Here is a 57,548-nt window from a genome sequence, read left to right on the forward strand (position 1 = left end):
GCCAGTTATCGCCTCGAGGGCGATGATTTTGTGTTTATCGCAGCGGATGAGGGCATGCCCCGCCCAACGGTGTTCAGCACCGGGCCAGGGCAGACCATGCGCAGCTTTGTGCGCCGCGCCTGAAAACCGCACGCCATCCGAAACGCCAACATGGTTTTCACACCGCCTTCACGTTGCGGCCTTTAGCGTGAGGTCACCTACTCCAGTGAATCACTTGGCCCGCCTCTTCTCTCGCGGGCCTTTTTTTGTGCGCGAAAAACCGGCTCAAACAGCGCGCCTGACGGCCGTCAGGGTGAAACACAACGGCAATTGGGCCGGCTGGTGCTCGTACTGGTCATACAACTCCTCACGATTGCAGTGTGGATACTCTTGCAGATGCTCGATCTGCAAGTGCGCCGCAATCGCCGCACTGACTACGCTGCCCAGGGTGTGCACGTACCAGTAGGACGTCGGCCCGGCGATCTCAGTCAACCCTTCATACACAATCGACTGCTGCAACACGAAGGGATCGCGTTGAAAGTACGAACTGGCGGGCAATAGCGGGTTGGGCGCCTGCGGGTCGAATACTTCCAGGAAAGGATGAGTCTCGTAGATCACCAGGGTGCCGCCAGGCTTGAGGGTACTGGCCACGTGCTGCATGAACAGCGCGACATCCGGCATCCAACCGAGTACGCCAATCGTCACCAGGGCGATATCAAATCGGCCAAGCAGATGCTCAGGCAGGTGATGGATATCGGCTTCGATGAACTGCGGGTTATGCGGTGACACCTCAGCCAGTTCGCGAGCTTGCGCCAGAAAGGCTGCCGATTGATCGACGCCCACCACGTCTCGCGCACCAAGGGCAAAAAGCGACAGGCATTCACGCCCGTTGTTACAGCCGATTTGCACGACATCTTTGCCGGCAACGCCGACGGCTTGCAACAGATCGGTAATGGTTGGGTCAAGGCGCGAAAAGGTCGGTTCAGCGACCGACTGCAGTAGCGTGTTCCAGGTCGCGGCGGCTTTGTGCAGCGCGGCGGAGGTGTCCCAGGCGGCCTTGTTACTGGCGATAGCCTGTTGAGCTGAGGGCATGTCCATTGCGTCTCCAGAGCGTCATTTCAGCGGGCTATGGAAAATAAGCCAATTAGCCGTCAGATGAAACCCTCAACGGCAGCGAAACTTCTATTCAGGCCCATGGGTCACTAGCCCAATGAGTGTCCAGCCCCTGAACACCCTTTGCGAAGACAACGCCGTGGCCAATCACTCTGACCTGCGTAATACCTTGTCCCTGGACAGCCTGAATTTCTTTTTGGCGGATGTGCGCGACGGCCTCGGGCCCTACCTGGCAATTTATCTGCTGGCGGTGCACCAATGGGACCCGGCCAGCATCGGCGTGGTCATGACCCTCGCGGGCATCGCCGCTCTGGTCACCCAAGGCCCGGCGGGCGCGCTGATCGACCGCACACGCAGCAAGCGCGCCGTGATCGCGGCGGCTGCAATCCTGGTAACCGTCAGTTGCCTGATGCTGCCGTTTGTCAGCGCTTTCAGTTGGGTGGCCTTGACCCAGGCCGCCAGCGCCGTGGCCGCCTCGGTGTTTGCGCCGGCCATATCCGCCATTTCCCTGGGGATTACCGGCCCGCGCGCTTTCACCCGCCGCACGGGGCGCAACGAGACCTTCAACCACGCCGGCAATGCCGTGGCAGCATTGCTGGCCGGCGGCCTGGCGTACCTGTATGGCCCGGTGGTGGTGTTTTACCTGATGGCCTTTATGGCGCTGGCCAGTATCGTGGCTGTCAGCTGTGTGTCGGCCAAGGCGATTGACCATGAAGTCGCCAGGGGCTTTGACCCGGCCCACCACAGAGACCATGAACAGCCGTCCGGTGTGAAAGTACTGCTGGCCAACCGGCCGCTGCTGATATTCGCCATTTGTTGCGCCCTCTTCCACCTGGCCAATGCAGCGATGCTGCCGCTGGTCAGCCAGAAGCTTGCGCAGATCAACCTGCAAATGGCCACGCCGCTGACCTCGGCGTGCATCGTCGCCGCGCAGTTGGTGATGGTGCCGATGGCCTGGCTGGTGGGGTTCAAGGCCGATGTGTGGGGGCGCAAGCCACTGTTACTGGCGGGCTTCCTGATCTTGCCGCTGCGCGGCGTGCTCTACACCTTGTCCAGTGATCCGTACTGGCTGGTGGCGGTACAGATGCTCGATGGCATTGGCGCGGGGATCTTCGGCGCGCTGTTCCCGGTGATCGTCAAAGACCTGACCCAGGGCACCGGGCGTTTTAATGTGAGCCTCGGCGCACTGTCGACGGCGTTTGGCCTGGGTGCGGCGTTGAGTAGCAGCCTGGCCGGTTTCGTGGTGCAACAGGCCGGCTACAACGCGGCATTCCTGACCCTGGCAGGCGTGGCCGCCGTGGCCTTGGCGCTGTTATGGCTGGCGATGCCGGAGACCTTGGAGAAACCATCGTTCGCCTGCCATACAACTGTCGCCTGACATATGCGACAATGCGCGCCAAATTCCAACACACAGCCAAAATTTTCTGCTCAGCGACCGGGTTTCGCGCCTTGATGTCGCTGTTGACGCATGCCTGAAGGCTCCTGCCGCCACGCTCGCAACTCATTGATAGGTAAAGTAATTGATCTCCACAGCTAACATCACCATGCAGTTCGGCGCCAAGCCGCTCTTCGAGAACGTCTCGGTCAAATTCGGCGCCGGCAACCGTTATGGTTTGATCGGTGCCAACGGTTGCGGCAAGTCGACCTTCATGAAAATCCTCGGCGGCGACCTCGAGCCGTCCGGCGGCCAGGTCATGCTGGAGCCGAACGTGCGCCTGGGTAAACTGCGCCAGGACCAGTTCGCCTACGAAGAATTCACCGTGCTCGACACCGTGATCATGGGCCACGAAGAGCTGTGGCGGGTCAAGGCTGAGCGTGACCGCATCTACTCGCTGCCGGAAATGAGCGAAGAAGACGGCATGGCCGTTGCCGAACTGGAAACCGAATTCGCCGAAATGGACGGCTACACCGCCGAATCGCGTGCCGGTGAGCTGTTGCTGGGCCTGGGTATCCCGCTGGAACAACATTTCGGCCCGATGAGCGAAGTCTCCCCTGGCTGGAAACTGCGGGTATTGCTGGCCCAGGCGCTGTTCTCCGACCCTGAAGTGCTGTTGCTCGACGAACCGACCAACCACTTGGACATCAACACCATCCGCTGGCTGGAAAACATCCTGACCCAGCGCTCCAGCCTGATGATCATCATCTCTCACGACCGTCACTTCCTGAACAGCGTGTGCACGCACATGGCTGACCTGGACTACGGCGAGCTGCGCCTGTTCCCGGGCAACTACGACGAGTACATGACCGTGGCGACCCAGTCCCGCGAGCAACTGCTGTCGGACAACGCCAAGAAGAAGGCGCAGATCTCCGAACTGCAATCCTTCGTCAGCCGCTTCTCGGCCAACGCCTCGAAAGCCAAGCAAGCCACCTCCCGTGCCAAGGCGATCGACAAGATCCAGCTGGCCGAGGTCAAGCCATCGAGCCGTGTGAGCCCGTTCATCCGTTTCGAGCAGAACAAGAAGCTGCACCGCCAGGCTGTGATGGTCGAAAAAATGGCCAAAGGCTTCGACGGTAAACCACTGTTCAAAGACTTCAGCTTCCAGGTTGAAGCCGGCGAGCGCGTGGCGATCATCGGCCCTAACGGTATCGGCAAGACCACCCTGCTGCGCACCCTGGTCAACGAACTGACCCCGGACGCCGGCAGCATCAAGTGGACCGACGCCGCAGAACTGGGCTACTACGCCCAGGACCACGCCCATGACTTCGAAGACGACGTGACCCTGTTCGACTGGATGGGCCAGTGGACCCAAGGCGAGCAGATGATCCGTGGCACCCTGGGTCGCATGCTGTTCTCCAACGACGAGATCCAGAAGTCGGTCAAAGTGATTTCCGGTGGTGAGCAAGGCCGCATGCTGTTCGGCAAGCTGATCCTGCAAAAGCCGAACGTGCTGATCATGGACGAACCGACCAACCACTTGGACATGGAATCCATCGAAGCGCTGAACCTGGCGCTGGAAAACTACCCGGGCACGCTGATCTTCGTCAGCCACGACCGTGAGTTCGTATCGTCCCTGGCCACCCGCATCATCGAGTTGAGCGCCACCGGCGTGATCGACTTCAGCGGCACCTATGACGATTACCTGCGCAGCCAAGGCGTGGTGTTCTAAGCACCGGCACCCTGGCTGTGGCAAGCAGGCTTGCTGTGGAAAGCCAGCTTGTTGTGGAGGGCCGGCTTATTGTGGAAGACCGGCTTATTGTGGCGAGCAGGCTTGCCCTGCGTTGGGCTGCGAAGCAGCCCTAAAACCAGACACCGCGTTTAGCCTGGCAGAACGCGGTGTTTTTTATTGGGGCCGCTGCGCAGCCCAACGCAGGGCAAGCCTGCTCGCCACGGTAAGCCTGCTCGCCACAGTAAGCCTGCTCGCCACAGTGAGCCTGCTCGCCACAACAAGCCAGCCTGCCACGACAAGCCTGCTGGCCACAACGAAGCCCTCGCCTCAAGCGGCCCATTCAGCAAAACTAGTTAGCCAGCTTCCTTTTCCTCCCCGCCCTTGCCATCATGCCCTCACCGCCCGCCCGCGAACGAGTGACCATGCCTGCCGCCGCCCCCAGCTCTCTGTCGATCACCCTGCAGATCGTCTCCATTGTTTTCTACACCTTCATCGCCTTCATCTGCATCGGCCTGCCGATTGCGGTGATCCCAGGCTATGTGCATGAACAACTGGGCTTCAGCGCTGTCGTCGCCGGCGTCACCATCGGCGCGCAATACCTGGCTACCCTGCTCAGCCGCCCGATGGCCGGAAGGATGTCGGATAACGTCGGCACCAAGCGTGCCATTGTGTTGGGTTTGGCCGGCATCCTGGTCAGTGGCGTGCTGACGTTTTTCGCAACATTGCTTGAAAGCATGCCCGCCGTGAGCCTTGGGGTGTTGATCGTCGGCCGGCTGTTGCTCGGCGTGGCCCAGGGCCTGATTGGCGTTGGCACCATCAGTTGGTGCATGGGCGCGGTCGGTGCCGAACACACGGCGCGCTCGATTTCCTGGAACGGTATCGCGTCCTACGGTGCCATCGCGATTGGCGCGCCGCTGGGCGTGGTGATGGTGGCCGATTATGGCTACAACAGTCTCGGTATCGCGCTGTCGGTGCTGGCCGCCTTGGGCCTGGTGTTGATCCGCAATAAACCCTCGGTGCCGGTAGTGCGTGGCGAGCGGCTGCCCTTCTGGGCGGTGTTCGGGCGCATCGCGCCGTTTGGCGCCAGCCTGTGCCTGGCGTCGATCGGCTACGGCACGCTGACCACCTTCATCACGCTGTATTACCTCAACCGTGGCTGGGCCGGTGCGGCGTACTGCCTGACGGTGTTTGGCGTGTGTTTTATCTTGTCGCGCCTGGTGTTTATCTCGGCCATCAGCCGCTTCGGCGGGTTCAGCGCGGCGATTGCCTGCATGACCATCGAAACCGTCGGCCTGACCCTATTGTGGCTGGCGCCGTCCACCGGTGTGGCGCTGATCGGCGCCGGGCTCACCGGCTTCGGTTTGTCGCTGGTGTACCCGGCGCTCGGCGTGGAGGCCATCAAGCAAGTGCCCAACAGCAGCCGTGGCGCGGGGCTGAGTGCGTATGCGGTATTTTTTGATCTAGCCTTGGCGATTGCCGGGCCATTGATGGGCGCCGTGGCACTGAACCTCGGCTATGGCTGGATCTTCTTCTGCGCCGCGCTGCTGTCGGTCACGGCCCTGTGCCTGACCGTGCAGCTCAAGCGCCGCGCTTACTGATCAGCGGTCTGCAAACCGGCGCGGGTCGACTGACCCAGGGTATGCACGAAGAAGCGCCCCGCCTCCGAGATCAGGTCGCGGTGGATGCCTTCGCGGTCGACACCATCGGCATCCGTGCAAATCGCCGGCATGGCCAGCAGTTGGTCGCTGTCACACGGCGCCATGAACACAAAGTGCCCGGCCCCGGCCAATAATTTGAAATCCGGCGGCTGCGGCAGTTTGCGCGCCAGGGCAGCGGCGTTCTTGTCCACGGCCACCAGCTTGTCGCCGTCGCCGCTGTAGAGCAACACCGGCACATGCACATCGGCCAGGGTGTGGCGGCCGAACATAAGGCTCAGCGGCGCCATCAGCATCAAGGCATGAATCCGTGGGTCGGCTTGCGGCTGCAGGTCTTCGCGGTCGACCACCAGCTCACCTTTGGTGGTGCAGGCATCGCGGTCTTCCGGGCGCTCCTGGCAATAACGGCGCAGGCGGTCGAAGTCCGGCTTGGCCCCGGCCAGGATCAGCGCGGTTTCGCCGCCGGCGGAATAACCGATGACACCCACTTGGTCGACATTGACGAACGGCGACAACATCGTATCCCCGAGCGTGGCGGTAATGGCGGCGGAAATCTGGATCGGCCGCCCGTACAGGTTGCTCACCGTGCCCAGGCGGCTGTGATCCTTGTAGTTGTCGCCGGGATGCAAGACCGCCACCACCACAAACCCTTTGCGCGCCAGCGAAGTGGCCAGGTCGTGCAGCGCCAACGGCGTACCGGTGTTGCCGTGGGACAGCATCAGCATCGGGAAACGCCCGATAGCGACTTTGGAATCCTGGGTGGCGGCCACGTGGTAAGGGCCCAACTGCGTGGAATGTTCATCGTCGGTAGACGGGTAAAACGCGATGGCATTCATCGGCTGCTGATCCAGCGGGTCGAGAAAACTCATGCGATGAAAGCCCACACTCCAATGCGGGTGCGGCGCCGGGGCGGCGTGCACTGAAATCAGGCCGCCGAACAGGGAAAGAACCAAAACAGCACAAAGACGCATCATGGGGATGTCCACCTTTGCTGCGCGACCACGTTCAACACCCGCGGCATGTCGGTTTGAAAAGTCCATGGGCCAAGGCACTCGCTCCGGGTGATAAACCCATGCGTGCATAACCTGGGCCAAAGTAATGACAGCGGGCAAACGAAAAAACTCCGTACTCCGGTCGCGTTCAGGCGATCAGAATACAGAGTTTAGGCGCCCCGGTTCAGATTGGAACCGAACAGAGGCGAACTTTACACAAGCCTTACGCGGCGGCGAACAATTGTTCGTTGATCACGACGTTGGCGTCGCTCAAGGCCTTGTTGCGAACTTCTTCACCGTAGGCCAGGCCTTGGGCGCGGACAAATTCGATATCCGTGATGCCGAGGAAGCCAAATACCAGTTTCAAGTAGTCCTCGTGGCCCACATTGCTTGCCTGGCCCGCGTGCAGACCGCCAGCGGTGGAAACAATGATCAGCTTCTTGCCGCCGCACAGGCCTTCAGGACCAGCTTCGGTGTAACGGAAGGTTTGCCCGGCCACGGCAATACGGTCGATCCATGCCTTGAGCTGGGACGGCACCGAGAAGTTGTACATCGGCGCACCGATGACTACGGCGTCAGCAGCGATGAATTCGGCCAGCGACGTGGCGCTCAGTTCGGCCTCGTGTTTTTGTACGGCGTCACGCAATTCGGCAGCGGTGCCCAGGGCGCCCAGGGTCAGGCCGGAAAAGTGGCTGATGCCTTCGGCAGCCAAGTCACGATACGTCACTTCCACGCTCGGCTCAGCCGCTTGCCAGGCCTTTACCACACCAGCGCTGAGCTGACGCGAAGCCGAGTTGTCGCCGAGGATGCTGGAATCGATATGCAACAGTTTCATGCGGGTTCTCCAAGTGAGGATCGCGGCTGGGCGATCGAATGAGGTTGATCCTACACATGAACCCAATAATCGATTAGACGGCACAAATGTGATTGATCGTCCTGCCAACAGGACAATCGGCTCGCCAATTCAATGCGACGACACATAAATCGACGCCGACGAGGGCGCCGGCAGCGCATAGGTGCGTTTCATCCACTGAATCTCCTCCTGGGGCGTACGCCCGAACAAGCGCTTGAACTCTCGGCTGAACTGCGAGGCGCTCTCATAACCCACCTGGGCACACGCCGTGGCAGCGGTGATGTCGTTGCGCAGCATCAACAAACGCGCCTGGTGCAGACGCGTGGACTTGAGGTATTGCATCGGCGAGGTGTCGGTGACCGTGCGAAAGTGTGCATGAAAACTCGGCACGCTCATCATTGCCTCTCGCGCCAGCGCCTCCACGTCCAAGTGCTGGTGGTAACACCCATGAATCTTGCGAATCGCCCGCGCCACCTTGCCGAACTGGCCTTGGCGGTCGAGCGCGGCGCGCATCGAACCGCCCTGCTCGCCCGTGAGGATGCGGTAGTAGATCTCACGCATCAGCGTCGGGCCTAGAATCTGCGCATCCATTGGCGTGCTCATGGCCTCAAGAAAGCGCAGCAGTGATTCGCTGAGTTGCTCATCCATCGGCGATGAATACATGCCCCGGGGTTTGGCCTCGACCAACCCCGGAAAGTCATCCAGTGCCAGCATCAGTTCGGCGGCCAGGGTGAAATCCAGCCGCAAGTACACCGCCAGCATCGGCTCTGCTTCGCTGGCCTCGGTTTCCATGGTGAACGGCACCGGCACCGACACCACCAGGTAATGCTGGGCGTCGTACAGGTAAACCTCTTCACCCAGATAACCGCGCTTGCGTCCCTGGCAGACAATCACAATACCTGGGTCATAGAGCACCGGAACGCGGTGCAAGGGCTGATTCGAGCGCAGGAAGCGCACGTCATCCAAAACGCTCAGGTTATAGCCTTCGACAGGCGCCAGGCGGCCCATCAGCTCAATGATTCGTTGGGTACGGCCCATGGTGCGCGGCTCCTGGCGAAAACTGCACGTTACTGCGCAATCGTTGCGCTGGCTACGCACTCATAGGAATAGGCAATCAGCACATTGGAATGGATATTCGCTGAAAACACACATTTACGTAGCCTGAAACAGCACTTTCAGCCTTCGGAGTTTGCCCATGCTTATCGTCTACAACCCCGCCACCGGCGAAGAAATCGGCCGCGTTGCCAAGCACACCTCAACCGAGGTCAAAGCCGCCATCGACCGCACCTGCGCCGCCTTTGCTGAATGGTCCGGCAAACTTGCCAAGGAACGCAGTGACATTCTGCGCCGCTGGCACGACGCCGTGAAAGCCGACAAGGAAGCCTTCGCCGAACTGCTGTGCCGCGAAAACGGCAAGTGCCTGAGCGAAGCACGAGGTGAAATCGACTACGGTTTGGGCTTTATCGAGTGGTACGCCGAAGAGGCCAAACGCGTTTACGGCGACACCATTCCCACCCACGACCGCAATGCCAATGTCATGGTGACCAAAGAAGCCATCGGCCCGGTCGCAGCCATCACGCCGTGGAACTTCCCGTTCATGATGATCACCCGCAAAGTCGCCACGGCCCTGGCCGCCGGCTGCACCATGGTAATCAAGCCCGCCGAAGACACACCGCTCACCGCCCTCAAGCTGCTGGACTACGCACGCAAGGCCGGCATCGAAGCCGGCGTGCTCGAAGTGGTAGTCGGTGACCCCAAGGAAATCGGCCTGATCCTTACCGGCGACCCACGCATCCGCAAGATCTCGTTTACCGGCTCCACCGGGGTGGGCAAATTGCTCGCGGCGCAGTGCGCGGCGAGCATCAAGAAGATGACCCTGGAACTGGGCGGCAACGCGCCGTTTATTGTGTTTGCGGACGCCAACCTCGATGAGGCGGTAAAAGGACTGGTCAGCGCCAAACTGCGCAACTCGGGCCAGGTGTGCATCTCGCCGAACCGGATCTTTGTGCAGCACAGCATTCTCGAAGCTTTTATCGAACGCGTGAAGGCTGCGGTCGCCGACATCGAAGTGGACCAGGGCCTGCGCGAAGGCTTTGTGGTCGGGCCGCTGGTCAATCAACTGGGTTTTGACAAAGTCGTGCGTCTGGTCGAGGGCGCCAAGGCGGCGGGCGCCAACGTGCTGATGGGCGGCAAACCCCACGCCAAGGGCGGGCTGTTCTATGAACCGACCCTATTGACCGGCTTACAGGACGATTCACCGCTGGCCACCGAGGAGATCTTCGGCCCGGTGTTCGCCCTCTATTCGTTCAAAGACGAAGAAGAAGTCATCGCCCGCGCCAACCAGACCGAGTTCGGCCTGGTGGCCTATGCGTACACCAGCGCGCTGGGCCGTTCGTTGCGGCTGTCACGTCAACTGGAGGCTGGCATGGTGATCCTCAACTCGGGTTCAGTGGGCACGGCGTCGGTTCCGTTTGGTGGCATCAAGCAATCCGGCTATGGGCGTGAAGGCAGCTATTACGGGATCGAGGAATACGTGCATGTGAAGTATGTGTTGATGGCGGGCGCGCAGTTCTAAGCCCTCTCACCCTCAAAAAGCCAGTGCCTGCAAGGTGCTGGCTTTTTTTTAGGCTGGATTTGCGCGCGCCAGACGCGGATAGTTCGTCCCACTGACAGGACAATAGGTTGACCATGCAAGACCTCAACGACCTCTACTATTTCGCCAAAGTCGTCGAAGCCGGTGGCTTTGCGGCGGCCGGCCGGCTACTGGGGATTCCCAAGTCACGGCTGTCGCGGCGCATCGCCGAGCTGGAAGAACGCCTTGGCGCCCGCCTGTTGCAGCGCACCACGCGCCAATTGACCCTCACCGCCGTCGGCGAGCGTTACCTGCGCCATTGCCAGGCAATGCTGCTGGAAGCGGAAATGGCCGACGAGGCCGTGGCCAGCATGTCCAGCGAACCGCGCGGGCGCCTGCGCGTGAGTTGCCCGGTGGGCATGGCCCAGCACATGTTGCCGGGCATGGTTGCCGGCTTTCTCGCCGCTCACCCACTGGTGCAGCTGGAGATGACGCTGGTCAACCGCCGCGTCGACCTGGTGGCCGAAGGCATCGACGTGGCCCTGCGCGTACGCGAACTGGGCGATGAGGACCCGTTGCTGGTGACCAAGCGCCTGCGCCAGGCCCAGACGCTGTTGGTGGCCAGCCCGGCGTTTCTGCAAGGCCGACAAATCAATACCCTCGACGATCTCAAGCAGTTGCCGGTACTCGGCGCGCTGGAAGCCGACCGCCTGGTGCACCTGCGCCTGATTGACCCCCAGGGCAATGCCGAGGATTTATCCATGGAAGCGCGCCTGGGCATCGACGACTTTATCGTGCGCAAAGCCTGCGCCTTGCAGGGCCTGGGCTTTACCCTGCTGCCGATGATGTATTGCGAAGAGGAGCTGGCCAGCGGCCAATTGGTGCAGTTGCTGCCGCAATGGTCCTCGCCGGGCGGCTGGCTGCAGGCGGTCTACCCGCACCGCCGTGGCGTATTACCGGCGATTCGGGCCTGGATCGACTATCTGGAAGAAGCCTTCAAGGGGTGCGGAGACCGTTTGCTATGAAGATGAGCGAAGCACAAGTCGCGGCGTTCTGCCTGGGCCTGCCCGGCGCACGTGAAGATTACAAATGGGGCGGCGTACGCGTGTTCTCGATTGCCGGCAACAAGATGTTCGCCCTGCAGAACCTGCGCGGTGACTCGCTGGCGTTCAAGGTCGACAAGGAGCTGTTCCTCGGCCATGTGGACCGCCCCGGCATCCACCCGGCGCCGTACCTGGCGCGGGCGCAGTGGGTGATCATGAACACGCCCTACCCGCTGGGCGCCGAGGAACTGCGTGGCCTGTTGCAGCGCTCGCACCAGTTGGTGGTGAGCAAATTGCCCAAGCGCACGCAGGTTGGCTTGTTGCTAGAGGACTGACAACAGCGTGCCGCCGAGGAACAACTGGTCCAGCCAGAACACTTGGTGCAGCAACACAATCACCCAGAACAGCACCTGATACGACACCTTGCGCGTCTTGTGGCGAAACACCTGCTGGGCAATCAACGCCCCCGGCCAACCGCCCGCCAGCTCCACAGCATGCAGGATATTTTCGCGCACGCGCGGGCCTTCGGCTTGCGCCTTGCGCTTGTCGCCCCAGTACAGGAAAAACGCCACCACGCTGACCACGCCATAGGCCGCCAGCGGGATCAACGTCTCGCCGCGATACCACAAGAGTGCCGCGCCAGTCAGCGGCGCGGCGCACAACACTACAAAGATGAACGCCTTCAAGCGCGGGTGCTGAATGTTCATGGCTTGACCGCCGTCCAGTCGATCCAACCAAATTGCCAGGTGGCCAGGATCACCAACCCGAACGCAATCCGATACCAGGCAAACGCCGCGTAGCTGTGGCTGGCGATGAACTTGAGCAAGGCCTTGACTGCAATCATCGCGAAGATAAACGAAGTGACAAACCCAATGGCGAACACCGGCAAGTCATCGGGCTGGAACAGGTGACGGTATTTGTAGCCCGAATACACGGCCGCACCGACCATGGTCGGCATGGCGAGGAAAAACGAGAACTCGGTGGCGGTCTTGCGCGACAGCCCAAACAGCAAGCCGCCGATAATGGTCGCGCCGGAACGCGAAGTGCCCGGAATCATGGCCAGGCACTGGGCCACGCCGACCTTGAGCGCGTCCTTCCAGGTGATCTCATCCACTGTTTGCGCGTGCACCGCATGTTGGCGCCGCTCGGCCCACAGCATGATCACCCCGCCCGCTACCAGCGCGGTGGCCACCGTGATTGGGTTAAACAGGTAATGCTTGATCAGGTCGGCAAAAATCACCCCCAGCACCACTGCCGGCAGCACTGCGATGATCAGGTTGACGGTAAAGCGCTGGGCGTTGCGCTGGGTCGGCAAGCCGATCACCACGTCGAGGATCTTGCGCCGAAACTCCCAGACCACCGCGAGGATCGCGCCCAGTTGAATAATGATGTTGAACGCTTCAAAGCGTTCGCCGCCGAAACCGATCAAGTCGGCGACGATAATCTGGTGCCCGGTGCTGGAGATCGGCAGGAACTCGGTCAGCCCCTCCACCACGCCAAGAATCAATGCCTGTATGGCGGTCCAAAAATCCATGTATCCCCCAAAGGTCATGCGCTGCGGCACGCCTCGTCTGTCTTTTTAATGTTCACTGACCACGTGCAATCGTGATGCGCTGCGGATTTTCACCAGCCGTGCGCAAAAATTTCGTGAAAAATCAGGGAGTACTCAGGTTTTTCGCTTACAGGCCGAAAGCCTATCAGACAAGATGGAATTGTCGATGCAGCACACAATTATAAAAAGCAGGGAGTGACAGGACGATGAACAGTTTGCGCAGCATGTCGATCAGCCGCCGTCTTTGGCTGATCCTGATAGTCGCCGTGTTGATGCTGCTGACCCTCGGGCTGCTGATGCTTAAGCAGATCCATGGCGACCTCTACCAGGCCAAACGCCAACAGACCCAGCACGTGGTGCAAACCGCCAGCGGCGTGCTGGCTTACTACCAGAACCTTGAAAAAACCGGCGTACTCACCCGCGAGGCCGCTCAACAGCAAGCCCTCAGCGCAGTCCGTGGCCTGCGCTACGACCATGATGATTACTTCTGGATCAACGACCTCACGCCCGTGATGATCATGCACGCGGCCAACCCCAAGCTCGACGGCCAGAACCTTTCAGCCATCCGCGACCCGGACGGTTTTGCGGTGTTCAATGAATTTGTGATCCTGGCCAAGGCCAAGGGCGCCGGCATCGTCAACTATCGCTGGCCCAAGCCGGGCGCCGACGCGCCGGTGGAGAAAACCTCGTATATCCAACTGTTCGAGCCGTGGGGCTGGATTATTGGCTCCGGCGTTTACGTGGATGATGTACAGGCCGAATTCAACGGCCAAGTGTGGAAGGCCTCGCTGATCGGCCTGGGTATCGCGATGGTGATGGCGCTGCTGGTGATCCTCATCGCGCGCAGCATCGTGCACCCGTTGCAGGCAGCGGTAAACGCCATGGGCAATATTGCCAGCGGCGAAAGCGACCTGACCCGCACCCTCGACACCCACGGGCGCGACGAAATCACCCAACTGTCGCAGCACTTCAATAGCTTTACCGCCAAGCTGCGCCAAGTGGTCGGCCAATTGCAGGTGTGCGCCAATGCGCTGGGCCAGTCGTCGACGGAGCTGGGCACCAATGCCAGCCAGGCCCACGACCGTAGCCAGCAACAATCCCAGCAGATGGAGCTGGTGGCTACCGCGATCAACCAAGTGACCTATGGTGTGCAGGACGTGGCAAAAAACGCCGAGCATGCCGCCAGCGAAATGCGCGACGCCCAGGCCCAGGCGCAGCAAGGCCAGGTGAATATCGACGGCAGCCTGCAACAGATCGACCAACTCTCCAGCACCATCAGCCAGGCCGTGGACGTGATCCGCACCCTGTCCAGCGAAAGCACACAGATTGGTGGCGTGTTGGAAGTGATCCGGTCGATTGCCGACCAGACCAACTTGTTGGCCCTCAACGCCGCCATCGAGGCGGCGCGTGCCGGTGAACAGGGTCGTGGGTTTGCCGTGGTCGCCGATGAGGTGCGGCTGTTGGCTCAGCGCACGCAGAAATCCACCGCCGAAATCCAGGTGATGATTGAGCGCCTGCAAGGGCATTCGGAAGCGGCGGTCAAGGTGATCAGCGACAGCCACAGTGCCTCGCAGCTGACCATTGAACAAGCTGGCCAGGCGGGTGCGAGCCTTACCGCCATTGGCCAGGCTTTGCGCAACCTCAATGGGCTGAATGCCTCGATCGCCAGCGCGACCTTGCAACAGGCGCATGTGGTGGAGGACATCAACCAGAACGTCACCCAGGCGGCGGGTTTGTCCCACAACACAGCGCTGGCGGCGGAGCAGTCCAGTGTGGCGAGCGCGCATCTGCGCGGGTTGAGTGAGGAGCTGGGAGGGCTGTTGCGTCAGTTCAAGATCTGACGCCGGAGCTGGGCTTGTGTGGGAGCTGGCTTGTGTGGGAGCTGGGCTTGTGTGGGAGCTGGCTTGCCTGCGATGCAGGCGACTCGGTCAATCAGGCATACCGAGATGACGCTATCGGATAACGTCGAGGCAGTCTTGGGGCTGGGCGATCGGGGTGCATATCCGTTGCTGCGGTAACGGCTTCTATTGGTTCCGCTCTTACAGCGGGTCACTTTTGTAAAGACACAAAAGTAACCAAAAAGTCTTCGCCCCAACACTCGGTGCCTCGCTATGGCTCGGCATGCCCGCAATCCGCCAGTGATTTGGGGGGCCGCCGCGATGGGCCATCCTTGGCCCAGCGCGGCTAAACCGGCATCCCTGCCGGTTTACCCCCCAAATCCCTGTCGAATTCCGGCCATCGTGTTTGACGGGGCGATTTCAGATCAAGATCACGATCAAAAGCGCAGATCAAAAGACCGCAGACTTCGTCATCGAAAAGGATGTAAGGGCCAGAGCAACAGCAACAGCAACAGCAACAGCAACAGCAACAGCAACAGCAACAGCAACAGCAACAGCAAAGCCATACTCGGTCAAAGGTGGGAGCTGGCTTGCCTGCGATGGCATCAACTCGGTGTACCTGATACACCAAGGTGTCTGCATCGCAGGCAAGCCTGCTCCCACATTTAGACTGCGTGCACCAGGTAGACAGGCTGTTGCTTCGCACTTGACCTGGCTTTTGATTCAACCACTCAGGTCGGCTTTCAGGCCGCCGTGCTGTAGATCTTGATCTTGATCTGCTTTTGATCTGAGACGCCCCGTTAACCACGATGGCCGAACGCAGGCTTGAATCCGTGGGTAACCCGGCAGGACGCCGGGTTAGCCGCGCTGGGCCAAGGATGGCCCATCGCGGCGGCCCACGGATTCAAGCCGGAGTGAGGGCATGCCGAGCCTAAGCGAGGCACCAAGTGGTGGGGCGAAGACTTTTTGGTTACTTTTGTGTCTTTACAAAAGTGACCCGCTGTAAGAGCGGAACCGATAGAAGCCGTTACCGCAGCAACGGATATGTACACCAAACCACCTCACACCCAGGTCGCCTCAAACCCCGCCACTGTGAAGATACCTAACCTCTGGTTACAATCACCGCCCTCTCCCACTCTCCCAAGGAACCACCATGTCCGGGCTTGAATTGTTCGCCGCCGCCCTGGGGGTGATCGCTGTCTGGCTGACGGTCAAACAAAACCCTTGGTGCTGGCCGATCGGCCTGGTGATGGTACTGCTCTACACCTGGGTATTCTTCGACGTAAAACTCTATTCCGACATGCTCCTGCAAGTGGTCTACGCCGGCCTGCAACTCTACGGCTGGTGGCAATGGACCCGCGCCGGTGAAGTCAAGCAAGGCCGCCAAGTCACCAGCCTGGGCTGGCCCGCGATCATCCTCAACCTCGCCGTCGGCGCCGTGTTCAGCCTGTTGCTCGGCGCCGCCATGGCCCACTGGACCGATGCCGCGCAACCCTGGCTCGACGCCGCCCTCACCGGTTTCAGCCTGGTGGCACAAATGTGGATGGCACAAAAACGCGTGCAATGCTGGCCGCTGTGGATCGCCGTGGACGTGATCTTCGTCGGCCTGTTCCTCTACAAAGGCCTGTACTTGACGGCCGCACTTTACGCACTGTTCACCGCTATCGCCGTACAAGGCTGGCGTGAATGGCGCGCCGACCCGGCGTTGCACGCTTGAACGTGGTGGTACTGGCCGGCCCCGAATCCAGCGGCAAAAGCTGGCTGGCCGCGCAACTTCACGCCCGCTTCGGTGGGCTGATGGTGGGTGAGTACGTGCGCTATTTCATCGACCATCACCAGCGCGACACCACCCTGGCCGATATCCCGGCCATCGCCCGTGGCCAATTGGCCTGGGAAGACGCTGCTCGCGCCGAGCAGCCTCACCTGCTGATCCTCGACACCCACCTGCTGACCAACAAACTCTGGAGCCAGACACTGTTCGGCGACTACCCGGCGTGGCTGGATGACGAGCTGCTGGCCCGCCATTACGACCTGCATCTGCTGCTGTCCCCCGAAGACGTGGAATGGAGCGCCGACGGCCAGCGTTGCCAACCGGAGTTGGCCGATCGCCGGGTGTTTTTCCAGGGCAGCCTGGACTGGATCGAACAGAACCAACAACCGGCATTAGTCATTCGCGGCGACTGGGAATCGCGCCGCGCCATTGCCTTTGCGGCGGTCGAGCAGCTACTCGGCAGCACGCTCCAGGTTAGCGTTCACCCGTAGCAACAACGCCAGTAGAGTCGCCTCTTCCTCTTCACTCAAGCCCGCCAGCGCCAGCGCCGTGCCCTGTACCATTACCGTATAGGCAGCTGGCATGCGCTCGCGCACGGCGTCGGTCAGGCTGATCAAGCGACTGCGCTTGTCAGCGGGATCGACCCGGCGCTCAATCATGCCATCACGCTCCATGCGCCCCAGCAGCTGCGCCATGCTTGATTGTTCGACACGGGCGATGCGCACCAACTCGGCCTGGGGCAGACCGTCACTGTGTTTGAGCGCCACCAGCACCGGAATCTGCGCCACGGAGAAGCCAAGCACCCTTAGCTGCCCCTCGTAAAGACGGATAAACCCGCGGTTGGCAAGGCCGATCTGTTGCATAGGGTTGGGTGCAATCACGTGTTCATTCATGGGGCGTTGACTTTCCATAGGAGCCTATGCATTAACTATATAGGTTCCTATACACATCGCCAAGGGCATATTCCATGAATACCTCACTGCGTATCGCTATTGTTGGCGCCGGCCCCGGCGGGTTGACCTTGGCGCGAATTCTTCATCGTCATGGACGGGCCGTCAGCGTGTTCGAGCGCGAACGCGGGCCGCTGGAACGGCCTCAGGGCGGAACCCTGGATCTGCATGTCGAATCCGGCCAACTGGCGCTGCAACAGGCCGGCCTGGAGGACGCCTTCAAACGTATCGCTCGCTATGATGACCAAGGGTCGCGATTGATGGATCAACACGGCCGACTGCTGTTTGAACACCCCAGCCCACAGGACGGTGACCGGCCGGAAGTCGACCGCACTCAATTGCGCCAGATCCTGCTCGATTCACTGCCCCAAGGTTGTGTGAAATGGGGCATTGGGATCAGTGAAATTCGCCCGATGAACGACGGGTGCTGGACAGTGCATCAAGGTGATACCACGCACGGTCCGTTTGACCTGGTGGTCGGAGCCGACGGGGCATGGTCAAAAGTCCGACCGTGGCTGTCACCCTATCAGCCGCAGTACAGCGGGCTGACCTTTATCGAGTTCGGTATTGACGACGTGGACCTCCGGTACCCGCACATCGCCAAACTGGTCGGCCGTGGCAAGCTGGAGGTGGAAGGCGGCGCCAAGGCGATCATCGTGCAGCGCAACGCCAACGCGCACCTGCGCGGTTATGCGATTTTTCGCGTGCCGACCGAATGGGCGGCCAACCACCTCAGCCTGGCTGCACTCAAGGCTCAGTTCGCAGGCTGGCACCCGGACATACTGGGGTTATTTGACGCGGCGAATGAAACCGTCCTGGCCAGGCACATCCATGCCCTGCCGGTGGGCCATCGCTGGAGCCACCGCCCGGGGTTGACGTTGATTGGCGATGCGGCGCACCTGATGTCGCCGTTTGGCGGCGAAGGCGTGAATGCCGCGATGCTCGATGCGGCCGAACTGGCCCAGCACCTGCTCCACACGCCTGACTGCTCAGCGGCCGTACAGGCGTATGAAAACCACATGTTCGAACGGGTGATACCGGCGGCCCAGGGCAGCGCTGAGGGCGCTGCCATCCAGTTATCGCATGACAGCCTGGCGCTGTCCCTGGCCCACCTGCATCAACACCTTACGCCTCAGTAACCGAGCGACAACCCGGTATTGCGGCGTGGGTCGTTAGCCCCGTAGAAGCGGTTGTTGCCCACCGGCTTGCCACCCAACGAAGGCGCGCCCACCAGGATCGCCGCCAAGTGGTTGGCATCCTGGGGACCGGCAAACTTATGGCCCCAGCTCTCCAGAATCTTCTGGGTGTCCGGGCTCACTGCGAAGGTTTCCAGGTTGGTGGTCTCAGGCATCCACTGCTGGTGGAAGCGCGGCGCGTCCACGGCTTCCTGGATATTCATCTTGTAGTCGATGACATTGAGGATGGTCAGCAAGGTCGCGGTGATAATCCGGCTGCCGCCCGGCGTACCGACCACCATCACCGCCTTGCCATCCTTGGTGACGATGGTCGGGCTCATCGACGACAGCGGCGCCTTGCCCGGCGCGATGGCGTTCGCTTCGCCCTGCACCAGGCCGTACATGTTTGGCACGCCGACCTTGACGGTGAAGTCGTCCATTTCATCGTTGAGGATCACCCCGGTCTTGCTCGCCATCACGCCGGCACCGAACCAGTCGTTGAGGGTGTAGGTCACGGACACCGCGTTACCCCACTTGTCGACGATGGAATAGTGGGTGGTGTTATTGCCTTCATGGGGCGACACACCCGGCTTGATCGCCTGGGAATCACCGGCTTTTTGCGGCTCGATGGCAGCACGTAGCTTGGCGGCGTAGTCCTTGTCCAGCAGGTGCGCGATGGGGTTCTTGACGAAATCCGGGTCGCCCAGGTAGCTGTTGCGGTCCACGTAGGCGTGACGCATCGCTTCGATCTGGTAGTGCAGGCCTTGGGCCGAGTGATAGCCGAGGTCGGCCATCGGGTAACCTTCGAGGATGTTCATGATCTGGCAGATCACCACACCGCCGGAGCTTGGCGGTGGTGCCGAGACCACGTGGTAGCCACGGTAGTCACACTCGATGGGCGCCAACTCACGGGTCTTGTATTTGTCGAGGTCGGCCTGGGTGATGATGCCCTTGCCGGCCTGGCTGGAATCCACCAGCGCCTTGGCGACCCAGCCTTTATAGAAGCCGTCGGTGCCCTTGGCGGAGATTTCCTTGAGGGTCTTGGCCAGGTCTTTCTGCACCAGTTTCTGGCCGACCTGCATCGGCTGGCCGTTATGCAGGAAGATCCCGCGCAGGTCTTTGTCTTTTTCGAACTCGCCAGTGGCGGTGTGCAGCAAGTCGATATCGCCCTGCTCCAGTTCAAAGCCGTTTTCGGCCAGCTTGATTGCCGGGGCAATCACTTGGGCGCGCTTGAGCGTGCCGTATTTGTTCAGCGCGGTTTCCATGCCGGACACGGTGCCGGGTACGCCGACGGCCAAGTGGCCCTTGGCGCTGAGGCCGTCGATCACCTTACCGTCCTTGTCCAGGTACATGTCGGCGGTGGCTGCCAGTGGGGCTTTTTCTCGGAAGTCGAGGAAGGTCTTGCGCCCGTCCGCCAGTTGCACGGTCATAAAGCCGCCACCGCCGAGGTTACCCGCTGCCGGGTACACCACGGCCAGCGCGTAGCCCACAGCAACCGCCGCATCCACCGCGTTGCCGCCGGCCTTGAGCACATCCACGCCTACATGAGTGGCCAAATGCTGGGCGGTCACCACCATGCCATTTTCACCGGCCACTGGAGCCTGCGACGCGGCTTGCACACCGCTGACCGTCAACACCAGCGCAGTGGCAATCAAGGTTCGGTTGAAAGGTTGGTATTTCATCCATGGCTACTCTATTTATTGAGGTGCACCAAAATAGCCCGACTCGGATCCAATCCCCAGCGCAATGGCGTTTTTATTACAGAACTTGTCGGTCATAGAACGGCCGCAAAAATGCCCATGTTATATTTCGCGCCCAGACTGGCGGCAAGGCACTTTGTGATGGCGATCAAGAAGACCGGAATTCGAGCGCAACAGGCCGACCAGACACGTGCGCGCATCTTGCAGGCGGCGGTCAAGGTGTTCACCCGCGACGGTTATTCCGGCGGGCGCGTCGACACCATTTCCAAGGCGGCCGACTCCAATGACCGCATGCTTTATTACTATTTCGGCAGCAAGGAACACCTGTTTGTCTGTGTGCTGGAGCATGTCTACGAACAGTTCAATAAAGCCGAACGCACACTCAAGCTGGACCTGGGCGACCCCGCGCAAGCCTTGCGCGAACTGGTGGCATTTATTTGGAGCTACTACGTCAAGCACCCCGAGTTCGTGGCGATCCTGAGCATCGAGAACCTGCACCAGGGCAAGCATGCCCAGCAGTCCGGCGAGATGCGCAGGCTGTCGGGCGAAGCGGTAGGCGTGTTGCGCCCGATCATCGAAGCCGGCCAGGCCCAGGGCGTTTTTCGCCAGGACATCGACCTCAAGCACGTGTATTTGATGATTGCCTCGCTGTGCTACTTCTACAATTCCAACCGCCACACGCTCAGTTCATTCCTGGGTGAAGACCTGGCGGACAAGGGACAGCAGCAGGATTGGCTGGGGTTTATCAGTGACCTGGTATTGCGTGGTGTTACGCCGATTTCATTGTAGAAAGCGGTTCATCCTGTGGGGGCTGGCTTGCCTGCGATGGCGGCCTTTTGGTGGGGTACATATCCATTTCTGCGGTAACGGCTGAGTAGGGTTCCGCTCTTACAGCGGGTCACTTTTGTAAAGACACAAAAGTAACCAAAAAGTCTTCGCCCCAACACTCGGTGCCTCGCTATGGCTCGGCATGCCCGCAATCCGCCAGTGATTTGGGGGGCCGCCGCGATGGGCCATCCTTGGCCCAGCGCGGCTAAACCGGCATCCCTGCCGGTTTACCCCCCAAATCACTGTCAGATTCCGGCCATCGTGTTTGACGGGGCGATTTTAGATCAAGATCACAATCAAAAGCGCAGATCAAAAGACCGCTGACTTCGTCATCGAAAAGGATGTAAGGGCCAAAGCAACAGCAACAGCAACAGCAACAGCAACAGCAACAGCAACAGCAACAGCAGATCCATACTCGGTCTAATGTGGGAGCTGGCTTGCCTGCGATGGCATCAACTCGGTGTACCTGACACACCGAGGTGTCTGTATCGCAGGCAAGCCAGCTCCCACAGAAAAGCAGCTCTTCAGTGTATGCAAATCCGCTTTCGCTTTTGATCCAACCACTCAGGTCGGCTTTCAGGCCGCCGTGCTGTAGATCTTGATCTTGATCTGAGACGCCCCGTTAACCACGATGGCCGAACGCAGGCTTGAATCCGTGGGTAACCCGGCAGGACGCCGGGTTAGCCGCGCTGGGCCAAGGATGGCCCATCGCGGCGGCCCACGGATTCAAGCCGGAGTGAGGGCACACCGAGCCTAAGCGAGGGGCCGAGTGGTGGGGCACAGACCTTTTGGTTACTTTTGGGGCGTTTGCCAAAAGTGACCCGCTGTAAGAGCGGAACCAATAGCAGCCGTTACCGCAGCAACGGATATGTACACCGACAAACCGCCACATCAGGCAAACCAGCTCCCACAGTTTTAACCGTGTCCAATCAATGCGTGCCCGGGTTAGCGCGCAAGTGCGCAACCTTTTGTTCCAGGCCCTTCCACCGTGGCGCATTCGGTGCAAAGCGCCCGCGCAGGTAGTCAACCAGATCCGCCACCTGGCCATTCGACAGGCTGTCCTTGAACCCCGGCATATACCCCAAGTCCCGGGTCGCCGGGCTGCTGATCCCTTGCAAAATCACCTTGATCAAATTATCCGGCTGGTCACTGAACACATTGGTATTGCTCGCCAACGACGGGCTCACCCCAAACAGCTTCGGCCCCAGGCCATCGGCATGACAGGCTTTACATGAGCCTTCGAATACACGTCGGCCATTCGGGTTCGGAACGGCCGCGACCACAACTTGCACCTCGGCAGATGCCTCGCCATTGAGCGACGCCAGGTACACTGCCATCGCACGAATATCGGCCTTGGGCAGCTTTGACAGTTCGCTCACCACCGGCCCCATCGGGCCTGCCGCCACGCCATGGGAATCGGAATAGCCAGTGCTCAGGTAGCTGAACAACTGGTCTTCGGTCCACGGCGTCGGTGCCTTGGACAAGCCCGTCAACGCGGGCGCCTCCCAGCCATCGACCATGCCCCCGGCCAGAAAGGATTTACCGCCCTTCTCCGCGCCCATCAGGTTGCGCGGCGAGTGGCACGCGGCGCAGTGCCCGAGGCCATTGACCAAGTAATTGCCGCGATTCCATTGCTCACTGCGCGCAGGCTGCGGGGTGATTTCACCACGCCGCAGGTTCAGCGCATTCCAGCCCGCCATCAACGGCCGGATATTGAACGGAAAGCGCATGGCATTCGGCGTCGGTGCCTGGCTGACCGGCGCCTGGGACATCAGGTAGGCATACAGTGCCTGCATGTCCGCATCATTGATATTGCGAAACGCCGTATAGGGAAACGCCGGGTACAGGTTGCGCCCATCGCGGCCAATGCCGTCACGCATCGCCCGCTCGAATGCCGGGTATGACCAGGCGCCGATGCCGGTTTTCACGTCTGGCGTGATATTGCTGCTGTACAGCGTGCCGAACGGCGTTTGCATTGCCAGGCCGCCGGCATTGGTCGCGCCACCCGGCGCGGTATGGCACACCGCGCAATCGCCCACCGCCGCCAGCAAGCGCCCGCGTTCCAGGGTGGCCTTGGACCAGGTGCCCGCGCTGGGCGGCGCAATCGGTGCGATTTCAGGGTGAAACGGCCAGGCCGTGGCCAGCACTGCGCCCAAGGTTGCAAACAACGCACCGAACCACCACTTCCTGCGTTTTTCCGGCGACTTGGCAGGCTCGCCAAGGGTGCCGGCATTCAGCGCCGCCAACACCCGTTCGGGCGTAATCGGCAGCTCGCGAAAACGAATGCCGGTGGCGTCATAGATCGCATTGGCAATCGCCGCCGCACTCGGCACCGAGGCCGACTCGCCAGCGCCCATGGGCGGCTGGTCCTGGCGTGGCATCATCAGCACGTCGATCTTGGGTACTTCGGGAAAGGTCAGGATCGGGTAGCCGCCCCACTCCTTGCTCGCCACCGTTGACTCTTCAAAGGTCACGCGTTCCTTGAGTACACGGCTGGTGGACTGGATCACATTGCCGTGGATCTGGTGCTGCACGCCCGCCGGGTTGATCATCATTCCCGAGTCATGGCCGATCACCACCCGCGTCACCGACACATCGCCGGTGTGTTTGTCGATCGCCACATCCGCCACCCACGCCGCCCACGCCGCGCCGAAACCGGGGAATTTGCTGTGGATATAGCGCGCATAGGCAAAACCACGACCGCGTAACAGGTGGTCCTCGTTGGCGGTTAGCATCGGCGCCGTGCGCGGTGACCAGTTGGCACGTTCGGCGGTGGATTTGACCAGCTCGATGGCGCGCTCGTCCTTGAGGTAACGCAGGCGGTATTCCACCGGGTCGACGCCCGCGGCAAACGCGAGTTCGTCGATATAGGATTCATGCGCAAAGGTGTTGGGCAACGCCGATACGCCGCGCATCCACGAGGCGCGCACGATGGGTGCCATGTCGTTGATGGTCACGCGCATATTATCGATGGCGTAAGGCGGGATCGAGGTGCGGTCGCCCATCTCGAACATCGCCGCCACCGGCTCCACGCGGCCAGTCAGCAACAGCGCCAGGGTCGGCGCGCCGTTGGACGGGTAACTGGTTTCAAAATCATAGGCGGCGATGCTGCCGTCGGCGTTGAGCCCGCCGTCCACATCCATCAACTGCGCGGTGCCCTTGGGCTCCCACAGGTGCTCCTGTTCGCGGGTCAGTTGCACCCGCACCGGCTTGCCCACGGCGCGCGACAGCAGTAAGGCATCGGCGCACACATCGTCCGCGCAGTTACGCCCGTAACAGCCGGCGGCTTCCATGCGGATCACGTCGATCAGCGCTTCGTCGCATTCCAGCAACCATGCAAGGTCTGCACGCAACAGGTGCGGGTTCTGGCTGCCGGACCACACGCGGCTGCCGGTTGCTTGATAATCCGCCACGCCACACGAAGGCCCGATCGAGCCATGCATCTGGTACGGCCACAAATAGCTGCGCGGCATGCGCTGGCTGGCGCCCGCCAAGGCTTCATCGACATTGCCCTGGTCAAGTACCGTGCGGCGCACCCGTGGGTTGTCGCGGATGGCTTGCTCGACATCGCTCATGTCCGGCAAGGCGTTGTTCCACGGTTTCCAGTGCACTTGCAGTGCGTCGGCGGCCTTGATCGCCTGTTCTTCGCGCAACGCCACCACGCCGACAAAATCGCGAATCACCACCACCGCGACGATGCCGGGGATATGCGCGATGGAGGCCTCATCCACACTCAGCAGGCTGTTGCCGACAAAATCGCCGCAGTCGAGCCCCGCATACGGTGGGCGTACCACGCGGCCATGGAGCATGTCCGGCACGCGCATGTCGTGTACGTAGGTCAGCTCGCCGGTGGCCTTGCCGGGGATATCCACGCGCGCGGCGCCCTTGCCTACCAGGCGGTAATCCTCGACAGGTTTTAACGGCGCGTCACCACTGATGCGCAACTGATCATGCTGGCCGCTGACCAGTTCGCCGTAGGTGGTGGTGCGCCCATCAGCGGCATGCACAACCCCGGCATCAACCTTGAGGCTGCCCGTGCTCACGCCCCAGCGCCCCGCTGCGCGCGCGAGCAAAAAGCGCCGGGCTTCGGCGGCCGCGTTACGCAGCGGGATCGCCGAAATCTGCAAGGTCGCACTGGCGATGGTGGCGCCCTGATTGGGCGCACGTTCGGTATCGCCGAGGACCATCTTGACCTGCTCCATGCTCAGGTCCAGCTCCTCGGCCACAATCTGCGCCAGCGACGTGCGAATGCCGGTGCCCAGGTCCACGTGGCCATTAAAGGCATAGACCAGGCCGTCATCGTTCACCGCAATGAACAGCCCCAGTTCCTTGGGTTTCACGGTCGGTGTGCCGCCCTTGGCCACCGGGCCTGAAGGTGGCAGCACATCATCGACAATCAATAAGACGCCCGACTTGGCCAGCCATTGGTCACGGGAAATATCAGTCATGGTCGGCCCTCCACGCTCAAGAGCTGCGCCGCACGCAGCACGGCGCGCAGGATTTCGATATGGGTGCCGCAGCGGCACAGGTTGCCCGACAGCTCATTGCGCACCTGGGCTTCGCTGGGGTTGGGGTTGCGGTCGAGCAAAGCCTTGGCAGTCATGATCATGCCGTTGAGGCAATAACCGCACTGCGCCGCCTGCTCATCAATAAAGGCTTGCTGCACGGGGTGCGGCGCCTGGCGTGTGCCGAGCCCCTCAAGGGTGACAATCTCGCGCCCGGTTGCACCCGCCAGCGGAAACACGCACGAGCGCGCCGCCACGCCATCGATGATCACGGTGCAGGCACCGCACTCGCCCAGGCCGCAGCCGTACTTGGGACCGTTGAGCTGCAGATCATTGCGCAGCACCAGCAACAGCGGCGTATCCGCCATCGCGCAGACTTCGCGAGTGTGGCCGTTGACCTTGAGGGCAACGGTGATGGGTGGGCTGATCATTCGCTTCGCCTGTATCAGTTGATGAAGCAACCACTACACGAAACAGTCAAAAAAAAGCGTCGCGCAGTTGGGGCCTCGCGACACACTTGACACGTGAAGTGACTACTACATGAACTCAGAGCAAAAACGATGCCAAAGGGTGGGCGCTTGCCACAGGAAGGACGCTATTCCTGCGGATCGTCGATCATCTTGCGCAGCAGGAACAGCACCGCCACGCGCTCGGCGGGGTTGAGGTTGCTCATGGTCAGCTCGCTGATCTGTGCGGCGCGCGGCGCGGTTTGCGCGACCAGTTCGGCGCCGGCAGCAGATAAATCGACCACCACCTTGCGCTTGTCCTGGGGGTCCGGCTCCAGCGTAATCAGCGCCTTGGCCTTGAGCCGCTCGACGATCCCGCGAATGGTCGCCTGGTCGACGGCCGTGGCCTTGACCAGCTCAGTGAGTGAACTTGCACCGTGATCGCGCAGCGCACACAGGGTGACGAACTGCACGGCGGTGAGCTGCGAGTCGCCGACATTCTGCTGAAAGATCGCCAAGTGGCGCTGGTAGGCCTTGCGCAGCAGGTGGCCAACTTGTTCAGAGAAAACGTAGGAATCAGGCACGGCGTGGCTCGGTGGGTGATTGGCGATGGTGGGCATGATGGCGGGGATGGTGAACGGACTCAAGCCTCGAACTGAAGGAACACACTCAAACTGTGGGAGCTGGCTTGCCTGCGATAGCGCCGGGTCAGCCAGCCATGATGTGCCTGCCAGACCGCTATCGCAGGCAAGCCAGCTCCCACCTTTGAAAACTCAGCGTGCCAGAGACGCTTGCGGTGCGACGACATCGCCGCCGATCACCACCGCCTCCTCATCCAGGTACACATCACAATTACGCAGCGGAATATCCATATGGCACGGCGTCTTGCGCGTGCCGCCCACTTCGGTATTCGGCCCGGTGGAGAACAGGAAGTTGCCGTAGAACGCCCGCGCGTCCATGCACATGCCGTCGTTTTTGTCGTGCAAACCCATGGCCGTCCACTGCGCCTTTGGCTGCAAGCCCCAGCCGATATGAGAGATGCCGTACACCTCCGGATCATTGAAATATTTCATGTAGTCGCGCAGGTACTCGGCCTCGAAACCACCGTGGATCTTGGTGATAAAGCCCTTCTCGATCTCCAGGGTGATCTTCTCGCGGGTGTAGGTCTTGAACGGCAGCAGGATGTCGCCGATATCCAGCACCAGCACGCCCTCGGCGGTTTCTTCGTTGGGCCAGGAGAACAGGAAACCACTCGGCCAGTGGTCCCAGCGCCCAGGCTCATCGGCAAAACCGTATTCGGTGACCGACGGATACTGGCCCAACGCTGCGCGGAAATCACTGCCGGCGCGGGACTTGACGTGGATCGAGCGCGCCTTCTTCAGCAACTGCTCGGCTGCCAGCACGCGCACCTTGTCGGCTTCGGTGGGCAGCATGCGCGCCAACACTTCCGGCGGCTCCACGGCCAGCAGGATGCGCGTGCCGGTCTTGAGGATCTGCTCCTGCTCCGGCGAGTGCAGCAGCATCATGGTGTCGACGATCAGGTCGGCGGCCTCCAACGCGCGCTGGGCCGCGATATTGCCGGTGAGTGCGGTGTCGCCGCAGTAGGCGGTCATGTCGTTGCCCATCGCTTTGGGATGGTTGAACGACGGCAGTTCCACCGCATACACCTTGGCCCCCAGGCGCTGCGCCGCGTCCATCGCAGCACGCACGGTACGCGGGTCCGAGTAATGGCTCTTGAGCACGGCGACGCTCTGGGTCGGGTCGACCTTCGACAGTTTCAACACGTGCTCAAACATCTGGGTCAGTTCGCAATCGCTTACCGGCATTTTCCTGTCTCCTGTGGGGCTGCACCAAGTTCAAGCACTGCGCTTCACCCTAGTGCATTTTTATAGTGTGTACGCCAATTAATAACGATAAGACCCGAATTGAAGACGAACTGCAAGTAGCACACCAAAACGTTACCAAACCACACAACCACAACAGATAAAGGCTATAACCCGTTACACAGGATAAATATGGCCAAAAAATAAAATTGTGAAAGCGGGCTTCCCATTTTAAAAAATGAGCGTATACACTTTAAAAACCTTGCGGACAGATGCCGCCGAAAATCAAAAAGAGAGAGGTTCACGCCCCATGGGAAGCACACAAAAAATCGCCATCGTCGGTGCCGGCCTGGGCGGTGCGGCGGCAGCCACCCTGCTGCAACAAGCCGGTTTCGATGTCGATATCTATGAACAGGCGCCGGAGTTTTCCCGCTTGGGTGCAGGCATCCACATGGGGCCTAACATCATGAAAATCTTCCGCCGCATGGGCATCGAAAAACAGCTGGACCTGATGGGCTCGCACCCCGAGCACTGGTTCAGCCGTTGCGGCGAAAGCGGTGACTACCTCTCGCGTATTCCACTCACCGGCTACGGCGCTTCCTACATCACCGTGCACCGTGGCGACTTGCATGCATTGCAGATGTCGACCCTCAAACCCGGCACCCTGCACTTCAACAAGCGACTGGAAACCCTGGAAGAAACCGACACCCAAGTGCGCCTGACCTTTGCCGACGGCGAAGTGACCTACGCCGACATCGTGATCGGCGCCGATGGCATCAACTCCAAGATCCGTGAAGAGCTGCTCGGCGTGGAAAAACCGCTGTACAGCGGCTGGGTCGCGCACCGTGCGCTGATCCGTGGCGACCAGTTGGCCAAGTACGACTTGAAGTTCGAAGACTGCATCAAGTGGTGGACCGAGGACCGCCACATGATGGTCTACTACACCACCGGCAAGCGCGACGAGTACTACTACGTGACCGGCGTGCCCCATGCCGAATGGGACTTCCAGGGCGCGTTCGTGGACAGCAGCCGCGAAGAGATGTTCGACGCGTTCAAGGGCTACCACCCCACCGTGCAGGCGCTGATCGAGTCCACCGAAAGCGTGACCAAATGGCCGTTGCGCAACCGTAACCCGTTGCCGCTGTGGAGCCGTGGCCGCCTGGTGTTGCTGGGCGACGCTTGCCACCCGATGAAACCGCATATGGCCCAGGGTGCTGGCATGGCCATCGAAGACGCGGCCATGCTCACCCGTTGCCTGCAGGAAACCGGCATCAGCGACTACCGCACGGCGTTCCAGCTCTACGAAGCCAACCGCAAGGAACGCGCGTCCCGCGTACAAGCGGTGTCCAATGCCAACACCTGGCTGCGCACCCAGGAAGACCCGGCCTGGGTCTACGGTTATGACCTGTACGCCCAGGAACTGAAATCGGGGGTGGCCGCGTGAGCACCTTCCTGTATGGCGCCAATGTGCAAGCCAATGGCATTCGCCAGCACTACCTGCGCTACGGCGGCAAAGGCCAAGCGCTGATTTTGATCCCGGGCATCACCAGCCCGGCGATTACCTGGGGTTTTGTGGCTGAGCGCCTTGGCACACAGTTCGACACTTACGTGCTGGATGTGCGCGGGCGCGGCTTGTCGTCCACAGGGCCGCAATTGGACTACAGCGCAGACACCTGCGCCGAGGACATTGGCGCGTTTGCCGATGCGCTTGGTCTGGATAGCTACCACCTGGTCGGCCATTCCATGGGCGCACGGTTTGCCGCGCACAGTGCGGTCCTGCACCCCCAAGGCGTGAACCGCGTGGTGCTGATCGACCCGCCAGTGTCCGGCCCTGGCCGCCGTGAATACCCAAGCAAGCTGCCGTGGTACGTCGACTCGATCCGCCAATCGCTGGTCGGCATGGACGCTGATGCGATGCGCGCCTTCTGCGCCACCTGGACCATCGAGCAACTGCAGCTGCGCGCCGAATGGCTGCACACCTGTTATGAGCCCGCCATCGTGCGCGCCTTCAATGACTTCCACACGGTCGACTTCCACCAGCACCTGCCCAAGCTCAAGGCCCCTGCCCTGTTGATGGTGGCCGGGCGCGGCGGCGTGATCCTGGATGAAGACATCGCCGAAATCCAGGACCTGCAGCCCGCTATCAAGGTCGCCCGCGTGCCGAACGCCGGGCACATGATTCCGTGGGATGACCTTGAGGGCTTTTTTGCCGCCCTCGACGGTTTTCTCACACAACAATAAGGGGACCACCATGCTCAAGCCTTACCGCATCGGCCAGATCGTGCCGAGTTCGAACACCACCATGGAAACCGAGATCCCGGCGATGCTTAACGCGCGCCAGGCGATCCGCCCTGAACGCTTTACCTTTCACTCCAGCCGCATGCGCATGAAGCAGGTGCGCAAGGAAGAACTGGCGGCGATGGACGGCGAATCCGACCGCTGCGCCATCGAGCTGTCCGATGCCAAGGTCGATGTGCTGGGTTATGCCTGCCTGGTGGCGATCATGGCCATGGGGTTGGGTTACCACCGCAACTCCGAACAGCGCCTGCGTAAAGCCACCGCTGACAACGACGCCAACGCCCCGGTAATCACCAGCGCCGGCGCCTTGATCGAAGGCTTGAAAGTAATGGGCGCCAAGCGCATCGCCATCGTCGCGCCGTACATGAAGCCGCTGACCGAGCTGGTGGTGAACTACATCCGCGAAGAAGGCTTTGAGGTGGTGGACTGGCGCGCCCTGGAGATCCCCGACAACCTCGAAGTGGCGCGCCACGACCCGGCCAACCTGCCGGCCATCGTCGCCGACATGAACCTGGAAGGGGTGGACGTGATCGTTCTCTCGGCCTGCGTGCAGATGCAGTCGCTGCCGGTGGTGGCCAAGGTTGAAGCGCAAACCGGCAAACCGGTGCTCACGGCGGCCATCGCCACCACCTACGCGATGCTCAAGGCGTTGGACCTGGAACCTATCGTGCCCGGTGCCGGTGCCCTGCTCTCTGGCGCTTACTGACACTTTTGGCGAATGAGCTTATGTGGTGAGCGAGCTTATGTAGTGAATGAGCTTATGGGGTGAATGAGCTTGTTGTGGTGAATGAACCTATGTGGTGAATGAACTTGTTGTGGTGAATGAGCTTATGTGGCGAGCGAGCTTGCTCGCGCTGGAGTGCGCAGCGCTCCCGCTTTTTTGGGGCTGCTTCGCAGCCCAGCGCGAGCAAGCTCGCTGGCCACATAAGCTCACTCACCACAACACGCTCGCCACACAAAAATGAGGGCTGAAAGAATGAGTGAACAATCCGCCGACGCCAATTATCAGGGCGTCTGGGGCAATCGCATCGGCTTCGGAAAAAAATCCGCGCTGCTGATGATCGACTTTATGCAGGGTTACACCACCGAAGGCGCGCCGCTGTATGCCCCTGAAGTGGTGGTGGCCGTGGCCGAAAGCGTCGAGTTGCTGGCCACTGCTCGCCGGCACGGGATTACGGTGGTGCACACCAATATCCGCTACCATCCCGGCCATTTCTCCGACGGTGGTATCTGGGTCAAGAAGGCGCCGGTGATGAAAGACATGGTCGAAGGCAACCCGCTCGCGGCGTTCTGCCCCGAAGTGTTGCCCAAGGCGGATGAAGTGGTGATCACCAAACAGTACGCCAGCGCCTTCTTCGGCAGCAGCCTGGCCCCGATGCTGCACGCCCAAGGCATCGACACTGTGGTGCTGGCCGGCTGTTCCACCAGCGGCTGCATCCGCGCCACAGCGGTGGATGCGGTGCAGCATGGGTTTCGCACCATCGTCGTGCGCGAATGCGTCGGCGACCGACACCCGGCGCCCCATGCAGCCAACCTGTTCGACATCGACAGCAAATATGGCGATGTAGTGAGCAAGCAGGAGGCGATGAGCAAGTTCAGGGAGCAATAAAGGTTACGAAGAACTGCGCCATAGAGCGCGGTCTTGCACAAAACTGTGAGCCGCCCCCGCCCAACTGTGGGAGCTGGCTTGCCTGCGATAGCGGAGGATCAGCAATAATTATGTTGCCTGACACTCCGCTATCGCAGGCAAGCCAGCTCCCACATTAAAAAGCCGGTGCAGCTTTCAGTCTTCTGACACTGCCTTTGGATGTCGCTTTTACAGCACTCCGAAGTGCTGGAAAAAAGCGGCTGTATAAAAACCATAAGTCACCGCCAGGAGACACCCCAATGCCCATTGCGAATGCAGCGCCCGCGACCACGGTCGCCGACCCCGTTACCACGCTCTACCACAAGATCACCTGGAAGCTGATTCCGTTCCTGTGTTTCTGCTACCTGGCCGCCTACCTGGACCGCATCAACATCGGCTTCGCCAAGTTGCAGATGCTCGACCAGTTGCACTTCAGCGAAACCGCGTTCGGCCTCGGTGCCGGCTTGTTTTTCGTCGGCTATATCATCTTTGAAGTGCCCAGCAACCTGGTTCTCGAACGAGTCGGCGCGAAGATCTGGATCGCGCGCATCATGATCACCTGGGGCCTGCTCTCGGCCTGCACCATGCTGGTCACCTCCACCACCCAGTTCTATATCCTGCGCTTTCTGCTCGGCGCCGCCGAAGCCGGTTTTCTGCCGGGCGTCTTGTATTACCTGACCACCTGGTTCCCGACGCACCGACGCGGGCGCATCATCGCGCTGTTCATGATCGGCCTGCCGCTGTCGAGCGTCATCGGCGGCCCGCTGTCGGGCTGGATCATGGGCCACTTCGACAACATGGGCGGCCTGCGCGGCTGGCAATGGTTGTTCCTGATCGAAGCGGTGCCCAGCGTCTTGCTTGGCGTGCTGACCTTCTGGGCATTGCCCAATTCCTTCCAGCAGGCCAAATGGTTGTCGGACGAAGAAAAAGCCTTGCTGGAAAGCGAACTGCGCAAGGACGAAGCCGACGCCACCGGCAGCAAGCACAGCTTCCGTGACGGCTTCTTCAACCTCAAAGTGTGGATGCTCGGCGGTATCGACTTCTCGATCCTGCTCAGCGCCTATGCCATGGGGTTCTGGATGCCGACCTTCATCCGCAATGCCGGGGTGACCGACACCTTCCACATCGGCGTCCTCACTGCATTGCCTAGCGTTGCCGCATTGCTGGGCATGCTGCTGATCGGCGCCAGCTCCGATAAACACCGCGAACGTCGCTGGCACATCATCGTGCCGTTCTTCATCGGCGCAGCGGCCATGGCCGCCAGCACGTTCTTTACCCACAGCGTGGTCGCCACCGTGTTGCTGTTCGCCATTGCCTCAGCCGCGATCATCGGCGCCGTGCCGGTGTTTTTCAGCCTGCCGGCAACCTTCCTCAAAGGCACCGCAGCCGCGACCGGCTTTGCCCTGGCCTGTTCGGTGGCGAATATCGCAGGCCTGGTCAGCAACTCGTTGATGGGGGTTGCGATCGACGTCACAGGCAGCAGTGCGGGTGCCTTGTGGTTTTTCGCCGGCTGCCTGATCCTCAGCAGCTTCCTGGTCATCGCCTTGCCGGCGAAACTGGTGAACCGTTAACAACAACAATTTTTTGCGGATGAATCACCATGCAAGGTTTTCTTAAAAGCTGCGCGTTGCTTGTCGCCATCGGCCTGTGTGCCGGTACTGCGCAGGCAGCGCAACCCGCGCCGGAAAAAGTCATCTTCGACACCGACTTCAACGTGCTCAATGATGACGGCCAGGCCTTTATCATGCTCGCGCAGTTGCACGCGCAAAAACGCATCAACCTGCTAGGCATGACCCTGGTCAGCGGCAATGCCTGGGTCGACCAGGAACAGGTCGACGCCCTCAAGGCGGTAGAGCGCATGGGCGTGGAAAAACAGGTCGGCGTCTACTCGGGCGCCGCCTACCCGTTGCTGCATGACTACGCCACCTACGAGGCAGAAAAAGCCCTGTTTGGGTCGGGCTGGCCGGGCGCGTTCAAAAACCCGCGCCCGACTTCACCCGCGCAACTGGTTGCGCCACCGGATGGCCTGGCGAAGCACACCCAACTGCGCAGTGAAACCGCCGCGCAGTTCATCGTGCAAAGCGTGCGGGCCAACCCGCACCAGGTGACGATTCTGGCCGTCGGCCCGCTGACCAACATCGCCCTGGCGATTCGCTCGGCGCCGGACATCGTGCCGCTGATCAAGCGCATCGTGTACATGGGCGGTGCCCTGGAGATTCCGGGCAACACCACGCCGGCGGCGGAATTCAACTGGTGGTTCGACCCGGAGGCCGCGAAGATTGTGTTGCGCTCACCCATCGAGCACGTGATTTTCCCCAACGATGTGTGCGAGAAAGTCACCTTCGACAAGTCGGTGTACGAGCGCGTGATAGCCCAAAAAGGTGCGATTGCCGATCTCTACACACACGAGTTCGGGCCGCTGTTCGACAAAGACCCGAGCTACCACAGCTTTACCTGGGACAGCTTGCCGGCGCTGTTTCTGGTGAGCCCGGAGATTGTCACCGAATCTCGCGATATGTGGGTGGATGTGGACGCCACGTTTGGCGCCGACTACGGCCGGGCGCTGGGCTACAAAAAAGGCGCGCCGGTGGGCACGCAAAAAGCCCAGGTGGTGTTTGGAGTCGATCAGCAGAAATTCTGGGATGGCTACGTCAACCTTGTCACCTTGCCAACCCCCGTAAAACCCTGACGGCTTAAAGCTGAACACGATCTAACTGTGTGGGCGGGCTTGCCGTGGCGAGCAAGCTTGCTTGCGCTGGGGTGCGAAGCGCCCCCAAAAAAGCCGGCTCCCACATTTTACGGGTGACATGCCCGCAGTATCTGCAACAGCCTCAATCCCAGCTCATTAGCCTGTTCCGCCGTCGCCACATTGGTAAAGCCCATCAACAAACCCTGCGCACCTCCCGGTTCAAGGGTCCAAGACGACAATGCGTTAACCGCCAACCCCGCCTCATTGGCGGCTTCGGCAACCACACGATCCGGCACGGGCACCAGCAACCGCGCCAACAGGTTAATCCCCCCGGCCTGTTCATCCACGCGTAAAAAGTCCGCGCAATGCAGTTGCAACGCGGCGACCAAAAAGCCCCTACGCAACGCATACAACTGACGCATCTTCTTCAAATGCCGGGTGAAGTGGCCCTGCTCGAGAAAATCCGCCGCCGTCAGTTGCAACAACTGCGCACCGCGCTGCTGCAAGGCCTCGGCGCTGCGCCCAAACACCTCCACCAATGCCGCCGGCACCACCAGATAGCCCAGGCGCAAGCCCGGAAACAGCATTTTGCTGAAGCTCCCGGCATGGATCACCCGGTCGTGCACATCCTGGCTTTTGAGCGCCGCCAATGGCTGGCCCTGGTAGCGAAACTCACTGTCGTAATCATCCTCCAGCACCCAACTGCCCTGCGCTTGCGCCCAGGCCAGCAAGGCCTGGCGCCGCGCCAGGCTCAACGCCACACCCAGCGGGCTCTGGTGTGCCGGCGTCACAACCGCCAGCCGCGCCTGCCGATCACGCTGGATGCCCTGCTCAACATCCAGCCCTTCACGGTCGACCGGTACCGGCACCAGCTCAACCCCTTGATGAATCAACAACTGCCGTGCATGCACGTAGCCCGGGTCTTCGTACCAACAACGCTGCCCGGCCATTTGCAGTGCATCGCACAACAGCGTCAGCGAGCCGGCATACCCCGAACAGATAAATACCTGTTGGGGCGTGCACTCCACGCCCCGGTACAACGCGAGATAGCTGGCAATCGCCACGCGCAACGCCTGGGCGCCGCGCACATCGCCCATGGCCAGGCTGTCGGCGTCGGTGCGGCGTACTTGCTGGGTGACCAGCCGCGCCCAGAGCTTACGCGGGAAGGCATCCAGCGCCGGCTGGCCCATTTGCAAGGCTGGCGGCGCGGATGTCGGCGGCGGTGCAGGCGGTGGGGGCTTCATCGCCACTTGCGGCAATGTCCGCGCAATCACGGTGCCCGCCTGCCCACGCGCCTCAAAAAACCCCTCGCTGACCAGCAGCTGGTAAGCCGCCTCCACGGTCCCACGGGCGATCTTGAGTTCCAGCGCCAGGCTGCGCACCGACGGCACCCGATCACCGGGGCCGAGTTGGCCCTGGTCAATGGCCAGCCGGAAGCGGCGGTAGATTTCCTGATATTTGGGCAATGACGACATCACAAGGGCTCGGCGGAACGACAAGGTGGAGTCTGATCATGTCCCAACCCACTTGTCCAATCATGCCCCTGTCGAACGACCCTGCCACCACCGAAAATGGCGCATCTCTTAACGCAACCCAAGGATCACCCATGAAACACCGTCTCGATTACGGCAACGCCGCCCCTGCTGGTTACAAGGCCCTGGGCGCTGTACACAGCTATGTGCATGGCTGCGGCCTGGAGAAAGAACTGATTGAACTGGTGTACCTGCGGGTTTCGCAACTCAATGGCTGCGCCTATTGCCTGGACTCCCATTCCCGCGACCTGCTCAAGCAAGGCGTGAGCCTGGAAAAGATCATGCTGCTGGCCGCCTGGCATGAAGCCTCGCCGCTGTTCACCGTGCGTGAACAAGCGGCCCTGGCCTGGGCCGAGGTCGTCACCCAGGTGGCGCAAACCCACGTACCAGACTCCGATTACGCCGCCGTGGCCGCAGTGTTCAACGACAAGGAAGTCGCCGACCTGACCCTGGCCATTTCCTTGATGAACGCCTTGAACCGCGTAGCCATCAGCTTTCGCAAAGTACCCGCGGCGGTCAAGGCGCACCTGGAGAACCTCAATGACCAATGAGCACGTCGAATTCGCCCTCATGGAAACCGAGGCCGACTGCGTTGCAAGCTTTGCCGTGATGCAGCAACTGCGCCCGCACCTGACCGACGCTGCCAGTTTCGCCGCCCAGGTTCAGCGCCAACGCCAGAACGGCTATCACCTGCTGGCCGCGCGTGAACATGGCAAGGTCATTGGCCTGGCCGGCTACCGCCTGACGGAAAATACCCTGTACGGCCAGTTCATCTACGTCGATGACCTGGTGGTGGACGCCACCTTGCAGCGCCGACGCCTGGGCGAGCAGTTGCTCGACCGCGTCCGCGCAGAAACCCGCGCACGCGGTTATCGTTACCTGGTGCTGGACACCGGCCTGCATATGGCCCTGGCCCAGCGCTTCTACTTTCGCCAAGGCCTGCTGCCACGGGGCATGCACTTTTCCCAGGACCTGAGCCAATGACCCGCACCCTGCTCCTCAGCTTCAGCCCCCACGGCAAGGCCGCGCAGACCTTCAAGCTGGCCCGTGCCCTGCTCAACGACCTGGTGCCTGGCGCCGACGTCATCGAGCGCGACTACGGCAGCCACGCACTGGCGCCGCTGACCCGTGAATACGCGAATGCACTCACTACGCCTGGCGGCTTGAGTGGCAGCGCCACGGCGTTGTCGGAACAGTTGATCGTCGAGCTGGAAGCCTGCGACCTGTTGATCGTCTGCACGCCGGTGCACAACTTCACGGTGCCGGCGGCGCTCAAGGTCTGGATCGACCATGTAGTGCGCATCCATCGCAGCTTCACCATCAATGCGCAGTTCGAAAAAGTCGGCCTGCTCAACGACCGACGCACCTTCGTGCTGGTCAGCAGCGGCAATGCGCGCAAAGGGCATGAGCCGGACTTTCTCACGCCTTACATGACCACCATCCTGTCTACGGTGGGCATCCACTCGGTAGATTTTGTGTACCTGGGCGCCATGGTCAGGGGTGAAGAAGCGGTCGCCCGGGCCGTGGAGCAGGCACATCGGCAACTGTCGGCGGCAATCAGCACTGGCCTATAAAATTAATGGCGCTAGAATCAGCGCCATTCTTGCACCTGCCTCCCTGATACGAGCCACCCATGAGCTTTGATTTCGACACGATCCACCCCCGCCAAGGCACCGGCAGCACCAAGTGGAACCGTTACCCGCAAGACGTTCTGCCGATGTGGATCGCCGACATGGATATCGCCGCGCCACCTGCCGTACTGCAAGCCCTGCACGCGCGTCTCGACCAGTTGGTCCTCGGCTACAGCGTGGCTGGCGCGGATGTGCGCGAAGCGATCATCGCGGACCTTTGGGCCAAGTACGCCTGGCGCGTACAGCCTGAAGAGTTGCTGTTCCTGCCCGGTGTCGAGCCCGGTTTCAATATGGCCCTGCATGCGTTCGTCAATCCGGGCCAACCCGTGGTGCTGCAAACCCCGAACTACCGGCCGATTCGCCTGGCACCCGGGCACTGGAACCTGCCGCGTATCGAAGTGCCGTTCGAGTTGCGTGGCAGCGAGTACATCACGCCCATGCCCGCCATGCGCCAGGCGCTGAAGGGTGCCGGTGCGTTGCTGCTGAGCAACCCGCACAACCCGGTGGGCAAGGTCTTTACCCGTGAAGAACTGTTAGCCGTGGCCAACGCTTGCATGGACAACGGTGCACTGATCATCAGTGACGAAATCCATGCCGAGCTGTGCTTTGACGGCCGTCGCCATATTCCCACCGCCAGCCTCAGCCCCGAGATCGCCCAACGCACCATCACCCTGATGTCGGCGAGCAAGGCCTATAACGTCGCCGGCCTGAAGACCTGCTTTGCCGTGGTGCAAAACGCCGAAGTGCGCGAGCGCTTCAACAATGCCCGTTGCGGCATGGTCGACAGCGTCAGCCCGTTGGGCCTGGAAGCTACCCGCGCCGCCTATAGCCAATGCAGCGAATGGCTGGATGCGTTGGTGCAGTACCTGCAAGCCAACCGCGACTACCTGCTGCACGCCGTGCAAACCCGCTTGCCCGGCGTGGTGATGCACGCGCCACAAGGCACCTACCTGGCCTGGCTCGATTGCAGCGCCCTGGATCTTGCCGACCCGCAGCAGTTCTTCCTGGAGCAGGCCAAGGTCGGCCTGAGCGCAGGCATCGAATTCGGAGATGACAGCCAGCAATTCGTGCGCCTGAACTTCGGTTGCCCACGATCGATGCTCGAAGAGGGTTTGCAGCGCATGGAACGTGCACTGCGTCACCGCTAAAACGCATTTCACAACTTTTCGCAACGAGTGCCGAACCCTGCTGTTACTGTTTTTGCCGACCCGTCCCACCGGCAACAGCAGGAGTTCCATGGCATGTCGACCCAGCCACTTGATCGCTCGTCCGAGCCCAAAAGCCTTCCGCGCACGCCATCACAATCGGGCGAAGCGTTTGCTGTGTTGCTCAAGAACAGCGCCCATAAAAAAGTCGAACCCCATGACAAGCCGCCATCGGGGCTCGATGCGAGCAAAAAAGACGGTTATGAACGCGCCGCCAGAGACGCCACGCCGCCTGCTGCCCTGGCCGACTACAAGGCCATCGGCCCACCCGATGAGGTGGGCACTGGGCTGATTCGTTATGAAACCCAGGATGGCAAGAAGGTCATCGTCAGCGAGCACGACAGCCCGGAGTTGTTCAAGCAGGTCAGCCAGGACTTCAAGTCACTCTCTGGCGTGGTCGCCAGCCAGAACGCCGGTTATCAGAGCCTGGGCGCCGAAGGCACGGCGCCGGCTGCGCTGGCCGATTACAAAGCCCTCGGCCCGCCGGATGAAACCGGCCCTGGCGTGATCCGCTACGAAACCCAGGACGGCAGCAAGTTCGTGATCAGCCAGCGCGACAACCCCGAGGCGTTCCAAAAAGCCAAGGAGGCCTATGAAAGCTTTAGCGGCCTCTCCAGCAGTGAGGAAGCCGGTTACCGTCGCGCCACCGACAACGAAGTATGGCCACCCTACGGCGGCACGGCGGTAGGCCCGGTGGACGAAGTCGGCCCTGGGCTGATCCGCTACGAAAGCAATGGCGAAAAAGTCGTCGTCGCCCGTGAGGACAACCCCAAGTTGTTCGACTACCTGGCGGGCCTCAACACGGTGTACTCCGACCCCGGCAAAAAAGCCGTGATTGAAGGCGAACTGAACAACGGCGCAGCCCTGGCCGACGCCAACACACCCGTACCGGGCCTCAACGACTACAAGAACTTCAGCTGGAACAACGACCAGAAAGACAGCGTCCTCACCTACGAACTGCAGGACGGCACCAAGGTGGTGGTGTCTGCCGACATCAGCCCCGACCTGTTCAAAAGCGTGGCCACGGCCAACGACACCTGGGCTAAGATCCACACCAGTGAAGACGCCGGCTATAAGCTGGCCGGGCCGAATGACTTCCTGAAAAACACCGACATCACTTTCGGCTCTCCCGATGAGCTGGGCGACGGCCTGATCCGCTATGAAACCAGCGAAGGCAAGGTCATCGTCTCCAAGGAACTGAGCCCACAGCTCTACGATGACGTGCTGGCCAAATGGGAAGCCTTCAGCGCCAGTTCCATCGACGACACCCGCACCAAGCACAACCTGCCCAAGGCCGGTGACCTGGATGTGCTGAACATGGACACCGGCGTGCATTCGGACCCCAAGGACGACAAGTCGCCGACCATGAGCGTCAGTGAGTTGGCCACCACCCAACTGATCGACACCTACCGCGCCGGCGTCAAGGACGGCTCGATCCCCAAGGATGACCCACGGGCCAAGCTGGTGCGCGCCCTGGAAGCCCAGGCCGCGTACCAGAATGGCCATGGCATCACCGGCTATGAAGAAGCCAAACGCCCGTTCAACACTACTTGGCGCGAGTCGGATGACAAGCAAACCGAGCTGAGCGCGGCCGACATGCACGACATCATCGACGGCAAGGCCGTGCAAAAGCAGATCGGCGAGCTGTTCAACGACCCGACCATCCAGGCCGACTACAAGTCGAAAATGGACGACGCGCTCAACAAGCTGCCGAACAAAGATGAGGTCAAGCAGAAGCTGCTCGACCTCACCGCCAACCCCGACTACGTGCTGTACCTCAAAGACCTGCAAGACCAGGGCAAGGCCAGCGACGCGCAAAAAGACTTGAGCGACACCCTCACCTCGCTGTCGCTGTTCGACCCCGAGGCCGCCAGCAAAGCCGCGCAGAATATCCAGGCCGACGGCTTGACCACCGACCTCAATGCGATCCTCTCGGACCCGAGTAAAATCTCCGACGACAACAAGGAGCTGGCGACCAAGGACTTGTTCGGCCTGCTCAAGGGTGTGCTCAAGGGCAACCTGCTCGACCTGCCACGCCGTACCCAGGAAACCCTGGAAAAATTCCTCAATGAGGGGCTGCAAGGCAAGGAGAAATCCGCCGGCGTCACCAAGGCCCTGGAAGAACTTGGCGAGGTCTACAAGAACAGCGGCACCATCAGTGAAGCCGATGTCAAAAAGGCCCTGAGCAAACCCTACATCGCAGTGGCGGACCGCGGCATGCTCGGCGAGGTGTTCAACACCCTCAACAGCAAAGGCATTCTCGGTTCCTTGGGCGCCGGTGTGACGCTGTTTTCGGCGATATACCAGTTGGTAGGCAAAGGCGGCAAACTCGGCGAAACCCCGGCGCAGCGCATGAGCATCGCCAAGGACTTTTTGAGTTTTGCCGGTGGCTCCAGCCACTTCGTGCGCCTGGGTGACAAGATCGGCGAGACCCTCGGCAAAGGCGGCCTGGTGGACTTCCTGGGCCTGGACAAAACCTTGCCGGAAATCTGGGGCAAGGAAGGCGTGACCGGCAAAATGCTGGATTTTGGCCCAGGCGGCGAGATCGACGCCAAGGTCAGCAAGGAAATTTCCGCGGCCCTGGATGCCGTGCCCGACAGTCAGTACGACGGCATCGGCAAGTTGTTTGGCGAAGGCGACACGGCGGTCAAGCAAGCCACCGATGGCCTGGCCACACACCTGGATGACGGCCTGGCTGCCGCCGGTGCGGCCAAGTTGGGCGCGTCCAAGTCGGCGAAAATCGCCGGTTCCGTGATCAAGGTGCTCGGTCCGGCCACGGACATTGCCGGAGGTTTTGCCGATATCGTGCTCGGCGCCTTGGCGATCAAGAGCGGCGTCGCCAGCAAAGACCCGCTGGCCCAGGCGGCCGGTGGCCTGCAAGTGGCCGGCGGCGCGTTCGGCGCCTCGGCCGGGGTACTCGGGGCGGCAGCACTGTTTGGCGCAGGCACGGCAGCGGCATTGACCGGGCCGCTGTTTCTGGTCGGCGTGGTGCTGGCGGTGGTGGGTGGGATCATCGGTTACTTTGTCGACCACAACAAAAAACAGAAGGCCACCAACGCGGAAAACGATTGGTATCGGGGTTTGGCCAACGACGGTTTATTGCAGAGCGATTGGGCGGAAAAGGTCGAGTACGCGCACTACGAAATCCACCATTATCACGGCCGTGACACGCCGACCGATGACAGTATCTTTCGCTTCCAGCAGTCGGAATGGCAGCACTTCGAGGAGACGCCGGGCAAAGGTGGCTCGTCGAGTAATCGGCTGGATGGGGATTTGCACAAGCACTACGAAGACCCGAACACACCGCCAAAGAACTTGCCCAGCGATGCGCCACCGGATAAACCGCAGCCGCACCAACCGGGTGGCGGTGGGCCGCGCATCAACTGATGCATTGGGCAGGTTCCCACACATCAATGTGGGAGCTGGTAAATGTGGGAGCTGGCTTGCCTGATGTGGCGGTTTGTCGGTGTACATATCCGTTGCTGCGGTAACGGCTTCTATTGGTTCCGCTCTTACAGCGGGTCACTTTTGCAAGGACGCAAAAGTAACCAAAAGGTCCTCGCCCCACCACTCGGCACCTCGCTTAGGCTCGGTGTGCCCTCACTCCGGCTTGAATCCGTGGGCCGCCGCGATGGGCCATCCTTGGCCCAGCGCGGCTAACCCGGCGTCCTGCCGGGTTACCCACGGATTCAAGCCTGCGTTCGGCCAGCGTGGTTAACGGGGCGTCTCAGATCAAAATCAAGATCAAGATCTACAGCATGGCGGCCTGAAAGCCGACCTGAGTGGTTGAAGCAAAAGCCAGATCAAGTGCAAGGCAAAAGCCTATCTGAATACACTGAAGAACTGCTTTTCTGTGGGAGCTGGCTTGCCTGCGATGCAGACACCTCGGTACATCAGTTACACAGAGTTGATGCCATCGCAGGCAAGCCAGCTCCCACATTAGACCGGGCATGGCTTTGCTGTTGCTGTTGCTGTTGCTCCGGCCCTTACATCCTTTTCGCTGGCGAAGTCAGCGGTCTTTTGATCTGCGCTTTTGATCTTGATCTGAAATCGCCCCGTCAAACACGATAGCCGGAATTCGCCAGGGATTTGGGGGGTAAACCGGCAGGGATGCCGGTTTAGCCGCGCTGGGCCAAGGATGGCCCATCGCGGCGACCCCCCAAATCACTGGCGGATTGCGGGCATGCCGAGCCTAAGCGAGGCACCGAGTGTTGGGGCGAAGACTTTTTGGTTACTTTTGTGTCTTTACAAAAGTGACCCGCTGTAAGAGCGGAACCATAAGCGGCCGTTACCTAAATAACGGATATGCACCCCGCCAAAAGACCGCCATCACAGCCATCCCAACTCCCACACTTGCGAACACATTTACAGCTTGGCAATCGACACTTCAGTCGACTTCACAAAGGCAATCACTTCACTGCCCACTTTCAATTCCAGGTCACGCACCGAGCGGGTGGTGATCACTGAGGTGACGATGCCGGACGCAGTTTGCACATCAATTTCGGACACCACTTCCCCCAGCAGAATTTCCTTGATCACGCCCTTGAACTGGTTGCGCACGTTGATCGCTTTAATGGTCATGTCGGCTTTCCTTTTGGCTGTTGGGTCAATCCGCACGAATGCGCAGGCCCTCAAAATGCGTTATCGGCACCAACATTAAAAGGAATATATACGTATTTATTTATACGATATGGATATATGCGAGATGTTCGCCTGCCAACAGCCATTCAACACTTTGCCCTCTCCCGCTACAGCCGCACCCATAGAAACCCGCGTAAAGACGCTGCGCACAACATGGCACAGAGACTGCATATTCCTATAAAGCATGATGGAACATGCCATTTCAATTTTCTGAATATAAGAAAAGCCTTCTCTCAACGCCTTGTCTGGAGCTGTTCCATGAAACCCTTTGCTTTATTGAGTGCCTGCGCCCTCGCCCTGTGCCTGCAACCCCAGGCCTTTGCCGCCGAAACCGACCCCGCCCAGGTCAACCTCGATTACGCCTACTATTCGCCCGTGAGCCTGGTGCTCAAGCATTTTGGCTGGCTCGAACAGTCGCTTCCCCACACCAAGGTCGGCTGGGTGCTGAGCCAAGGCAGCAACCGCTCGCTGGAATACCTCAACAGTGGCGGCGTCGACTTTGCCTCGTCTGCCAGCTTGTCGGCAGTGTTGAGCCGCGCCAATGGCAGCCCGATCAAATCGGTGTACGTCTACAGCCGGGCTGAATGGACCGCACTGGTGGTGCGCAAAGACTCGCCGCTCAAAACCGTCACAGACCTTAAAGGCAAAAAAATCGCCGCCACCAAAGGCACCGACCCGTACCTGTTCACCCTGCGCAGCCTGCAACTGGCGGGGCTGAAAAAGGATGATGTGGAGCTGGTGCACTTGCAGCACCCCGACGGCCGCACCGCCTTGGAGAAAGGCGACGTAGACGCCTGGGCCGGCCTCGACCCGCACATGGCCGCGAGTCAGATCCAGGCCGGTTCGCGCTTGCTGTATCGCAATAAAGACTTCAACAGCTACGGCGTGGTCAGCGTCACCGAGCAATATGCCAAAGAACACCCGCAGACCATCACCAAGGTCCTCGGTGCCTATGAAAAGGCGCGTGATTGGGCCGTGAAACACCCGGATGAATTCGCCAAATTGCTCGCCGACGAAGCCGGACTGCCGCTGGAAGTGGCCAAGCTGCAATTGTCGCGAACCGACCTGAGCAACCCGCTGCTGAGCGCCACGGACGTGGCGTCATCCAAGGCCGCCGCGCCGATCCTGGTGTCCGAGGAGTTAGTCCGCCGTGGCGTGGATGTCGACCCCGTGATCGATCAGTTGATCGACACTTCGTTTGGCCAAACCCTGCCCAAGCCTTAAGGGAGGCGTGATGACCGATAAAAGCCAATCACTGCCGCTGTCGACGCCCGTGGTGGTCAACCGCAGTGCCTGGCCGCGACGGCTCAAGGGCCTGGTGCTGCCGGTGCTGATCCTGCTGGTACTGGAGGGCGTGGTGCGCATCGGCTGGCTGCCGTCCTACCAAATGCCGGCCCCCAGCGAAATCGCAGTGACCCTCACCGACCTGGCCGAAGGCGCGTTGTGGAAACACATCAGCGCCAGCCTGCTGCGGGTACTGGCGGGGTTTGCCATCGGTGCCAGCCTGGCGCTGGTGTTTGCCGCCTGGGTGGGTTTGAGCCGTGAAGCCGAAGCGTATCTGGAGCCGACCTTCGCCGGGCTGCGCTCGATTCCGAGCCTGGCCTGGGTGCCGTTGTTGCTGCTGTGGCTGGGTATCGATGAAACCTCCAAGGTCGTGCTGATCGCGATTGGCGCGTTCTTTCCGGTGTACCTCAACGGGGTCGCGGCGATTCGCGATATTGATCGCAAGCTGGTGGAAGTCGGGCAAATGTACGGTTTCAGCCGAGCACGCCTGGTGCGCCGGATTCTGCTGCCCGCCGCCCTGCCCGGCCTGTTCACCGGGCTGCGCAGCGGCTTGAGCCTGGCGTGGATGTTCCTGGTGGCGGCCGAATTGATCGCGGCCACCAAGGGCCTCGGTTACTTGCTCAGCGATGGTCGGGAAACTTCACGGCCAGACATCGTGCTGGCCGCCATTATCGTGTTGGCACTGCTGGGCAAGCTCAGCGATGGCCTGCTCGCAGCGCTGGAGAAACGCTGCCTGGCCTGGCGCGACACCTTCACCGGCCAGGGTGCGGAGCAATGAGTATGCAAGCGTTATTAGCGCTTCGCGTGGCGCGCAAAAGCTTTGCCGGCACTGCGGTGCTGAACACTCTGCAGTTGGCGCTGCAGCCGCGCGAAACCGTGAGCCTGTTGGGGCCTAGCGGATGTGGCAAAAGCACGTTGTTGCGCATCGCCGCCGGCCTGGACACCGACTTCCAGGGCGAACTGCGCAGCCCGGAAGGCGAAGTCGCCTTTGTGTTCCAGGAACCACGGCTGATGCCCTGGCTGACAGTGGAACAGAACATCGGTTTCAGCGATGACAGCCACTACGACAAGGCCTGGGTTACCCAACTGATCGAAGAGGTCGGCCTCACCGGCTTCGCCCAGGCGCTGCCCAAGGCCTTGTCCGGCGGCATGGCGCAACGCGTGGCCATCGCACGCGGGCTGTATTCACGCCCGCAGGTGTTATTGCTTGATGAGCCGTTCAGCGCAGTGGATGCCTTTACCCGCATGAAACTGCAGGACTTGCTGCTGCAACTGGCCGAGCACCATGGAATTGCCTTGCTGTTGGTGACCCATGATGTCGACGAGGCGCTGTACTTGAGTGACCGGGTGCTGGTGATGGACAACCGGCCGAGCAGTATTCGCCAGGAACTGGCAGTCGACCTGCCACACCCACGGGACCGACGTGACCCGGTGCTGGCGCAGCTCAAGGCACAGTCTTTGACCGAGTTGCAGCGCGCGCATGTGATTTAGGCACTGGGCAATGAGTTGCCTCCCTGAGGCCAGTGGGACTGTTATGCCAGGCCCGCCTGTTGTGGCCAGCTGGCTTGTTGTGGTCAGCAGGCTTGTTTGTGGCGAGCAGGCTTGCCCTGCGTTGGGTCGCGCAGCGGCCCCTTGGGTTCGCAAAGCAGAACATCTGGAAAATTGCGGTGACTAGTTTGGGGCTGCTACGCAGCCCAACGCAGGGCAAGCCTGCTCGCCACAAACAAGCCTACTAGCCACAATAAGCCTGCTCACCACTACGAGCCTGGTGGCCAGCGTCAAACCAGGGTTCGGCTGAGTGTCACCCAATACCGCGTGCGCGCTCGCACCTCAAACCCCAGGGTCTGGGCCAACAGCGTGAGGATTCGGTCGGTGTCATCCAGGCGAAAGCTGCCGGTGACGCGCAGCGTTTCCAGGCTCGGGTCCCAGCGCAACACGCCAGGGCGGTAACGTTCCAGCTCACGCAGGAACTCCCCTAAGGGTTGGTTCTGTGCGGTCAATACGCCGTCACGCCAGCCCAGTTGCTGCACGTCAAACGCCGCCCTGGCACTCAGCCCGTGAGGCTTTAACGAGGCTTGCTGACCGCTGTTCAACGTCGTCAATTGCCCGCCCAGATCACGCACCTGCACCGCGCCCTTGAACACCGATACCAGGCAACCGGACGCCAATTGCCGCACGCACACGTCGCCCTGGCTCACCTCTACCTGGCCGTAGCGCGTGTGCACGCTGATCGCCGCCGCGCCCGGCACCGTCAGCGCCAACTCGCCGTCCACCAGCGTGATGCGCCGCTGTACGAGGTCAACATCCACCGCCGTCGCCGTGTTGAGCTGCAGGCTGCTGCCATCGGCCAACGGCAGGCGCTTGCGCTCGCCGGTGGCGGTGTGCAAATCAGCTCGCCACGCCTCGATGGGCAACTGCCGGCTGATCAACCAGGCCGTCGGCACCAGGGCCGCCACGCCCAAGGCCCGCTTGAGCAGCGCACGCCGCCCCGCTTGCGGACGGTCGAGGCTGGCCATTGCCACGGCCTGGGGCAAGTCACGCAAGCGCTGGCGCAGCGCTTGGGCTTTCTGCCAGGTCTGTTCGTGCTGAGGGTGGCTGTCGCGCCACGCCTGCAAATTGGCGTTGTCACGCTCGGTGGCCGCGCCGGATTCGAGCAGCGCCAACCACTGCGCCGCAGCACGCGCCACCTCGCGACTCAAAGGTCCACCAACAGGCAATGTTCATAGGCCTGGGCCATGTAGCGCTTGACCGTGCGTTCAGAGACCGCGAGCCGCTCGGCAATCTCGCGATAACCCAGGCCTTCCAACTGGCTCCACAAAAAGGCGCGGCGCACCGCCGGCGGCAAACCGTCGAGCAACTCATCCAGGGCGTGCAGGGTTTCCAGCACCAGCCAACGTTGCTCGGGCGACGGCACACAGGTGTCAGGCAAATTCGCCAGCGCCTTCAGATAGGCCTGTTCAAGGCTGCGGCGCTGATGAAAGTTGGCCAGCAAGCGTTTACCGACGGTCACCAGATACGCGCGTGGCTCCTGCATCTGCGCAATCGGCTGGGCACTGGCCAACACCCGCACAAAGGTGTCCTGGCTCAGGTCCGCCGCATCCCAGGCATTGCCCAGGCGCCGGCGCAGCCAGCTTTCGAGCCAACTGCGGTGGTCGCGGTACAAACTCGACAAGGTCAGTTCACTGGCGTGGTTCGGGGCAACAGCATCAGTCATGGCAAGCAACCTGCGCGGCGCGAGTGAGTCTCAAATGAGATTCATTCTATTTAATATCGCTGCTGATCACCACGCTCTTTTCAACATTGCGTTTATGCCCTGGGTGACAAACCAGTCTTTACTATTTGTCTTGATATGGATATTTTATCCAAGTCCGCCCACGAGGTCCGCCCATGCAATTGCCTGACTATTCAGATGTCGTCGCCGCCGCCCAACGCCTGCAAGGCTTTACCCATCAAACGCCGGTGTTTACCTCACGTACCCTCGACGCTGAAACCGGCGCCCAGGTGTTCATCAAGTGTGAAAACCTGCAGCGCACCGGCTCGTTCAAGTTTCGCGGTGCGTTTAATGCCCTCTCACAGTTTGACGCGCATCAGCGCAAGGCCGGCGTGGTGGCGTTCTCCTCCGGTAACCATGCCCAGGGCATTGCGCTGGCCGCGCAATTGCTCGGCATGCCGGCGACCATCGTGATGCCCACCGACGCGCCCGCTGCCAAGGTGGCCGCCACCCGGGAATATGGCGCCAGCGTGGTGATGTATGACCGCTTCACCGAAGACCGTGAGCAGATAGGCCGCACCCTGGCAGTTGAACACGGCATGACATTGATCCCACCGTATGACCATCCACACATCCTTGCCGGCCAAGGCACGGCCGCCAAGGAACTGCTGGAATTCACCGGCCCTCTGGACGCCCTGTTCGTCGGTCTGGGCGGTGGCGGCATGCTCTCGGGCACCGCGTTGTCGACCCGTGCCCTGGCCCCCGATTGCCAGTTGTTTGGTGTTGAGCCCCATGCAGGCAATGACGGCCAGCGCTCGTTTCAAACCGGCAGCATCGTGCACATCGACACCCCGGCGACTATCGCCGACGGTGCGCAAACCCAGCACCTGGGCGACTGCACCTTCCCGATCATCCGCGACAAGGTCACCGACATTCTCACCGTCTCCGACGCGCAGTTGGTGGCCTCGATGAAGTTCTTTATGCAACGCATGAAAATGGTGGTCGAACCCACCGGCTGCCTGGGCCTGGCGGCGTTGCGCCAGTTGGGTCAGCGGTTCAAGGGCCAGCGCGTGGGCATTATCGTCACTGGCGGCAATGTCGATATTGCGCGCTACGCCGCGTTGCTCAGCGAGGCGCCATGAATATCATCCACACCGAGGCCGCCTCGGCGCCTGCCGGGCATTACGCCCAAGCCGTCAGCCACGGCGATACGCTGTATATCTCCGGGCAATTGCCGGTGAGCGCGGACGGGCGCCACAACCTTGAAGCGTCGTTTGCCGAACAGGCCCAGCTTGCGCTGGCTAACCTGCTGGCCATCCTGAAAGCCGCCGGTGGCTCGCCGCAGGATCTGGTGAAGGTCACGGTGTATGTGGCCGGGGTGCAGCATTGGCCGCAATTCGACCGTATTTACTCCGCCGTGCTGGGCGAGCACCGCCCTGCCCGCGCGGTGGTGCCGGTGCCCGAGTTGCACCACGGTTATCTGGTGGAGATTGAAGCCGTGGCGCGCTACTTGGCGTAGGTGTAGACCGCCGCACGGGACACGCCCAGGTGCGCAGCCACGGTCTCCATGGCCCGACGAATGTCCATGCAGCCCGAGTCCTTGAGCTCTTGCAGCAACAGCCGTCGATCCGCCGCCTTGAGCGCGCGCGGCGTGGTGGCCAGGCGTGCGGCGAACTGGTCGATACGGGTGCGGATCACATCCGCGCCGGACGGCTCGAGGGATTCGATAAGCGTGTCGCCGGTGACCGAGCCAAATTGCTCAAGCATGCCCTGCAGGCCACGGAACAGTGAGAGGTCGACGTTCATGCACAAGGCGGCGACGTACTTGCCGCTGGCGTCCTTGATACCAATCGAGGTGCTTTTGACTTGGCGGCCATCGGCGAACTGATTGCGGTAATTGGCAATGATCTGCGGGTAGTCAGGGTCGGCAATCCGCGCCAGGCCCAACTCGGTGGTCGGGTCGCCCGGCGAGCGCCCGGAGAGGTTGTTATGGATCGCCAGGATCGCCTGCTGCGGGTCGCGCAAATCGTGCAGCACCACTTCGCAGAACGGGCTGAAGGTTTTGCTCAAGCCTTCGGCAATCTGTTCGAGCTGGCTGATCAGGGTGGTTTCTTCGTTAGAGGTCTTTTTCATGCAAGACAACATATCCAGTCCTGGACAGGCCGTCAATTTGGCCACTGTCCGCCCTTGTGGAGCGTTAACCATGGACACCCCAGCAGCATTGCTAGACACGCTGAAAATGCACCGCAACCTCGAGCGCATGCAGCAGCGTGCCGACAGCCTGGGTGTGCATTTGCGCCCCCACGTCAAAACCCACAAGTGCGCCGAAGTGGTGGCTGCGCAGATAGCGGCCGGTGCCCGTGGCATCACCGTATCGACGCTCAAGGAAGCCGAATATTTCTTTGAGCTAGGCATCCAGGACATCCTCTACGCTGTCGCCATGGCCCCGCACAAACTGCCCCAGGCCCTGGCGTTGCGCCGCCGGGGTTGCGCGCTGACGCTGATCACCGACAGCCTCGCCGGCGCCCACGCCATCGTCAATTTCGGCGCCGCGCAGGGTGAAACCTTGGCGGTAATGATTGAGATTGATTGCGACGGCCACCGTTCCGGGGTCAAGCCGCTGGATCCGTTATTGCTCGACATCGCCCGGTTGCTCGGCAAGAGCCTCGTCGGCGTATTGACCCACGCTGGGGAAAGCTACGGGCTGGATACGCCCGAAGCATTGCAGGCCATCGCTGAACAGGAGCGTGCACGCTGCGTTGAAGCGGCGCAACGAATCCGTGCCGCCGGGATGGCTTGTGATCAGGTCAGTGTCGGCTCCACGCCTACCGCGTTGTCGGCCGTCAGCCTTGAAGGCGTGACCGAACTGCGCGCGGGTGTGTACGCGTTTTTTGACCTGGTGATGCACAACATCGGCGTATGCCGCATCGACGAACTGGCCTTGAGCGTGCTGACCACAGTGATCGGCCATCAAGCGGAAAAAGGCTGGATCATCACCGACGCCGGCTGGATGGCCATGAGCCGCGATCGCGGCACGCACGCGCAAAAACGCGACTTTGGTTATGGCCAGGTGTGCGATGAGCACGGTGAATTGATCGCCGGGTTGCTGTTGAGCAGTGCCAACCAGGAGCATGGCGTGGCAAGGTTCGAAGCAGATGGAGTGGATGTGGTGGCGCAATTTCCGCTCGGCACGCGCCTGCGTATTCTGCCCAATCATGCGTGCGCCACGGGGGCGCAGTTCGGCAGTTACAACGCCCTGTTGCACAACGGTGAAGTGCAACGCTGGGAGCGTTTGCGCGGCTGGTAGCCGACCTTCAAGGGCTGTCACAGACCCTGTAGGAGCTGGCTGTATTTCAATTCAAACTCTGCGAGTCTGCCACAGACCCTGTGGGAGCTGGCTTGCCTGCGATGGCGGTCTCCCAGTAACAAATGGGCCAACTGACCCGCCGCTATCGCAGGCAAGCCAGCTCCCACAATTCTGGCTGTATTTCAAATCAAGCTCGACGCGGCTGCCACCGACCCTGTAGGAGCTGGCTGCATTTCAATTCAAACTCTGCGAGTCTGCCACAGACCTTGTGGGAGCTGGCTGTATTTCAAATCAAGCTCGACGCGGCTGCCACAGACCCTGTAGGAGCTGGCTGCATTTCAATTCAAACTCTGCGAGTCTGCCACAGACACTGTGGGAGCTGGCTTGCCTGCGATGGCGGTCTCCCAGTAGCAAATGGGCCAACTGACCCGACGCTATCGCAGGCAAGCCAGCTCCCACAATTCTGGCTGTATTTCAAATCAAGCTCGACGCGGCTGCCACAGACCCTGTAGGAGCTGGCTGCATTTCAATTCAAACTCTGCGAGTCTGCCACAGACCCTGTGGGAGCTGGCTTGCCTGCGATGGCGGTCTCCCAGTAACAAATGGGCCAACTGACCCGCCGCTATCGCAGGCAAGCCAGCTCCCACAATCAGGCATCCTCAAGAATGAGGTCGGCGCCCTTCTCCGCCACCATCAATACCGCTGCATGGGTATTACCTGAGGTCACATTCGGGAAGATCGAGGCGTCCACGATGCGCAGGCCTTGCAACCCATGCACCTTCAAGCGCTTGTCCACCACCGAAACCTGCGGGTCCGAGCCCATCGCACAGGAGCCGCACAGATGGTAAATCGAGCCGCTGTTTTCGCGGAAGTATTGCAGCATCTGCTCGTCGCTCTGCACGGCTGCGCCGGGTAACACTTCGGCCACCGTGATGCCCTTGAGCGCAGGCGCCTGCATGATCTTGCGCATCAAGCGGCTGCCCTGGATGACCTCGTCAATGTCCTTTTGCGTACTCAGGTAATTCGGATCGATCAACGCCGCATCCCTTGGGTTGTTCGAGGCGATGCGGACAGTGCCGCGGCTGGTCGGCCGGCAGGGGTTGAAGCACAGCAGAAAGCCGGAATACGGTTCGGGCTTGAGGCTGGCCTTGTTATTTTTCGGGATCTGGTACGACAGCGGGTTGAAGTACAACTGCAGGTTGGGATCCGCCTGCTCATCGTTACCGCGAAAAAAACCTCCGGCCTGGTTGACGCTCATCGCCAACGCACCCTTGCGGGTGAACAGGTATTTGAGACCCAGTTTGAGCTGGCCGAACAACGAGCTGAGTTCGTCGTTGAGGGTGGGGATATTGGCCTTGTAGTAGTAGCTGGCGCACAAGTGGTCCTGCAGGTTTTCACCCACGGCCGGCAGGTGCTTGACCAAGGGGATGCCGTGTTCGGCCAGCAGTTGCTGATCGGCCACGCCGGACAGTTGCAGGAGCTTCGGCGTGTCTACGGCACCCGCGCAGAGGATCACTTCCTTGCGTGCGGTGAAGGTGCGCACCACGCCCTTTTGGGTCACACGGATCGCGGTGGCGCGTTGCTGGTCATCAAACAGCACACGATCAACCAGTGCATGCAACTCAACGGTCAGGTTCGTGCGACTGAGCGCCGGATGCAAATGCGCAAAGCTACTGGAGCAGCGCTCGCCATTGCGGGTGTTGACGTCATACAGGCCCGCGCCTTCGAAATGGGGACCGTTGAAGTCATCGCTGAGGCCATAGCCGAGTTGTTCGCAGCCCTTGAGGAACACATCACAAATCGGGTGGGTCTGGCCCTTCATCGGTGTGATGCTGATGGGGCCGCTGCCGCCGTGGTACTCGGTGTCGCCCAGCGGGTGATTTTCCAGTTTGCGGAAGTACGGCAGTACATCCTTGAAACCCCAACCGTCGTTACCGTTGGCCGCCCAGTCATTGAAGTCATGGGCCTGGCCGCGCACGTAGATCATGGCGTTGATCGAGCCCGAACCGCCCTGCACTTTGCCGCGCGGCGCGTAGATCTCCCGGCCCGCCAAGTGCTTTTGCGGCTGGCTGTAGTACATCCAGTTAAAGGTCGGGTTGTAATACATCTTGGCGAATCCGACCGGGATTTTGAACCACCAGGAACTGTCTTTGCCACCGGCTTCCAGCAGCAATACCGAGTATTCACCCGAAGCCGACAGCCGATTGGCCAGGACGCAACCGGCAGCACCCGCGCCGGCGATGATGTAGTCATATGTCATTCACGGTTACCGCGTAAGTCGTTTTTATCAGCCCTTGGCGGGCGAAGTGTCTTTTACTTCAGCTGGCGTCGGCGCCATCTGCAGGTGCAACCGCTCGCCGGTGTACGGCGTGTGTTTGCGCACGACGTCCATGTTCAGCTCCACGCCCAGGCCCGGTTCGGTGGACGGGATGATGTAGCCGTCCTCCCATTGCAGCGGCTTGGTCAGCACTTCGGCGTGGAAACCGCCCCAGGTCATGATGCTTTCCTGGATCAGGAAGTTCGGCGTGCACGTGGCCAACTGGAAACTCGCCGCCGCGCCAATCGGCCCGTTGTACAAGTGCGGCGCGATTTGCGCGTAGTAGGCCTCGGCCATGCTCGCGATTTTCTTCGCCTCCAGCAGCCCGCCGCAGCGCGCCACGTTCATCTGCAGGATCGACGCGCCACCGGCTTGCAGCAGTTTGAAAAACTCGTACTTGGTGGTCAGGCGTTCGCCGGTGGCAATCGGGATGCTGGTCTTGGCCGCGACCTGGGCCATGGCGTCTTCCTGGCCTGGCGGCACCGGTTCTTCGAACCACAGCGGGTCGTATTTCTCCAGGCGCTTGGCCAGGCGGATCGCCGACGACGGCACCATCTGCCCATGGGTGCCGAACAACAGGTCGCATTTGTCGCCCACCGCCTCGCGGATCTTGCGGCAGAAGGTTTCGCAGCGCTCCAGCACTTGCAGCGAAATCTGGTGGCCGGAGTACGCAGTGTAGGGGCCGGCCGGGTCGAACTTCACGGCAGTGAAGCCTTTGTTCATGTTCTCGATGGCGCACTCGGCAGCCAGGTCCGGGTCGTCGTAGTCGTACTCGCCCTTGCTGTTGACCGGGTACAGGTAGGTGTAGGAGCGCAGGCGCTCGTTGACCTTGCCACCCAGCAGCTCATAGACCGGCTTGTTGGCGGCTTTGCCGATGATGTCCCAGCACGCCATTTCCAGGCCGCTGACCACGCCCATCATGGTCAGGTCCGGGCGTTGGGTGAAACCGCTCGAATAAGCCTGGCGAAAAAAACGCTCGATATGGTGCGGGTCGTGGTTGAGCAGGTAGCGCTCGAACACATCCTCGATGATCGGCAGCATGGCCTTGGGGCCGAAGGTGGCGGCGTAGATCTCGCCGACGCCTTCGATGCCGCAGTCGGTCTTGAGTTTGACGAACAGCCAATACATGCCACCGATATGCGGCGGTGGGACGGCAACGATATGGGTTTCAAGGGCGACGATTTTCATCTCAGGCACCTGTCTGGTTGAATTTTTTACGGTTGATTCGGGCGCGCAGCGTCAGGGCCGCAAGCGTCCCGAGCACGCCGATAAAGGCGATGTAGCCGAAATACAGGTTGTAGCCGGCCTTGCCTGGGTAGGTGTCGGTCAGGTAGCCATTGATCAGCGGGATAAAGGTGTCGGGCAGGTAACCCACCACCGAGACAATGCCGATGGCCAGGCCAGTGATGCGCAGCGGAATGTCGCAGCTGTCGAGAATCGCCCAGTACAAGCCGCGAATCGCATAGGTCATCAGGCCGATAAAGATCACCGTGCCGATCAGCAGGCCAAGACTGTTGAGCGCCGGGAACACAATCAGCCCGACCATCGCCAGGGTCACCAGCACCAGCGCGACGATCAGCACCGAAATGTTCGAGAACTTGTCGCCCAGCCAGCCGCCGCCGATGCCGCCGATCGGGCGCATCCACAACTTGATAGTGGTGATGGTGCCGGCCATTACCGCGGTCATGCCGCTGCCTTGCAGGTAGTCGGAGAAGCTGTAGGTGGCCCAGAACATGTGATAACCGCAGAACACGATGGCGGTCACCAGCCACAGCTCAGGGATTTTCACCAAGGTGGTCAGGTCGGCGATCAGGTTGAACTTGCCCTTCTCTACTGCTGCCGTCTCAGTCAGGGATTTTGGATCTTTGAGCAGCACCAAACCGCAGCCGATCACGATGCAGATAAACGAGTACAGGTACACCACATGCTTGAAACCTTGGGCCGCCGACTGGCTTTGGGTTTCGGTGGCATAGGCAAACAGCCCCAGGGCCACGGTCGCCAGCAAGGCCTCCACCAGGCCGCGACCGCCATCGAGGATGCCGAAGAACCGCCCCTGCTCACTCTGATGAGCAATCATCTTCACGCGCTTGAGCACCGAGGCCCAGAACGTCAAGCCAGTGGTCAGGCCCCAGCAACCGAAAATGATCATCAGGCCGGTCATTGACGGCACGCTGGCGTACCACAGGCCCAATGCGCCGGTGGCGACCAGTGAGAAGAAGATCAAAAAGCGTGGCGGCAAACGGTCGGCCAGCCAGCCGCTGGGCAGGTAGCTGAGCAAAAAGATCGTGCCGAGCATGGAGTACAGGTAGCCCAGTTGACTGTGGTTGATCTGGAACACGTCGAGCATGGTGGTCTGGTAGACCTGGCGCAGGTAGAGGATCGGGTAGATCGCGCCGGCGGCGAGTACCAGCAACAGCAATTGGAAATAACGGCTGGCTTTGTCGTTTGCCGCGGGCACGGCAACGAAAACCTGGGCAACGGGTGCAGGCTTGGACATCATGTGGACCTCAGGCACCCGCTGCGCGGGCGCCCTGATAATTGTTTTTATTAAAGGTGCAACAGGTGCGCGTGGATCAGTACTTCATGACCACCAGGCGGGTCTGGGTAAATTCAAGCATCCCGTGCTTGCCGTCATCGCCGCCCAGCCCTGAGCGTTTCCAACCGGCATGGAAACCCTGATACGGGTCTGCCGGCGTGCGATTGACGTACAGCTCGCCGGCTTCGATGGCATTCGCCACTTTCATCGCCGTGCGGTAGTTCTCGGTGTAGAGCACTGATGACAGGCCGAACTGATGGTCGTTGGCCATGGCCAGCGCTTCGTCGATGTCGCGGTACTTGAGCACCGGCAACACCGGGCCGAAGATTTCTTCCTGAATGATTTCCATGTCCTGGCGGCAACCGCTGAGCAAGGTCGGCGGATAGAAATGGCCCGGCCCGGCTGGCAGCACACCACCTGTTTCCAGTACAGCACCGGCAGCGACGGCGCGCTCGACCATGGCGTGGATATTCTTTTGCGAGCTGGCGTTGACCAACGGGCCCATCAGGCTTTCGTCCGTGGAACGGTCACCGAACCTCACCGCGCTGATCTTGGTTTTCAGCAGTGCGAGGAATGGGTCGTAAATGCTTTCGTGCACATACACGCGCTCCACCGCCGTACACAGTTGGCCGCAGTGGGTAGTCTTGGACGCAACGATAGCGCTGGCGGCTGTTTCCAGGTCGGCATCCGGTTCGATGATTGCCGGGGTCTTGCCGCCCAACTCCAGGGATGGCTTGGCGATGTTGGCCTTGCAGTAATCAAGCACGATACGCCCGGCATTCACGCTACCGGTGAGGGTGATCAGGCCGACGGCCTTGTGCGTGCAGACGCTGGCGGCGGTGGCGTGGTCCATGGTCAGGATGTTGATCACACCGGCTGGAATACCGGCTGTTACCACTGCCTTGGCAATTTCAAACGCCGACAGTGGCGTGTTGTTGCTGGGCCGCACTACCACGGTATTACCGGCGATCAGCGCCGGGGCGATCTTGCGCAGCAGCGTGTAGACCGGGTAATTGAACGGAATCAGGCAGGCCACGACACCAATCGGCTCGCGTTGCAGAAACAGGTTTTCGTCCGGGGTATCGCTGGGGATGATCTCGCCTTCGATGCGGCGGGCCCATTCGGCGTGGTAACGGGTAATTTGCGCGGCGTAGCGGGCTTCGTTGCTGGCGTCACTGACGCTCTTGCCGGACTCGCTGGCCAATGCCGTGCCGATGGCTTCGGCGTGGTTGTCCAGGGCATCGGCGAAAGCACGCAGGTGTTCGGCACGCTCGATGCTGGTGAGCTTGCCCCAGGTTTTCTGGGCGATGGCGGCGGCGTCGACGGCGGCGATGGCCTCGTCGGCGGTGGCGGCGCTGACATGGCCGA

The 57,548-nt window shown here is 61.0% G+C and carries 50 protein-coding genes (2 of these 50 running past the window's edge); 29 read left to right on the plus strand and 21 right to left on the minus strand.

Features of this window, described 5'->3' with window-relative positions; all coding sequences use genetic code 11:
- A protein-coding gene (locus P5706_RS17445; protein ID WP_200434460.1) for a TIGR03067 domain-containing protein crosses the window boundary here: on the plus strand, positions 1-123 show its end. The gene continues 264 nt to the left of window position 1, outside the view; 123 of the gene's 387 nt are visible here — the last part of the coding sequence; its start codon lies beyond the left edge, outside the window; its stop codon occupies positions 121-123.
- A 141-nt stretch (positions 124-264) separates the two neighbouring features.
- On the opposite strand, the gene P5706_RS17450 is transcribed toward P5706_RS17445, so the two are convergent.
- On the minus strand, positions 265-1,077 hold the full coding sequence (locus P5706_RS17450; RefSeq protein WP_285680411.1) for a class I SAM-dependent methyltransferase: 813 nt from the start codon (positions 1,075-1,077) through the stop codon (positions 265-267).
- Between the two features lie 154 nt (positions 1,078-1,231).
- On the opposite strand from P5706_RS17450, the gene P5706_RS17455 reads away from it, so the two are divergent.
- From P5706_RS17455 to P5706_RS17465, 3 genes are all read left to right on the plus strand, one after another.
- Positions 1,232-2,470 (plus strand): MFS transporter, encoded by a 1,239-nt coding sequence (locus tag P5706_RS17455; protein WP_285682759.1) that lies wholly within the window; start codon positions 1,232-1,234, stop codon positions 2,468-2,470.
- A gap of 142 nt (positions 2,471-2,612) precedes the next feature.
- Positions 2,613-4,199, plus strand: coding sequence for an ABC-F family ATPase (locus tag P5706_RS17460; RefSeq protein ID WP_074854431.1), 1,587 nt, complete (start codon positions 2,613-2,615; stop codon positions 4,197-4,199).
- Between the two features lie 422 nt (positions 4,200-4,621).
- Positions 4,622-5,797, plus strand: a complete 1,176-nt coding sequence (locus P5706_RS17465; RefSeq protein ID WP_285680415.1) for an MFS transporter — start codon at positions 4,622-4,624, stop codon at positions 5,795-5,797.
- Here the strand turns inward: P5706_RS17465 and P5706_RS17470 are convergent.
- The 3 genes from P5706_RS17470 to P5706_RS17480 form a co-directional block, all read right to left on the minus strand.
- Positions 5,791-6,828 carry an alpha/beta hydrolase family protein gene (locus P5706_RS17470; protein WP_285680417.1) on the minus strand — a complete coding sequence of 346 codons (1,038 nt, stop codon included), beginning with the start codon at positions 6,826-6,828 and terminating at the stop codon, positions 5,791-5,793. The two genes, P5706_RS17465 and P5706_RS17470, sit on opposite strands and share 7 nt — an antisense overlap.
- Before the next feature lie 241 nt (positions 6,829-7,069).
- On the minus strand, positions 7,070-7,681 hold the full coding sequence (locus tag P5706_RS17475; protein ID WP_200434463.1) for an FMN-dependent NADH-azoreductase: 612 nt from the start codon (positions 7,679-7,681) through the stop codon (positions 7,070-7,072).
- 129 nt (positions 7,682-7,810) lie between these two features.
- Positions 7,811-8,737, minus strand: coding sequence for an AraC family transcriptional regulator (locus tag P5706_RS17480; protein ID WP_285680420.1), 927 nt, complete (start codon positions 8,735-8,737; stop codon positions 7,811-7,813).
- A 157-nt stretch (positions 8,738-8,894) separates the two neighbouring features.
- Here P5706_RS17480 and P5706_RS17485 point away from each other — a divergent pair, with 157 nt between their 5' ends.
- From P5706_RS17485 to P5706_RS17495, 3 genes are all read left to right on the plus strand, one after another.
- Positions 8,895-10,274: an NAD-dependent succinate-semialdehyde dehydrogenase gene (locus tag P5706_RS17485; RefSeq protein WP_285680422.1), complete on the plus strand. Its 1,380-nt coding sequence runs from the start codon at positions 8,895-8,897 to the stop codon at positions 10,272-10,274.
- A gap of 113 nt (positions 10,275-10,387) precedes the next feature.
- The gene (locus tag P5706_RS17490; RefSeq protein ID WP_200434470.1) at positions 10,388-11,296 is read left to right on the plus strand and encodes a LysR substrate-binding domain-containing protein; all 909 of its coding nucleotides are present in this window, start codon (positions 10,388-10,390) and stop codon (positions 11,294-11,296) included.
- Positions 11,293-11,649: an MmcQ/YjbR family DNA-binding protein gene (locus P5706_RS17495; RefSeq protein WP_056859888.1), complete on the plus strand. Its 357-nt coding sequence runs from the start codon at positions 11,293-11,295 to the stop codon at positions 11,647-11,649. Before P5706_RS17490 ends, P5706_RS17495 begins: the two co-directional genes overlap by 4 nt.
- Here P5706_RS17495 and P5706_RS17500 read toward each other — a convergent pair.
- Both P5706_RS17500 and P5706_RS17505 read right to left on the minus strand, forming a co-directional pair.
- Positions 11,638-12,021 carry a DUF1294 domain-containing protein gene (locus P5706_RS17500; RefSeq protein ID WP_200434466.1) on the minus strand — a complete coding sequence of 128 codons (384 nt, stop codon included), beginning with the start codon at positions 12,019-12,021 and terminating at the stop codon, positions 11,638-11,640. The genes P5706_RS17495 and P5706_RS17500 overlap by 12 nt on opposite strands.
- Positions 12,018-12,848: an undecaprenyl-diphosphate phosphatase gene (locus P5706_RS17505; RefSeq protein WP_285680426.1), complete on the minus strand. Its 831-nt coding sequence runs from the start codon at positions 12,846-12,848 to the stop codon at positions 12,018-12,020. The genes P5706_RS17500 and P5706_RS17505 overlap by 4 nt, the downstream gene beginning before the upstream one ends.
- A gap of 224 nt (positions 12,849-13,072) precedes the next feature.
- Between P5706_RS17505 and P5706_RS17510 the strand changes: the two genes are divergently transcribed.
- From P5706_RS17510 to P5706_RS17520, 3 genes are all read left to right on the plus strand, one after another.
- Positions 13,073-14,707, plus strand: a complete 1,635-nt coding sequence (locus tag P5706_RS17510; protein ID WP_285680428.1) for a methyl-accepting chemotaxis protein — start codon at positions 13,073-13,075, stop codon at positions 14,705-14,707.
- A 1,150-nt stretch (positions 14,708-15,857) separates the two neighbouring features.
- Positions 15,858-16,421 carry a nicotinamide riboside transporter PnuC gene (gene pnuC / locus P5706_RS17515; protein ID WP_200434865.1) on the plus strand — a complete coding sequence of 188 codons (564 nt, stop codon included), beginning with the start codon at positions 15,858-15,860 and terminating at the stop codon, positions 16,419-16,421.
- Entirely contained in the window at positions 16,418-16,966 is a 549-nt protein-coding gene (locus tag P5706_RS17520; RefSeq protein ID WP_285682761.1) for an AAA family ATPase, read from the plus strand. Before pnuC ends, P5706_RS17520 begins: the two co-directional genes overlap by 4 nt.
- Here the strand turns inward: P5706_RS17520 and P5706_RS17525 are convergent.
- Positions 16,928-17,368 carry a MarR family winged helix-turn-helix transcriptional regulator gene (locus P5706_RS17525; protein ID WP_285680430.1) on the minus strand — a complete coding sequence of 147 codons (441 nt, stop codon included), beginning with the start codon at positions 17,366-17,368 and terminating at the stop codon, positions 16,928-16,930. The genes P5706_RS17520 and P5706_RS17525 overlap by 39 nt on opposite strands.
- 74 nt (positions 17,369-17,442) lie before the next feature.
- On the opposite strand from P5706_RS17525, the gene P5706_RS17530 reads away from it, so the two are divergent.
- A complete protein-coding gene (locus P5706_RS17530; protein ID WP_285680432.1) occupies positions 17,443-18,564 on the plus strand; it encodes an FAD-dependent oxidoreductase in 1,122 nt (373 codons plus the stop codon).
- Here P5706_RS17530 and ggt read toward each other — a convergent pair.
- Positions 18,558-20,282, minus strand: a complete 1,725-nt coding sequence (gene ggt, locus P5706_RS17535) for a gamma-glutamyltransferase (protein ID WP_200434868.1) — start codon at positions 20,280-20,282, stop codon at positions 18,558-18,560. The two genes, P5706_RS17530 and ggt, sit on opposite strands and share 7 nt — an antisense overlap.
- Positions 20,283-20,441: 159 nt before the next feature.
- Here ggt and P5706_RS17540 point away from each other — a divergent pair, with 159 nt between their 5' ends.
- The gene (locus P5706_RS17540; protein ID WP_200434869.1) at positions 20,442-21,089 is read left to right on the plus strand and encodes a TetR/AcrR family transcriptional regulator; all 648 of its coding nucleotides are present in this window, start codon (positions 20,442-20,444) and stop codon (positions 21,087-21,089) included.
- Positions 21,090-22,057: 968 nt separating this feature from the next.
- Here P5706_RS17540 and P5706_RS17545 read toward each other — a convergent pair.
- The 4 genes from P5706_RS17545 to P5706_RS17560 form a co-directional block, all read right to left on the minus strand.
- Positions 22,058-25,576, minus strand: a complete 3,519-nt coding sequence (locus P5706_RS17545) for a molybdopterin cofactor-binding domain-containing protein (protein ID WP_285680435.1) — start codon at positions 25,574-25,576, stop codon at positions 22,058-22,060.
- The gene (locus tag P5706_RS17550; protein ID WP_200434394.1) at positions 25,573-26,064 is read right to left on the minus strand and encodes a (2Fe-2S)-binding protein; all 492 of its coding nucleotides are present in this window, start codon (positions 26,062-26,064) and stop codon (positions 25,573-25,575) included. Before P5706_RS17550 ends, P5706_RS17545 begins: the two co-directional genes overlap by 4 nt.
- A 164-nt stretch (positions 26,065-26,228) precedes the next feature.
- Positions 26,229-26,663 carry a MarR family winged helix-turn-helix transcriptional regulator gene (locus P5706_RS17555; protein WP_200434408.1) on the minus strand — a complete coding sequence of 145 codons (435 nt, stop codon included), beginning with the start codon at positions 26,661-26,663 and terminating at the stop codon, positions 26,229-26,231.
- A gap of 189 nt (positions 26,664-26,852) precedes the next feature.
- Positions 26,853-27,905 carry a 2,5-dihydroxypyridine 5,6-dioxygenase gene (locus P5706_RS17560; protein ID WP_285680438.1) on the minus strand — a complete coding sequence of 351 codons (1,053 nt, stop codon included), beginning with the start codon at positions 27,903-27,905 and terminating at the stop codon, positions 26,853-26,855.
- A gap of 307 nt (positions 27,906-28,212) precedes the next feature.
- On the opposite strand from P5706_RS17560, the gene P5706_RS17565 reads away from it, so the two are divergent.
- The 6 genes from P5706_RS17565 to P5706_RS17590 all read left to right on the plus strand — a co-directional run bounded on the left by P5706_RS17565 (position 28,213) and on the right by P5706_RS17590 (position 34,516).
- On the plus strand, positions 28,213-29,346 hold the full coding sequence (locus P5706_RS17565) for an FAD-dependent monooxygenase (protein ID WP_176998131.1): 1,134 nt from the start codon (positions 28,213-28,215) through the stop codon (positions 29,344-29,346).
- Positions 29,343-30,143 carry an alpha/beta fold hydrolase gene (locus tag P5706_RS17570; RefSeq protein ID WP_285680442.1) on the plus strand — a complete coding sequence of 267 codons (801 nt, stop codon included), beginning with the start codon at positions 29,343-29,345 and terminating at the stop codon, positions 30,141-30,143. The genes P5706_RS17565 and P5706_RS17570 overlap by 4 nt, the downstream gene beginning before the upstream one ends.
- Positions 30,144-30,153: 10 nt before the next feature.
- The gene (locus P5706_RS17575; protein WP_285680445.1) at positions 30,154-30,906 is read left to right on the plus strand and encodes a maleate cis-trans isomerase family protein; all 753 of its coding nucleotides are present in this window, start codon (positions 30,154-30,156) and stop codon (positions 30,904-30,906) included.
- A gap of 270 nt (positions 30,907-31,176) precedes the next feature.
- Positions 31,177-31,809, plus strand: a complete 633-nt coding sequence (locus P5706_RS17580; protein WP_285680447.1) for an N-carbamoylsarcosine amidohydrolase — start codon at positions 31,177-31,179, stop codon at positions 31,807-31,809.
- 278 nt (positions 31,810-32,087) lie between these two features.
- A complete protein-coding gene (locus P5706_RS17585; RefSeq protein ID WP_200434400.1) occupies positions 32,088-33,398 on the plus strand; it encodes an MFS transporter in 1,311 nt (436 codons plus the stop codon).
- A 29-nt stretch (positions 33,399-33,427) separates the two neighbouring features.
- Complete coding sequence (locus tag P5706_RS17590) at positions 33,428-34,516, plus strand: nucleoside hydrolase (RefSeq protein WP_285680450.1); 1,089 nt, start codon at positions 33,428-33,430, stop codon at positions 34,514-34,516.
- Positions 34,517-34,623: 107 nt separating this feature from the next.
- On the opposite strand, the gene pdxR is transcribed toward P5706_RS17590, so the two are convergent.
- Complete coding sequence (gene pdxR, locus P5706_RS17595; RefSeq protein WP_285680452.1) at positions 34,624-35,991, minus strand: MocR-like pyridoxine biosynthesis transcription factor PdxR; 1,368 nt, start codon at positions 35,989-35,991, stop codon at positions 34,624-34,626.
- Between the two features lie 131 nt (positions 35,992-36,122).
- On the opposite strand from pdxR, the gene P5706_RS17600 reads away from it, so the two are divergent.
- From P5706_RS17600 to P5706_RS17620, 5 genes are all read left to right on the plus strand, one after another.
- Positions 36,123-36,599 (plus strand): carboxymuconolactone decarboxylase family protein, encoded by a 477-nt coding sequence (locus P5706_RS17600; RefSeq protein WP_285680454.1) that lies wholly within the window; start codon positions 36,123-36,125, stop codon positions 36,597-36,599.
- Positions 36,589-37,032 carry a GNAT family N-acetyltransferase gene (locus tag P5706_RS17605; RefSeq protein ID WP_285680456.1) on the plus strand — a complete coding sequence of 148 codons (444 nt, stop codon included), beginning with the start codon at positions 36,589-36,591 and terminating at the stop codon, positions 37,030-37,032. The genes P5706_RS17600 and P5706_RS17605 overlap by 11 nt, the downstream gene beginning before the upstream one ends.
- Entirely contained in the window at positions 37,029-37,622 is a 594-nt protein-coding gene (locus P5706_RS17610; protein WP_285680458.1) for an FMN-dependent NADH-azoreductase, read from the plus strand. The genes P5706_RS17605 and P5706_RS17610 overlap by 4 nt, the downstream gene beginning before the upstream one ends.
- 59 nt (positions 37,623-37,681) lie before the next feature.
- Entirely contained in the window at positions 37,682-38,827 is a 1,146-nt protein-coding gene (locus P5706_RS17615) for a MalY/PatB family protein (protein ID WP_200434406.1), read from the plus strand.
- 93 nt (positions 38,828-38,920) lie between these two features.
- The gene (locus tag P5706_RS17620) at positions 38,921-42,271 is read left to right on the plus strand and encodes a hypothetical protein (RefSeq protein WP_285680461.1); all 3,351 of its coding nucleotides are present in this window, start codon (positions 38,921-38,923) and stop codon (positions 42,269-42,271) included.
- A 978-nt stretch (positions 42,272-43,249) separates the two neighbouring features.
- Here P5706_RS17620 and P5706_RS17625 read toward each other — a convergent pair.
- Entirely contained in the window at positions 43,250-43,465 is a 216-nt protein-coding gene (locus P5706_RS17625) for a TOBE domain-containing protein (RefSeq protein WP_003173733.1), read from the minus strand.
- Between the two features lie 318 nt (positions 43,466-43,783).
- Between P5706_RS17625 and P5706_RS17630 the strand changes: the two genes are divergently transcribed.
- Genes P5706_RS17630 through P5706_RS17640 form a run of 3 tightly spaced genes read left to right on the plus strand, consistent with a single transcriptional unit; the run spans position 43,784 to position 46,300 of the window.
- Positions 43,784-44,749 (plus strand): aliphatic sulfonate ABC transporter substrate-binding protein, encoded by a 966-nt coding sequence (locus P5706_RS17630; RefSeq protein WP_285680463.1) that lies wholly within the window; start codon positions 43,784-43,786, stop codon positions 44,747-44,749.
- A gap of 10 nt (positions 44,750-44,759) precedes the next feature.
- On the plus strand, positions 44,760-45,587 hold the full coding sequence (locus P5706_RS17635; protein WP_285680466.1) for an ABC transporter permease: 828 nt from the start codon (positions 44,760-44,762) through the stop codon (positions 45,585-45,587).
- A complete protein-coding gene (locus P5706_RS17640) occupies positions 45,584-46,300 on the plus strand; it encodes an ABC transporter ATP-binding protein (RefSeq protein ID WP_285680468.1) in 717 nt (238 codons plus the stop codon). Before P5706_RS17635 ends, P5706_RS17640 begins: the two co-directional genes overlap by 4 nt.
- Before the next feature lie 287 nt (positions 46,301-46,587).
- Here the strand turns inward: P5706_RS17640 and P5706_RS17645 are convergent, their stop codons facing one another.
- Positions 46,588-47,508 carry a FecR domain-containing protein gene (locus P5706_RS17645; protein ID WP_285680470.1) on the minus strand — a complete coding sequence of 307 codons (921 nt, stop codon included), beginning with the start codon at positions 47,506-47,508 and terminating at the stop codon, positions 46,588-46,590.
- Entirely contained in the window at positions 47,505-48,023 is a 519-nt protein-coding gene (locus P5706_RS17650; RefSeq protein ID WP_285680472.1) for a sigma-70 family RNA polymerase sigma factor, read from the minus strand. Before P5706_RS17650 ends, P5706_RS17645 begins: the two co-directional genes overlap by 4 nt.
- 173 nt (positions 48,024-48,196) lie before the next feature.
- On the opposite strand from P5706_RS17650, the gene P5706_RS17655 reads away from it, so the two are divergent.
- Both P5706_RS17655 and P5706_RS17660 read left to right on the plus strand, forming a co-directional pair.
- On the plus strand, positions 48,197-49,162 hold the full coding sequence (locus tag P5706_RS17655; protein ID WP_285680474.1) for a threo-3-hydroxy-L-aspartate ammonia-lyase: 966 nt from the start codon (positions 48,197-48,199) through the stop codon (positions 49,160-49,162).
- On the plus strand, positions 49,159-49,539 hold the full coding sequence (locus P5706_RS17660; RefSeq protein ID WP_285680476.1) for a RidA family protein: 381 nt from the start codon (positions 49,159-49,161) through the stop codon (positions 49,537-49,539). The genes P5706_RS17655 and P5706_RS17660 overlap by 4 nt, the downstream gene beginning before the upstream one ends.
- Here P5706_RS17660 and P5706_RS17665 read toward each other — a convergent pair.
- On the minus strand, positions 49,527-50,153 hold the full coding sequence (locus P5706_RS17665; protein ID WP_285680479.1) for a helix-turn-helix transcriptional regulator: 627 nt from the start codon (positions 50,151-50,153) through the stop codon (positions 49,527-49,529). The genes P5706_RS17660 and P5706_RS17665 overlap by 13 nt on opposite strands.
- A 70-nt stretch (positions 50,154-50,223) precedes the next feature.
- Here P5706_RS17665 and P5706_RS17670 point away from each other — a divergent pair, with 70 nt between their 5' ends.
- On the plus strand, positions 50,224-51,327 hold the full coding sequence (locus P5706_RS17670; protein ID WP_285680481.1) for an alanine racemase: 1,104 nt from the start codon (positions 50,224-50,226) through the stop codon (positions 51,325-51,327).
- Between the two features lie 649 nt (positions 51,328-51,976).
- Here P5706_RS17670 and P5706_RS17675 read toward each other — a convergent pair.
- The 4 genes from P5706_RS17675 to aldA all read right to left on the minus strand — a co-directional run.
- Positions 51,977-53,587 carry a GMC family oxidoreductase gene (locus P5706_RS17675; protein WP_285680482.1) on the minus strand — a complete coding sequence of 537 codons (1,611 nt, stop codon included), beginning with the start codon at positions 53,585-53,587 and terminating at the stop codon, positions 51,977-51,979.
- A 27-nt stretch (positions 53,588-53,614) separates the two neighbouring features.
- Entirely contained in the window at positions 53,615-54,832 is a 1,218-nt protein-coding gene (locus P5706_RS17680; protein WP_285680484.1) for a mandelate racemase/muconate lactonizing enzyme family protein, read from the minus strand.
- A gap of 1 nt (position 54,833) precedes the next feature.
- Entirely contained in the window at positions 54,834-56,141 is a 1,308-nt protein-coding gene (locus P5706_RS17685) for an MFS transporter (RefSeq protein WP_285682762.1), read from the minus strand.
- A 76-nt stretch (positions 56,142-56,217) separates the two neighbouring features.
- A protein-coding gene (aldA, locus tag P5706_RS17690; RefSeq protein ID WP_200434676.1) for an aldehyde dehydrogenase crosses the window boundary here: on the minus strand, positions 56,218-57,548 show its 3' portion. 94 nt of this gene lie beyond the right edge of the window; the window shows 1,331 of its 1,425 coding nt (coding positions 95-1,425); its start codon lies off the right edge, out of view; the stop codon is at positions 56,218-56,220.

This window comes from Pseudomonas sp. ChxA (assembly GCF_030263855.1).
Taxonomy (GTDB): domain Bacteria; phylum Pseudomonadota; class Gammaproteobacteria; order Pseudomonadales; family Pseudomonadaceae; genus Aquipseudomonas; species Aquipseudomonas fluorescens_CB.

Bases quoted from the DNA above. Each gene is read 5' to 3' on its own strand.
- P5706_RS17475 (WP_200434463.1), bottom strand. From the start codon at position 7,681: ATGAAACTGTTGCATATCGATTCCAGCATCCTCGGCGACAACTCGGCT.
- P5706_RS17630 (WP_285680463.1), top strand. From the start codon at position 43,784: ATGAAACCCTTTGCTTTATTGAGTGCCTGCGCCCTCGCCCTGTGCCTG.
- P5706_RS17620 (WP_285680461.1), top strand. From the start codon at position 38,921: ATGTCGACCCAGCCACTTGATCGCTCGTCCGAGCCCAAAAGCCTTCCG.
- P5706_RS17650 (WP_285680472.1), bottom strand. From the start codon at position 48,023: ATGACTGATGCTGTTGCCCCGAACCACGCCAGTGAACTGACCTTGTCG.
- P5706_RS17500 (WP_200434466.1), bottom strand. From the start codon at position 12,021: ATGAACATTCAGCACCCGCGCTTGAAGGCGTTCATCTTTGTAGTGTTG.
- P5706_RS17565 (WP_176998131.1), top strand. From the start codon at position 28,213: ATGGGAAGCACACAAAAAATCGCCATCGTCGGTGCCGGCCTGGGCGGT.
- P5706_RS17610 (WP_285680458.1), top strand. From the start codon at position 37,029: ATGACCCGCACCCTGCTCCTCAGCTTCAGCCCCCACGGCAAGGCCGCG.
- P5706_RS17560 (WP_285680438.1), bottom strand. From the start codon at position 27,905: ATGCCGGTAAGCGATTGCGAACTGACCCAGATGTTTGAGCACGTGTTG.
- P5706_RS17525 (WP_285680430.1), bottom strand. From the start codon at position 17,368: ATGAATGAACACGTGATTGCACCCAACCCTATGCAACAGATCGGCCTT.
- P5706_RS17660 (WP_285680476.1), top strand. From the start codon at position 49,159: ATGAATATCATCCACACCGAGGCCGCCTCGGCGCCTGCCGGGCATTAC.
- P5706_RS17640 (WP_285680468.1), top strand. From the start codon at position 45,584: ATGAGTATGCAAGCGTTATTAGCGCTTCGCGTGGCGCGCAAAAGCTTT.
- P5706_RS17540 (WP_200434869.1), top strand. From the start codon at position 20,442: ATGGCGATCAAGAAGACCGGAATTCGAGCGCAACAGGCCGACCAGACA.
- P5706_RS17450 (WP_285680411.1), bottom strand. From the start codon at position 1,077: ATGGACATGCCCTCAGCTCAACAGGCTATCGCCAGTAACAAGGCCGCC.
- P5706_RS17665 (WP_285680479.1), bottom strand. From the start codon at position 50,153: ATGAAAAAGACCTCTAACGAAGAAACCACCCTGATCAGCCAGCTCGAA.
- P5706_RS17530 (WP_285680432.1), top strand. From the start codon at position 17,443: ATGAATACCTCACTGCGTATCGCTATTGTTGGCGCCGGCCCCGGCGGG.
- P5706_RS17575 (WP_285680445.1), top strand. From the start codon at position 30,154: ATGCTCAAGCCTTACCGCATCGGCCAGATCGTGCCGAGTTCGAACACC.
- P5706_RS17485 (WP_285680422.1), top strand. From the start codon at position 8,895: ATGCTTATCGTCTACAACCCCGCCACCGGCGAAGAAATCGGCCGCGTT.
- P5706_RS17625 (WP_003173733.1), bottom strand. From the start codon at position 43,465: ATGACCATTAAAGCGATCAACGTGCGCAACCAGTTCAAGGGCGTGATC.
- P5706_RS17510 (WP_285680428.1), top strand. From the start codon at position 13,073: ATGAACAGTTTGCGCAGCATGTCGATCAGCCGCCGTCTTTGGCTGATC.
- pdxR (WP_285680452.1), bottom strand. From the start codon at position 35,991: ATGTCGTCATTGCCCAAATATCAGGAAATCTACCGCCGCTTCCGGCTG.
- P5706_RS17585 (WP_200434400.1), top strand. From the start codon at position 32,088: ATGCCCATTGCGAATGCAGCGCCCGCGACCACGGTCGCCGACCCCGTT.
- P5706_RS17580 (WP_285680447.1), top strand. From the start codon at position 31,177: ATGAGTGAACAATCCGCCGACGCCAATTATCAGGGCGTCTGGGGCAAT.
- P5706_RS17605 (WP_285680456.1), top strand. From the start codon at position 36,589: ATGACCAATGAGCACGTCGAATTCGCCCTCATGGAAACCGAGGCCGAC.
- P5706_RS17470 (WP_285680417.1), bottom strand. From the start codon at position 6,828: ATGATGCGTCTTTGTGCTGTTTTGGTTCTTTCCCTGTTCGGCGGCCTG.
- P5706_RS17550 (WP_200434394.1), bottom strand. From the start codon at position 26,064: ATGATCAGCCCACCCATCACCGTTGCCCTCAAGGTCAACGGCCACACT.
- P5706_RS17615 (WP_200434406.1), top strand. From the start codon at position 37,682: ATGAGCTTTGATTTCGACACGATCCACCCCCGCCAAGGCACCGGCAGC.
- P5706_RS17675 (WP_285680482.1), bottom strand. From the start codon at position 53,587: ATGACATATGACTACATCATCGCCGGCGCGGGTGCTGCCGGTTGCGTC.
- P5706_RS17670 (WP_285680481.1), top strand. From the start codon at position 50,224: ATGGACACCCCAGCAGCATTGCTAGACACGCTGAAAATGCACCGCAAC.
- P5706_RS17600 (WP_285680454.1), top strand. From the start codon at position 36,123: ATGAAACACCGTCTCGATTACGGCAACGCCGCCCCTGCTGGTTACAAG.
- P5706_RS17490 (WP_200434470.1), top strand. From the start codon at position 10,388: ATGCAAGACCTCAACGACCTCTACTATTTCGCCAAAGTCGTCGAAGCC.
- pnuC (WP_200434865.1), top strand. From the start codon at position 15,858: ATGTCCGGGCTTGAATTGTTCGCCGCCGCCCTGGGGGTGATCGCTGTC.
- ggt (WP_200434868.1), bottom strand. From the start codon at position 20,282: ATGAAATACCAACCTTTCAACCGAACCTTGATTGCCACTGCGCTGGTG.
- P5706_RS17635 (WP_285680466.1), top strand. From the start codon at position 44,760: ATGACCGATAAAAGCCAATCACTGCCGCTGTCGACGCCCGTGGTGGTC.
- P5706_RS17680 (WP_285680484.1), bottom strand. From the start codon at position 54,832: ATGAAAATCGTCGCCCTTGAAACCCATATCGTTGCCGTCCCACCGCCG.
- P5706_RS17590 (WP_285680450.1), top strand. From the start codon at position 33,428: ATGCAAGGTTTTCTTAAAAGCTGCGCGTTGCTTGTCGCCATCGGCCTG.
- P5706_RS17465 (WP_285680415.1), top strand. From the start codon at position 4,622: ATGCCTGCCGCCGCCCCCAGCTCTCTGTCGATCACCCTGCAGATCGTC.
- P5706_RS17655 (WP_285680474.1), top strand. From the start codon at position 48,197: ATGCAATTGCCTGACTATTCAGATGTCGTCGCCGCCGCCCAACGCCTG.
- P5706_RS17545 (WP_285680435.1), bottom strand. From the start codon at position 25,576: ATGACTGATATTTCCCGTGACCAATGGCTGGCCAAGTCGGGCGTCTTA.
- P5706_RS17685 (WP_285682762.1), bottom strand. From the start codon at position 56,141: ATGTCCAAGCCTGCACCCGTTGCCCAGGTTTTCGTTGCCGTGCCCGCG.
- P5706_RS17495 (WP_056859888.1), top strand. From the start codon at position 11,293: ATGAAGATGAGCGAAGCACAAGTCGCGGCGTTCTGCCTGGGCCTGCCC.
- P5706_RS17480 (WP_285680420.1), bottom strand. From the start codon at position 8,737: ATGGGCCGTACCCAACGAATCATTGAGCTGATGGGCCGCCTGGCGCCT.
- P5706_RS17505 (WP_285680426.1), bottom strand. From the start codon at position 12,848: ATGGATTTTTGGACCGCCATACAGGCATTGATTCTTGGCGTGGTGGAG.